The following is a 56340-nucleotide window of genomic DNA, read 5'->3' as shown; positions in this document are numbered from 1 at the left end:
CCACACCTTCCTCTGCCGCCATCTCGGGGGAGAGCCCCGTCCGGCCGACGACGAGTCCACCGCAGCGGGCTGGTTCCCGCTCGACGGGCTCCCCGAGATGCCGGAGCGGATGTGCGAGCGCATCCGCACCGCCGTCGAGTACGACGGCGCCGCGCGCCTCATCGCCGATCGCCCCGTCTGAGTCGGCTTCACGCGGCTCGACCGACCGTGTGGCATCGCCTACACTCCCGCCTCTTATCTTGACTATTTCAAGAGACAGGGCAGACTGTTACCCGTGACTGAAACGGTGGATCTCGAGCGAGTGCTCCGCGACGCGTCCCTGCGGGTGACGCGACCGCGCCGCGCCGTGCTCTCCGCCGTCGCCGGGAATCCGCATGCCGACACGGACACGATCATCGACGCGGTCCGGCAGGATCACCCCGCCGTCTCCCACCAGGCGGTCTACGACTCGCTGCGGCTCCTGACCCGGCTCGGGGCCATCCGGCGCATCCAGCCGCACGGGCACAACGCCCGCTACGAGGCCCGCGTCGGCGACAACCACCACCACGTGGTGTGCCGCTCGTGCGGCAACATCGCCGACGTGGACTGCGCCGTCGGGGAGGCCCCCTGCCTGGCGCCGTCCCACCACCACGGTTTCGAGATCGACGAGGCGGAGGTCCTCTACTGGGGCGTCTGCCCGTCCTGCAAGGACCTCGCCGAGGCCTGATTCAGGCCCACACGCCGCTAGTCCCGCGCCTATGGCTGCCGACCAGGTGGGTATCGACGATCCCGATGGCCTCCATGAGCGCGAACATCGTGGTGGGCCCGACGAAAGTGAACCCCCGCTTCTTCAGGGCCTTCGACAGGGCGACCGACTCCTCCGAGCGGGACGGGACCTCGAGCCATGTGGTGGGCTCCGGCGTCGCCTCCGGCCGGAAGGACCACACGAACTCCGCCAAGCCGCCGTCGGCCCGGAGCGCGACCGTGGCCCGGGCGTTGGCGACGGCCGCCTCGATCTTCCGACGGTTCCGGACGATGCGCTCATCCTGCATGAGGCGTTCGACGTCGTCGTCGCCGAACGCGGCCACCGCGTCCGGATCGAAGCCCGCGAAGGCCTCGCGGAATGCCGGCCGCTTGCGCAGGATCGTCGCCCACGAGAGCCCGGACTGGAAGGCCTCGAGCGTCAACCGCTCGTACACGCCCTGCTCGTCGCGGACCGGCAGTCCCCACTCCGCGTCGTAGTACTCGCGCAGGAGGGGATCGCGCGATGCCCAGACCGGGCGGGCCAGGCCGTCCTCTCCGATGACGAGGCCGGTCTCGGCCGGAGCCGGACCGGTCCGGAGGGCGCCGTCGGCGGCGTCTTGTTCGGTGGCGTCGGGCATCGTTCCTCCACGGTCGTCGCGATCTGGGGCGGTCCTGCTCCATCTTGCCACCGGGCTGGCCCGCCCGGACCGACTCGCTGGACGTGCTGTGGATAACACCAATCGTCGACACATCCACCTGCCAAACCCGTGTGGCGTGCGAGACAATGGGGAAGAAGCAGCGCCATCGCCGGGTTGAATACTCCGTAGCTCCATTCGTTGCACACCGCTCACCACCGTAGAAAGTATCGATGCAGACTCATGCCACGCCGCAGACGGCCACGTCGCTCCTGACCGGACGCCGACTGCTCGTTGCCGTCATCGCCCTCGCCATGGGCGGCTTCGGCATCGGCGCCACCGAATTCACGATCATGGGCCTCCTCCAGGAGGGCGCGGTGGACCTCGGCGTCGCCAACGAGGACATGGGTCTGCTCATTACGGCTTACGCGCTGGGCGTGGTGGTCGGCGCTCCGACGCTGACGGCACTGGGCGCCCGCGTGCCCAAGAAGACCATGGTCCTGTGGTTGATGGGGTTCTTCACCATCGCGAACGTGTCCTCGTTCTTCGCGCCGACCTACGAGGTCATGGTCCTCAGCCGCTTCCTCTCCGGGCTCCCGCACGGGGCGTACTTCGGGCTCGCCGCGCTCCTGGCGGCCACGCTGGTCCCGCCCACGATGCGCGGACGGGCCATCGCGTGGATCTTCCTCGGGCTCGCCGCGGCCAACGTCGTCGGCGTCCCGGTGTTCACGTGGGTCGGCCAGTGGCTCGGATGGCGCTCGATGTTCGTGGCGGTGGGCATCATCGGCGTCCTGACCTGGATCCTGATCAAGGCCAACGTGCCGTTCAGGCCCTCGCATGCCGAGGCCAGCATCCGCGCCGAGCTCTCGGCGCTCAAGAGCGGCGGCGTCTGGCTCGCCATGCTCACCGGCATCGTGGGCTTCGGCGGCTTCTTCGCCGTCTACTCGTACATCAGCCCGATCCTGACCGACGTGACGGGACTGCCGATCACGGTGGTGCCCATCGTGCTGGGCCTCTACGGCCTCGGCATGGTCGCGGGCAACCTGGTCGGCGGCCGTCTGGCGGACTGGTCGGTCTTCGGCAGCCTCTACATCTCGCTGGGGTCAATGGCGATCGTCATGACGACGTTCGGCCTGGTGTCGCCGATCCCGTGGCTGGCCATGGTCTTCGTGTTCATCATGGGCGGCGTCGGATCGCTCCTCGCACCCGGTCTGCAGTCGTTGCTCATGGACTCGGCCCCCCGCGCGCAGTCCCTCGCATCGTCGCTGAACCACTCGTCCCTCAACGTCGCGAACGCACTCGGCGCAGCCTTGGGCGCGGAGGTCATCCGGGCGGGCCTCGGCTACCAGGCCCCCGCCTTCGCGGGCACCATCCTCGCGCTCATGGGGCTGGCGCTCGCCCTGTTCGCCGGCTGGCTCCACCGCCGCCGCACGCCCGAGGCGCCCACCGCGGCACCGTCGGTGCCCGCAGTCGACGCGTCCGCGTAGGGCACGCCGTCGGTCTAGCCCGCGCAGGGCACGCCGTCGCTTCAGTCCGTGCGCGACGGCGGGGCAGCCCAGGCGCCGACCGTAGCCCGGGTCGGCAGCCAACCCCGGGGTGTCCGGCCTAGGAGGCCGACGCCGCGATGTTGAACATCCAGCTGACGCCGAAGCGGTCCGTCAGCTGCCCGAACTTGTCGCCCCACGGCGCCGTCTCGAGCGGCAGATTGACCGTGGCGCCGTCGGACAGGGCCTCCCACCACTGCTCCAGGCGGCTGTCCTCGTCCGGACTGTCCCCGCTGGAGCTGAGCGCCATGGTGCCGAACCCGTTGCCCTCCATGCCCGGCGGCAGGTCGGAGGCCATGATGTGCGTGCCGCGGTCCACGTAGATCGAGCCATGCATGATGAGGTCCTTGTTCTCGCCCTCCTCGCCCATGCCCTCGGCGTAGGTGCTGGTGTCCAGCTCGCCGCCGAACACCGCGTGGTAGAAGTCCAGCGCCTCGCGCGCGGTGCCCGGGAACTGGAGGTAGGGGGTCAGTCCGATGGTCATGGGGGAGCCTTTCGTCGGAGCAGTCGGCGCTGCCTCCTTCGGCGGAGGCGGGCCGGCGGTGACTGATTCGGCGCGGCGGGGCCTGCGGGTGCCGGCTCGCGGAGTGCCTCGGGCTCAGTCTCTTCCAGTGGGGCCGGTTTGTGAAGACCCCGACGACGCCGGCCCGGTATCCCGCTCCTCGTCCGGCTCGTCGTCCGGGCCCTGGTCCGGGCCCTGGTCCGGTCCATCGTCCGGCGCCGGGGCGCCTGCCGCAGGCGATGACGGTGGACCCGCGGCCTCCGCCGCGGCCTGCATCCCGGCCGGGACCTCCGGGGCCGGGTTGGAGGAGATGAGGGCATTGATCCAGCGGGCGCTCGGGTCCGCATCGACTAGGAGCGCCTTGAGCAGGAGCGTCGCCGGCAGGGCGAGCAGGGCGCCGAGCCATCCGAGCACCCAGTACCAGAACAGCAGGGAGATGAAGGAGAGCGTCGGCGTGACACCGACCGACTGGCCGGCGAACTTGGGCTGGATGATCGCCTGGACGGTGAAGTTCAAGAACGAGTAGGTGATGACCACGGCGAGGGCCGGACCGGGGCCGCCGTCGAGGAGGGCGAGCAGCGCCGGCGGCACCAGGCCGATCACGAAGCCGATGTTCGGGATGTAGTTGGTCAGGAAGGCCAGGACGCCCCAGACCCACATCAGCGGCACGCCGATGATCGCGAGGGCCAGGACGTCCAGCAGTGCCACGATCAAGCCGAACAGGGTGGTCACCACCCAGTAGCGGCGGACCCCCTGGCTGAAGCTGATCAGTGCGCTGGACATGCCGGGGTGGCCGGCCCGGACCATGGCCAGCCGGCGGTGGAAGCCGGCCGAGTCCATGGCCAGGAAGAAGACCGCCATGATGACGGTGACCAGCGTGCCGAGCACTGCGGTGACGTTGCCGACCACGGGACTGAGCAGGCTGGCGATGCCGCCGGCTCCGAGTGCGGCGAACTGGTCCACGATCATGGACTGGCTGATGCCGATCGCGGCCAGGGCGGCGACCGTGTCCGCCCAGAGGGAGGAGAACTGGCTGTTGTAGCGCGGGAGCTCGCGCAGCAGCTCGCCGACGGCCCACCCGCTGGCGCCGAAGAACGCGAAGACGACCACCAGCACCGCCACGAGTGTCAGCGCGGCGGCGAGGTAGCGCTGCATCCAGCGCATCAGGACGCGCTGGAGCGGGTAGGCCACGATCATCAGGTTCAGCCCCAGGAACACCGGGGCGGCGACGTCGCGGACGCCCTGGACCAGCTGCAGGAGCAGGGCGATGCCGGCGAACGTCACCGAGATGACGGCGATCCTCGGCCAGGCGGTCTTGTGGCCGGTTCCGGCCGCGGCGTCGGTTTCGGCCCCAGTCATGGTGTCAGTGTAGTGATGCACGGGCGGCGGGCGGCGGTTGCGCCGATTATGGGCCGGCCGGCGCGATGCTGTATAGTTTTTACTCGGTTCACCGCTGAGGCGATGAACTCATTCCCTCGGGGGTATGGCGCAGTTGGTAGCGCGTCTGCATGGCATGCAGAAGGTCAGGGGTTCGAATCCCCTTACCTCCACCGAAGGACGAGAAGGCCCGGACTCCAGGTCCGGGCCTTTTCTCATGCCCTGACGCGTTCTCATGCCCTGACGCGTTCTCAGGCCCTGACGCGCTCGGGGAACGCACCGATCCCTGTGGCGCCGTGGGGGATGCCGGGGCGCCGTGCGGGGCCGCCGGGGCGGGAGGCGCATCGGCGTCCCCGGGGGTGAGGGACTAGCCCACGGGCCCCGGCAGGGTCCACCATGGGCAGCATGAATGATCCGAAACGAAAGCTGTCCCCCGCAGAGATCGACGAGGCCGGGCTCGCCGGCTGGCAGCAGGTCGACGAGAACCTGACGGCGCGCTTCGCGACGAAGAACTTCGCGACCGGGCTCGAGCTGGTGAATCGCATCGGCGCCTCGGCCGAGGACGCCAACCACCACCCGGACCTCACGCTCACCTACCCCGAGGTCGGCGTGACCCTCTCCAGTCACGACGTCGGCGGCATCACCAGCCGCGACATTGACCTCGCCCGGGTCATCAGCGGTCACGCCGGGGACCTGGGAGTGGGGAGCGGCTCGGGCGACGGATGACCACCAGCCTGCTCCTGCTCGCCGACACCCACCTCCCCGTCCGCGCCAAGCGGCTCAGCGACGACGTCCTCCGCGCCGTCGACGCGGCTGACGTCGTCGTGCACGCCGGGGACTGGGTGGACACGGCCACCCTGAACCTGCTCGAGTCCCGATCCCGCCGGTTCCACGGCGTCTACGGGAACAACGACGGGCCGGAGCTACGGGCCCGGCTGCCGGAGGTCGCACGCTTCACCGTCGAGGGCGTCCGCTTCGCCCTGGTCCACGAGACCGGGCCGGCGCGGAAGCGCGAGGAGCGCATGGAGGCGGCCTTCCCCGGCGTCGACGTGCTCGTCTTCGGTCACTCCCACATCCCGTGGGATACGACCGGCCCCGGCGGGCTCCGCCTCCTCAACCCCGGCTCGCCCACGGACCGGCGCCGGCAGCCCGTCTGCACGATGATGAGGGCCGTCGTCGACGGCGGACGGCTGGACGTGGAGCTCGTCCCGGTGGAGCGCTGGCAGCCGGGCGTCCGGCCATCGGCCCCGACCGTCGGCTAGGCGAACACCGTGAGCGCGTAGACGGCGAACAGCAGCAGGTGGCTCGCACCGTGCAGGGCCGTCGCCCGCCGGCCGGAGAAGGTCGTGACCGTGAGCAGCAGGCTCGTCCCCAGCAGCACCAGATTCGTCGGGCCCTCGCCCAGGGTCACGGCCTGGCCGGTCAGCAGGCCGATCACCAGCACCGCCGGAATGGTCAGCCCCACCGTCGAGACGAGCGCCCCGTGGCACAGGTTGCTGACCCGCTGCATCTCGGCGGTCCGCGCGGCCCGGAGGGTCGTGATGGTCTCCGGCAGGAAGACGATCATCGCGATCAGGATGCCGGAGAGCGCCACCGGCGCGCCTGCGCGCTGCAGCCCCTCGTCCAGGAGTGCGGCCATGTCGTGGGACAGCAGCACGATCGGCACCACGGTCAGCACCAGAACCACCGTCCGCGCGATCAGCTCGCCTCGGTGCGCCGTGAGGACCGCGGCGATGGACGACGGCGGGGTGGCCGTCCCGTCGCCGGGGGCGTCCAGTTCCTGGAAGTCGGCGCGCTGGGCGCCCATCTGGCGGTAGAGGAAGAACGCGTAGAGAGCCACGGTGAGCACGGCGATGGGGACGGCCTGGGCCGGGGTGTAGGCGCCGTCGCGGCCGATGAGGCCGGGCAGGGCGAACGCCACGGCCGTGAGGACCACCAGGACGGACAGGTAGGCGGAGACGCCGGTCGCGTTCGCCCGCAGCCCGCCGTGGCGGAGGCCGCCCACCAGCAGTGCGGCGCCAACCACCAGGTTGAGGATGATCATCGACACCGCCATGACGGAGTCGCGGGCGATGGTCGCGTGCTCGCCCGGGCCGAGCATGACCGCCGAGATCAGGATGACCTCGATCAGCACGATCGAGAGCGTCAGCACGAGCGTGCCGTACGGGTCGCCGAGGCGGTGCGCCAGGTGCTCGGCCTGCGCGACGACGCCGAACGCGCAGGCGATGATCACGAGGACGATGGCGACCAGGACGGCCACCAGGGCCGGTGTGGCCAGCGGGTTCTCGAGCAACGGGTGGGCGACGACGGTGGTCGCGTCGGCGGCCCAGCCCAGCCCCAGTCCGGCGAGGGCGGGAACGGTCAGGACGGTGTGGAGGGTCGATGCGATGCGCACAGGCGATTCACGGTTTCCTGCGGGGCCGTCCCCGCTCTGACGTCCGCCGGCGGGCCGTCCCGCCAACTATTTCAGGGGTCAGTCTAGCCACTCGGCGTCGTCGCGCCGGGCCCGAGGCACGACAGACGGGCTAGAAGAGCTGCCGCAGATTCGTCTTGGCGAGCTCCAGCAGCTCGTCGCCGCGCCCGGACATCACCGTGCGCACCGCGTACAGGGTGAAGCCCTTGACCTGCTCCGCCGTGATCGACGGCGGCATGGACAGCTCCTGCCGCTCGGTCCGCACGTCGAGCACTGCGGGCCCGTCGACCGCCAGGAACTCCTCGACCGCCTTCGGCAGGTCCTTGGAGGACTCCACGCGCCGGCCCCAGAGCCCCAGTGCCTGGGCGACGTCGCCGAAGTTCGGGCTCGCCAGGTCGGTCCCGTACGTGACGAATCCGGCGGCCTTCATCTCCAGCTCCACGAAGTTCAGCGACGAGTTGTTGAAGACCACCACCTTCACCGGCAGCTTCTCCTGCACCAGCGTCGAGAGCTCACCCATCAGCATGCTCAGTCCGCCGTCACCGGCGAGGGCGACCACCTGGCGGCCGGGCTCGGTCGCCTGCACGCCCATCGCCTGCGGCAGGGCGTTGGCCATGGAGCCGTGGCTGAAGGAGCCGATGAGCCGTCGCCGCCCGTTCATCGTGAGGTAGCGGGCCGCCCAGACCACGGGGGAGCCGACGTCGGGCAGGAACACGGCGTCCTCCGACGCCTTCTCGTCGAGGAGCCGGGCCAGGTACTGCGGATGGATGTGCGCCTTGCCCCGACTCGGCACGGCGAGGTCGTCCAGCCGCTCCCGCGTCTTGGCGTAGTGGCGCCGCGAATCGTCCAGGTGCTTGCGGCTCCTGGCCTCCGCCAGCCGCGGCAGCAGCGCCGCGAGGGTCGCCCGGCTGTCGCCGACCAGGCCGAGGTCCAGCGGGTGCCGGCGCCCCAGCTGCTCGCCGCGCAGGTCGATCTGGATGGTGGTCGCGTCCTCCGGGAAGAACTGCTGGTAGGGGAAGTCCGTCCCGACCATCAGCAGGGTGTCCGCGTTCTCCATCGCCCGGTAGCCGGACGAGAAGCCGAGCAGGCCGGTCATCCCGACGTCGTACGGGTTGTCGTACTCGATATGCTCCTTGCCGCGCAGCGCGTGCACGATCGGGGCTCCGAGCCGGTCGGCCACCGCGAGCAGCTCAGCGTGCGCCCCGGCGACGCCGGCGCCGGCGAGGATCGTCGTCCTGCCCCGGCCGTTGAGGAGCTCGGCGGCGTGGTCCAGCTCGTCGTCGGACGGCACGACGACGGGACGCGCCTGCGTGATCACGGTGTTCCGGGTGGACTGGGCCTCGGCGAGGGCGACGTCGCCCGGGATCACCAGGATCGCCACCCCGCGGCGCTCGATGGCGGTCCGCAGGGCGATCTCCATCATGCGGGGCATCTGCGACGGGTGCGCCACGTACTCCGCGTAGACGCTGCACTCGCGGAAGATCTCCTGCGGGTGCGTCTCCTGGAAGTAGTTCGACCCGATCTCCGGGGTCGGGATGTGCGCGGCGATCGCCAGCACCGGGACCCGGGAGCGGTGGGCATCGTAGAGGCCGTTGATCAGGTGCAGGTTGCCCGGCCCGCAGGAGCCCGCGCAGACCGTGAGCTCGCCGGTCATCTGCGCCTCGGCGGAGGCCGCGAACGCGGCGGACTCCTCGTGCCGGACGTTGACCCAGCGGATGGTTCCGTCCTTGCGCAGCGCATCCGTGAGGCCGTTGAGCGAGTCACCGGGAAGCCCGTAGACCCGTTCGACGCCGTTCGCGCGCAGGGTACCGACGATGTTCTCTGCGACCGTGACCATGGTGTCCCTTCCCTCGAGAGGTGTCCTGGTCCGCACGATACTCCTGCGGAATCCGAATGGCCCGGGGCTGTGAGGGACCAGACAGGCACCCCCGGCCCTTGGCGCGGGAAGTCGCTACAGAACCCCGTCGAGCCGGAGCGCCTGCTCGCCGTCGAGCTCGCGCCACCTCGCCGGCACCCCGGCGCTCCGGGTCCCCGCCACCGATGGCATGAGGTCGGCGGCCACGAGGCGTGCGAGTTCGAGCCCGGTCAGCGCGGCGATGTCCACGACGGGCACCTGGAAGGTGCGGAACGGTCCCAGCGGCGGCGCCCCGCCGTCGACCGAGCCAGGGCGCGGGACGCCCGGCACACCCTCCAGCTGCGGCGTCTGATCGACCACGTACCCGGTGGCTGAGAGTACGCCCTGGTGGAGGAAGGCGGCGACCTTGAAGTACTGGAGCGGGATGCCCACGCCGCGGTAGACCGGGTCGCGATCGCTGAACACGGGACCGGTGAACACCGCGATCCGCCGCCCGTGGTCGGCCGCGTTGCGCAGCAGGTACGTCTCCAGGCCGAGCCACAGCTCCAGGCTCTGGTTGTAGGCGGCGGCCTGCGGGGCGGCGTTCGTGTAGAAGAAGGTGTCCTCGTTCGCCCGAGCCGCCTCGGCCCGGGACCTGCCCCAGACGGCGGAGGCCCGCCGTACCAGGTGTCCGCGGTCCAGATCGTTCCGGGCGTAGAGCTCCGGGCCGGCCTGCTGGTCCTCGGGCACGCGCGGATCGAGCCGCCAGTCGATGCCGGACCGGCCGAGCTCGAACATGCTGGCGCCGTCGATCCCGAGGGCCGTCACCGCCGCGAGGCGCCGGTCCGGCCGCAGGGACACCGAGAAGTGGGTGTACGGCAGCAGGACCGTCTCGACGCCCGGGAGCTCCGGCACCGGCAGATGCTCGCCTAGGAAGTGCTCGTCGAATCCCGGGCGGTCGTCCAACCCGTCCGTGGTCGTGGCGTCGTTGGTGGTGGCGGGGCCGTTCGTCGATGCCGGGGTGCTCGTCATGCCCGGAACGTACCAGCGGACGGTGACAGGTTGGTGAACGCCGGGCGGTTCCGGCCGGGCCCTACAGCGTGGCGGTGTCGACGACGAACCGGTAGCGCACGTCGCTGTCCAGGACCCGCTGGTAGGCCTCGTTGATCCGCTCCGCCGGGATCAGCTCGATCTCCGGGGCGATGCCGTGCTCGGCGCAGAAGTCCAGCATCTCCTGCGTCTCCCGGATGGACCCGATGTTGGAGCCGGCGAACGTCCGCCCGCCCATGATCAGGGAGAAGACCGAGACCGGCAGCGGCTGCGGAGGCGCCCCGACGTTCACGAGCGCGCCCTCGGGGCGGAGGGTCGCCAGATACGCGTCCATGTCCAGCGGCGCGCTGACCGTGTTGATGATCAGATCGAAGGAGCCGCGCAGGCCGTCGAGGGCGCCGTCGTCCCCGGTCGCGACGTGACGCGCGGCGCCGAAGGCGAGCGCGTCCTCCTGCTTGGACGTGCTGCGGGACAGGACGGTGACCTCGGCGCCCATCGCCACCGCGATCTTCACGGCCAGGTGGCCGAGCCCGCCCATCCCGACCACCGCGACGCGGGACCCGGCTCCGGCGTTCCAGCGGGCGAGCGGCGAGTACGTGGTGATGCCGGCGCACAGCAGGGGTGCGACGGCGTCGTACGGCAGCGACTCCGGGATCTTCAGCACGAAGTCCTCGTCCACCACCACGTGGGTCGAGTAGCCGCCCTGCGTGATGCTGCCGTCGCGGTCCACCGACGCGTAGGTCTGCGTGTTGCCCTCGAGGCAGTAGTGCTCGTTGCCGGCCCGGCACTGCTCGCACTCGCGGCAGGAGTCCACCATGCAGCCCACGCCGACCCGGTCGCCGACGGCGTGCCTCGTGGCCTCGGGCCCGACCTCGACCACCTCGCCGACGATCTCGTGGCCCACGACCTGCGGGTAGGAGATGGGCCCCCAGTCGCCGCGGACGGTGTGGATGTCGCTGTGGCAGATCCCGGCGTACCGGATCGCGATCAGGACGTCCTTGGGGCCGAGGTCCCGGCGCTCGATGGTGAGCGGGACCAGGGGCTCGGTGGGGGAGGGCGCGGCGTAGGCCTTGGCGGTGAGCATGGGGGCTCCGATCGTTAGGTGGTGGGTGGAAGTCTGCCAGAGGTCCCTGGGTTCAGGTCAGTGGGCGCCGGCCTCGACGAGGACCACACCGCCGATGACGAGGACGATCCCGAGGACCATGCGCTTGGTCAAGGGATCGTCCCAGATCGCCTTGGCCAGGATCGCGACCAGGGCGATTCCGGTCGCCGCCCAGATCGCATAGGCGACGCCGACGGGCATGCCCGCCCGGAGGGACATCCCTAGGAGTGCGAACGCCCCGGCGTAGCCGAGGACGACGGCGATCAGCCACCGCCTCCTGCGCAGGCCGTCCGAAGCCCGCAGGCTCAGTGTCCCGAGGAGCTCGCAGCCGATGGCGAGGGCCAGGTAGAGCCAGCTCATCGGGTGCTCCTCCGCTCGTCGGGACCACCGGGGAGGCCGGTGGGATCGGTGTCCAACCCCGCGTCGTGCTCCGCGGCTCCGGAGGGCCGGGCGTCCCGCGGGTGGGAGCCGGACTCGATGAGCACCACGCCGACGACGATCAGCGCGAGGCCCGCCACCGCCGTCGTACCCAGCGCCTCGCCGAAGAGCAGCGCGCCGGCGACCGCGGTGAGCGCCACCCCGGAGGCACCCCACACGCCGTAGGCGACGCCCACCGGCATCCCCGCCCGCAGCGTCAGGCCGAGCAGGGCGAAGGCGACGACGTAGCCCGCGACGGCGAGAGCGGTCCAGCCGCCGTCGTCGACGGCGGCGCGGAGCGCGAGGGTGCCCGTGACCTCGCCCAGGATGGCGAGCCCGAGATAGAGCCACTTGACCATGGTGCTGATTGTCCTCGACGACGTGCCCTCCGCGACAGCGGGGCCGCGCCATCCGGACGACGGCGCGGCCCCGCGGGCGGTGGCTGGCGTGCTCCGGTGTGCGCAGGCGGAACGCGCCGGCCCCGGAGCGGCCGGGATCGCTAGGCGCCGGAGAGCTGCTCGATCAGCTTGGCGTTGAACGCCTCCAGGTCCCCCGGGTTGCGGGAGGTGATGAGCGGGAAGCCGGCCGACGTGTCGAGGACGACCTCCTCGTCCACCCACGTCGCACCCGCGTTCTTCAGGTCCGTCCCCAGGGACGGGTAGGACGTGAGCCGCTTGCCGGAGGCGAGATCGGACTCGATCAGCAGCCACGGCCCGTGGCAGATCGCCGCGACCGGCTTGCCGGCCTGAGCGAAACCCTTCACCAGCATCTGCGCATTGCTGTTCACGCGTAGCTGGTCGGCATTGAGCGTGCCGCCGGGCACCACGACGGCGTCGTACTGGGCGGCGGCCGCCTCGCCCAGAGTGGTGTCGGCGGGGACCTCGGGGCCGGGCTCCTTGTCGCTCTTCAGCGTCTTGATCGGGCCGGCCTCCACGGCGGCGACCGTGACGTCGGCGCCGGCCTCGCTGAGCGCCTCGATGGGCTTGGTGAGCTCGTCGCTCTCGGTGCCGTAGTTGGTGCTGATGACCAGGACCCTGCGGTCGGCCAGGGCGCCGCCGGCGGGGTTCGGGGTGCTGTTCGCTGCGGATGCCATGGTGGTGCTTCCTTTCGACGGAGGGGGCGCCTGCGGGGATTCGGCGGGGATTCTCCCGCCGCGGGCGCCGCTTCTCCATGGCTACCACAGCCCTCCTGACGCTTCGAGGGGGCTGCGGCCCGGAGGTTGCTGGGAACTCGCTCGACGCTGGTTGGACGGGGCGGGCGACCTACGCCACGTCCGCGGCCCACCGGGTCAGGAAGTGCGCGCCGGCCGCATCGTGGACCTCGTCGTCGTGGCTCAGGACCGTGTAGTCGGTCTCGGGCACGCCGTCCGCGGGACGCACGTCCACGTGCGTGACCCGGCGGCCCTGACCGTGCAGCCAGTCGGCCATCGCGTAGTCGGTGCGCGAATCGCCCATGGTGTACCAGGACCGGGGCTCCACGCCGCGGGCGGCCAGCAGCTCGAGGGCGCGCCGCGCGCCGAGGTCCTTCCCGAGGCGGTCCGACTCGATGTCGGTGGAGATGATCGTCGGGTCGATCCGCACCCCGGTGAGGCCGTGCCGCTCGATCAGGGCGGGGATCGCGGCGTCGAACTCCTTCTGGGCCGCCCAGTACTCCTCGGAGCCCACGCCGACCCGCATCTCCGCGGACACCATGGCGCGCTTCGTGTGGTCGAAGAACATAGTGTCCGCGAAGCGCTCGCGGATCAGCTCGGCGACGTCGGCGCCGAACGCGGGCGGCAGGGCCAGCTCCTCGTCGATGCTCACCTCGCCGAGCCCGTCCGGCTCGACGGCGGCCCACACGGCGCCCTTCTCGCTGATGGTGAAGACCGGTGTGCCGGGGAGCAGGCCGAACTCCCGCAGGCGCGGGACCACCTGCTCGGCGATGAACGCGTCCGACCGGCCGGTATTGAACACCACCGGGATGCCGCGGTTCGCCATGCCGGCGAGGTCGCGGGCGATGGAGTCGATGGCTACCGTGCGGGTGACGGGGCTGGCGATGGGACCGTCGACGTCCAGCAGGAGGCCGAAGGCGGGGGAGGCGTCATGGATGGGGGTGGAGGTCACCCGTCCATTATGGGCGCCGCCCCGCGTAGCGCACCAAGTGCGTCGCGCGGGGCGGCGGGAGCAGCAAGGTCAGCCGGTCTTGCGCATCTGCTGCAGGGGGCACTCGAACGGGTCGCGTGCGCCCAGGCCGACGCGGTTCAGGTACTGGACCACGGCCTTGTAGGAGCTGACCAGGGAGACCTCGGTGTAGGGGATCCCCCGCTCGTTGCAGAAGCGCTGGACAATCCGCTGTGCCTCGGCGAGGTGCGGGCGCGGCATATTCGGGAACAGGTGGTGCTCCACCTGGTAGTTGAGCCCGCCCATGAGGCTGGTATTGAACCAGCCGCCGCGGACATTGCGCGAGGTCAGGACCTGGCGCTTCAGGAAGTCGAGCATCCCGCGCTCCTCGAGCAGCGGCATGCCCTTGTGGTTCGGGGCGAAGGACGCGCCCATGTAGAACCCGAAGACCGCAAGCTGGACGCCCCAGGCGGCGAAGGCGATGCCCGGCGGCAGGAAGATGAACAGCACGGCCGGCACGGCGATCAGTCGCACCATGAGGGTGATGATCTCCATGGGCCGGCGCTTGATGCTGTTGCGGCCGAAGACCGTCTGCAGCGCGTCGCGGTGCAGGTTCAGGCCCTCCAGCAGCAGGAGCGGGAAGAAGAGGTAGCCCTGGCGCTTGGCGATCCAGCGCAGCGGCCCCCGCCGGGTGGCGAACTGCTGCGGTGTGAAGGCGACCACCGGATCCTCGATGTCCGGGTCGTGCCCGATCGTATTGGGGTTCGCGTGGTGCTTGTTGTGCTTGTTGTTCCACCAGGCGAACGACAGGCCGACCACGAGGTTGGCGAGGACGAGCCCCACCCACTCGTTGGTCTTGTGGCTCTTGAAGACCTGGCGGTGAGCGGCCTCGTGGCCCACGAAGGCCATCTGGGTCAGCAGGATCCCGACGAAGCCCGCGATGAGGAGCTGGAACCAGGAGTGCCCGATCAGCACGGAGGCGACGCCGCAGGCGGTCAGGGCCGCGGTCAGGCCGGCCAGCAACCACAGGTAGAAGCCCCGCCGCTTGGCGAGGAGGCCAGCTGCGCGGACCTCCTTGAGGAGTTGGGAGTAATCACTCGTGGCCCGGAAGCGTGCCGGCGTGCCGGAGGAGCTGGTGGGCGGTGCAACAGTAGTACTTGTCATGCGGTGGTATTTCCTGGGGAGATAAAAACCGAAGGCGTATACGACGCAGCCGATCTTGATGTTGAAGTCTGCTGCAGTGGGTAGAGAAAAGCCGCAGCTGAAAGACCAAGTACCTTCAGCGTACGCGAGCGGGCCCGGGAAAGATATGAAGGCGGGCTGGGAGCTGCCTGACGAGGCCCTCCGCTGCCGCCGCCCGGCCCTTCGTCGGCGTCCCGATCCGCCCGCCGTGCTGCACCCGGAAGCTCAGCGGCGGCCCTATTCGAGGATGTCCTGCAGGGCTGCGCGCAGGGACGGGTGCTCGAAGCGGAATCCGGCGTCGGCCAGGACTCGCGACGTCGTGTGCCGGCCCGTCAACGCCAGCTCCGGGTCGGTCCGCAGGACGGCCGCGCCGGCCCGCAGCAGCGGTTCCGGGGTCCGGGCCCCGAGGCGTCGCAGCGCTCCCGGCGCCAGGGCCCCACGGAGGACGTCCATCAGGTCCTCGTTGCGCACGGGTTCCGGGGCGGCGGCGATCACTGGGCCTTCGGGGAGTGCGGCGCCGTCCGTCAGGCCCAGCATCGTCCGCACCACGGCGAGCCAGTCGTCCACGTGGATCCACGAGAACCACTGGCGCCCGGTGCCGACGCGCCCCAGCCCGGCGCGCCCGAGCAGCGCCAGCCGGTCGAAGGCCGGGCAGCCGCGGTCCAGGACGATCGACGTGCGCAGTGTGTAGCGGGTCCCGGCGTCAGCCGCGTCCGCGGCGGCCTCCCACGGGACCGCGACGCCCGTCATCTGCTCCAGCGCCCTCGGGCCCCCGGACGCTCCCCGCGGCGCGCCGTCGGTCGCGGGGAGGGGCGAGTCCTCGGTCACGGCGGTCTCTCCGGCGTCCCCGTAGAGCGCCGTGGTGCTGCCCTGGATCCAGAGGTCCACCGGGTGCCGGCGGCTCGCCTCGGCGAGTGCACGGGTCGGCTCCACGCGCGAGCGGCGCAGCTCGGCGATGTTCGCCGGGGTCGGACGCACGTCCACGAGCCGCCCGGCCAGATTGACCACGGCGACGCGCCGCCGCGCGCCCGCGGCGGCGTCGGGTCCTGACGCGCCGGAGCTCCGGGAGTCGCCCGGCTCGGAGTCGTCGGGTTCGGAGTCGTCGAGTTCGGAGACCCAGGCGCCGGCGGTTCGCCCGTCCCAGACCGTCTGCCGGAACGGCAGGGCCGGGTCGGGCCGCCGGGTGAGGAGGACGACGTCGTGTCCCCGGGTGAGCAGGTCCGCCGCCAGCCGGCGCCCGAGGAATCCGGTGCCGCCGGCGATGACGGTCTTCAGTCCGCTGCGGGGCGCTGGAAGGACCGGCGGGCCGTCTCCAGTCTCGGCCGCGGCGACGAGGGCGTAGAGGCGCGCGGCGTTGAGGGCGAAGTCGGCGGCGATCGGTGCCGCTGCGGCGCCGGCGGCGGCCACGGCGACCGGACCGTCGGCCGAGACCCGCTGCTCGAGGACCGTGCCGCCCCGGTACTCGCGGAGCGTCCAGCGGACCAGCATCCCGCCGCCGGGCTGTGCCTGCCGCCAGGCGAGGGCCGCGGCCGGCTCGGCCTCCGTCACCCGGACGGGCGGAGCGGTCCGGGCGTGGACCGCGCCGATGAGGCCACCCGCGACCGGCGGCCGGGGAACGAACCGGTACTCGTCGCCGGCCCGGGCCGAGCCACGGTTCCCACTGGCGGGGGCCATCGCGGCGACGGCCGGATTCCACTCCGGGAGGCGGGACAGGTCGGCGAGAACCTGCCAGAGGTGCGCGGGGTCGAGGGCCAGGAAGTGCCGTCCGGTTCTCGTCCATGCCATGGCCCAACTCTAGCGCCGGGGCCTTCGCGGAGCGCCGGGACAACGGACGAGGGCGGTGGCCCGGCGTCTGCCGGGCCACCGCCCTCGTCGTGTTCATGTCCGGCCTCCAGTGTGGGGCCGGGCCGCAGCCTAGGCGCGGCGCTTGACGATGAATCCCCAGATCACCAGCACGATCAGGGCGCCGATGATGGCCCAGATCCAGGTCGCCAGGTCGAAGAAGCCATCATTGGTGGAGAAGCCCATTGCGGAGCCGATCCAGCCGCCGAGCAGGGCGCCGATGACGCCGATGATCAGCGTCGCGATCCACCCACCGCCCTGGTTGCCCGGCAGGATCGCCTTGGCGATGGCGCCTGCGATAAGTCCGATAAGAATCCAGCTCAAGAAACCCATTGTTCCTCCTCTGACGTAGACCTGACTTCGGTGGATGTCAGGATCTTGGTGCGAGCGTAACACCGCCTCCGGGCAAAGTGCAGAGCCGGGGCGCACATTCTCGGGGAACCTGCAAGGAGACGTTCAGGAAGCTCGGAGGAAGTGCCGGTCGGACTCTGGCCGAGCTTGTCAGAAGGGCTTCGAGACACCTCAGGGGCGCCGGCGGGATCCCTCCCGCCGACGCCCCTGAGGCGTTGGAGACCCTGTCCGACGGCGTGGCGAAGGTTTGCACTCCACCCGCCGGGCGCCGTCGTACTGAGTGTCCCGCCCGCCGGCCCCGCGCGTGGGCGGGGCCGGCGGGCAGGTCTGGTTAGTTCTTGATCTGCTCCATCTCGGAGGTCATCGTGTCGAACTCCTCGTGGATGGCCGTGTTCTTCTGCGGCGAGATCGAGGAGACGACCATCGCCACGATGAGGCAGGCGAGGAAGCCCGGGACGATCTCGTACAGCCCGAGCCAGCCGAACTGGCCCCAGACGAAGGAGACCACGGCACCGGTGATCATGCCGGCCAGCGCGCCGGATCCGGTCATCTTCTTCCAGAAGAGGGCCAGGATGATCACGGGGCCGAAGGCCGAGCCGAAGCCGGCCCAGGCGAAGCCCACGAGGTCGAGGATCGAGTTGTCCGTGTCGAGGGCCAGGAGGCCGGCGACGACGGCGACGATCAGGACGCCGATGCGCCCGTAGATCACCTGCTGCTTCGGGGTCAGCTCCCGGCCCGTCATGAGGAACAGGTCCTCGACGAGGGCGGAGGAGGAGACCACGAGCTGCGAGGAGATCGTGGACATGATGGCGGCGAGCACGGCCGCCAGCACGAAGCCGGCGACGAGCGGGTGGAAGACCACCTGGGACAGCTGGAGGAAGACCGTCTCCGGGTTGTCCAGCGGCGTGCCCTCGCGGGTGAAGTACGCCAGGCCGATGAAGGCCGTGGCGACGGCCCCGAGCGCAGTCAGGATCATCCAGCTGATGCCGATGCGGCGGCCGACCTTGGCGTCCTTGGCGGAGCGCATGGCCATGAAGCGGACGATGATGTGCGGCTGGCCGAAGTAGCCCAGGCCCCAGGCTGCCGCGGAGACGACGCCGATGAAGCTGGCGCCGCCGAAGAGCGACATGTGGTTGATGCCGGCCTCGGCGTCCGCCGTGGCGATGCCCTCGGAGACGCCGGACGGGCCGAGCATGATGAAGGCGATGATCGGCACGAGGATCAGCGACAGGAGCATCAGGATGCCCTGCGCGACGTCGGTCAGCGTGGCGCCGAGGAAGCCGCCGAAGAGCGTGTAGCTCAGGGTCACGAGGGCGACCAGCAGCATGCCCCAGATGTAGGGCAGGTTGAACGACGCCTCGAAGAACGTGCCGCCCGCGACCATGCCGGAGGAGACGTAGAACGTGAAGAAGATGAGAACGATCGCGCCGGCGATGATGCGCAGCAGGCGCGACTTGTCACGGAAGCGGTTCTCGAGGAAGGACGGGACGGTGATCGAGTTGTTGGAGATCTCCGTGTAGGAGCGCAGACGCGGGGCCACGAACTTCCAGTTCAACCACGCGCCGATGGTCAGGCCGATGGCGATCCACGCCTCGACGAGGCCGCTGGCGTAGATGGCGCCGGGGAGGCCCATGAGCAGCCAGCCCGACATGTCGGACGCGCCGGCCGAGAGGGCGGCGGTCCCGGGCCGGAGGCGGCGTCCGCCGAGCATGTAGTCGTCCATATTGGACGTCTGCCGGTAGGCGTACACGCCGATCGCGATCATCGCGGCGAAGTACACGACGATCGCGATGGTTTGGAACGTTGAATCAGTCATGTCGTCCTCAGTTGGCGGAATGAACAGCTTCTGAGTATGACACCCCGCCCGGTGGCGCAGACCACATCGTTATGGAACCGTTACACATTTGCGAGGATGTCCGTATCCCGCTCGAGTAGCGTTGCCTCCTCCTCGAGCGCGGCCCGGAACGCCGCCACCGCGGGGTACGACGACGTCGAGCTGCGGATGGAGGTGAACACCTCCCGGCGCGGCAGATCGGGCAGCTCGATGTGCCGCGCAGTGGTCCCTCGCCGGGCCCACACGAGGTCCGCCAGGAAGGCCACCGCGTTGCCGGATTCCACCAACTGGATCTGGGCCTGGACATCTGCCGTCTCGAACTGGATGTCCGGCTCGAAACCGGCGATCCTGCACGCCTGCAGGGCCCAGTGCCGGATGGCCGCTCCCGGCGGCTCCATGACCCAGGGGAGGTTGGCCGCATCCTCCAGCCGGTCCACCCGGAAGAACTCCTCCGGGGAGTCGGGTGCCGCGGGGACCGCCAGTCGGATCGAATCCCGCAGCAGCGGCTGCCGGTCCAGCTCGGGGTAGAGGGGCGCGGAATGCCCGGGATACTGCTCCGCGATGACCAGATCGAAGTCGCGCATCCAGGTCTCCCGGAGGGCCGCCTCCGGCTCGTGCTGGACCATCTCCACGCGCACCTCGGGGTGCGTCGCCCGCAGCCGGCGGAGCGTGTTCGGGAGCAGCGAGAGGGCGGCCGTCTGGAAGACCGCCACGCGCACCGTTCCGATCACCTCCGTCTGGCTCGCCGCGAGCGCTGCCTCGGTGCGCTCCAGGGAGGCCAGGAGCTCCTCCGTGTGGGCCACGAGGACGTGCGCCTGCGGGGTCAGCTGGAGCTGCCTCCCGCTGCGCCGCAGGAGCTTCACGCCGGCCTCCTTCTCCAGCGTGCTCAGCTGCTGCGAGACCGACGAGGGGGAGTAGTTCAACTCGGCCGCGACCTCCGCGATCGTGCCGCGGATACTCAGCTCGCGGAGCAGTCTCAGGCGCCTGACTTCGAGCATCGGAACCACCTCCAGAATCCTTCGGTTTTGCTTAACAGTACCGTTCGTCATTGTTCATTTTTCACGGCGAAAGGTCTGACTCATAATCGACACATGACATTGCACTCCACCCCCGATGCGGCCACGGATTCCGTGCGTCCGCAGGACCTCGCCGATGAGGCGATCGCGTTGGTCCGTCGCTGGCTGAGCGAAGCCGCGAATCACCCCGTCGACCCGGCCGCGGCGCGGCTGGCCGGCGTCCTCAAGGACCCGAACGGCCTCGACTTCACAGTCGGGTTCGTCGATGGCGTGGTCCGACCCGAGGACCTCAAGGTCGCGGCGCGCAGCCTCAACGCCCTGGCGCCCAAGGTCCCGTCGTTCCTGCCCTGGTACATGAAGACCGCCGTCGCGCTCGGCGGCCGTGTCGCCCCGCTGGCGCCCGCCGTCGTCATCCCGATCGCCCGCCGCGTGCTGCGCCAGATGGTGTCCCACCTGATCGTGGACGCCACGGAGCACCGTCTCGGCCCCGCGATCGAGAAGATCCAGCGCCCCGGCACGCACCTGAACATCAACCTCCTCGGGGAGGCGATCCTCGGGCAGCACGAGGCCGAGCGCCGCCTGGCCGGCACGGCCGAGCTGCTCTCCCGCGACGACGTGGACTACGTGTCCATCAAGGTCTCCTCCACCGTCGCGCCGCACAACCACTGGGCGTTCGACGAGGCCGTCGACCACATCATCGAGAAGCTCGCGCCGCTCTACCGCCAGGCCGCGTCCTTCAGCCCCGCCAAGTTCATCAACCTGGACATGGAGGAGTACAAGGACCTCGAGCTCACCATGGCCGTGTTCAAGCGGCTCCTGGAGCGCGAGGAGTTCAAGGGCCTCCAGGCCGGCATCGTCCTGCAGGCCTACCTGCCGGACGCGCTCGGCGCCATGATCGAGCTGCAGGACTGGGCCGCGGCGCGGGTGGCCGACGGCGGGGCGCCGATCAAGGTGCGCCTCGTCAAGGGCGCCAACCTGCCCATGGAGACCATGGACGCGGACCTGCGCGACTGGCCGCTGGCCACCTGGGGCAGCAAGCAGGACTCGGACACCTCCTACAAGGCGGTGCTGGACTACGCCCTGACGCCGGAGCGCATCCGGAACGTGCGGCTCGGCGTCGCCGGCCACAACCTCTTCGACATCGCGCTGGCGCACCTGCTGGCCGAGCGCCGCGGGATCTCCACGCACGGCGAGACGCCGGACCTCGAGTTCGAGATGCTGCTGGGCATGGCCACCGGCCAGGCCGAGGCCGTCAAGAAGGACGTCGGCTCGCTGCTCCTCTACACGCCGGTGGTCCACCCGCGTGAGTTCGACGTCGCCATCGCCTACCTGATCCGCCGCCTCGAGGAGGGCGCGAGCCAGGAGAACTTCATGTCCGCCGTGTTCGAGCTGGACAAGAACGAGGAGCTCTTCGAGCGGGAGAGGCAGCGCTTCCTCGACTCGCTCGAGGCCTTGGAGGGTCCGGAGTTCGCCGACGGCGCCGTGCCGGCGTCGAACCGCGTCCAGAACCGCGCCGTCGAGATCCACCAGTACGACGACGTCGTCGCCGCCGAGTTCGAGGCCGGGTTCGTGAACACCCCGGACACCGACCCGGACCTGCCGGCCAACCGCGACTGGGGCCGGGAGATCCTCGACCGCGTGCCCTCCTCCCGGATCGGCGAGGACCTCGTGGAGCAGAACAAGGTCCGCAGCGGCGAGGAGCTCGAGGGCCGCATCGGCTCGGCGCTGACCGCCGCGGAGTCCTGGGGCGCCCTGAGCGGTGCCGAGCGCGCACGCGTGCTCGACCGGATCGGCGTGAAGCTGGCCAACCACCGCGCCGAGATGCTCGAGGTCATGGCCGTCGAGTGCGGCAAGACGCTGGACCAGGGGGACCCGGAGGTCTCCGAGGCGATCGACTTCGCGCACTACTACGCCCAGCTGGCCCGTGAGATCGACGGGGTCCAGGGCGCCGAGTATGTGCCGAGCAAGCTCATCGCCGTGATCCCGCCGTGGAACTTCCCGACCGCGATCCCGACCGGCGGCGTCGTCGCGGCGCTGGCCGCCGGATCGTCCGTCGCGATCAAGCCGGCCCGCCAGGCGGCCCGCACCGGGTCCGTGATGGTGCAGGCCGTGTGGGAGGCCCTCGACGAGGCCGGCATCGGCCGCGATCTGGTGCAGCTCATCCACGTGGACGACCGCGACCTCGGCCAGCAGCTGATCAGCCATCCCGCCGTCGACCGGTTGATCCTGACCGGCGGCTACGAGACCGCCGAGCTGTTCCGCTCCTTCCGCACCGATCTGCCGCTCCTGGCGGAGACGAGCGGCAAGAACGCCGTCATCGTCACCCCGAGCGCCGACCTCGACCTGGCCGCCAAGGACGTCGCCTACAGCGCGTTCGGCCACGCCGGGCAGAAGTGCTCGGCCGGGTCCCTGGTGATCCTGGTCGGCTCCGTGGCCCAGAGCCGGCGCTTCCACGACCAGCTCGTGGACGCCGTCCAGTCGCTCACGGTCGACTATCCGACCAACCCGGAGGCCCAGATGGGCCCGATCATCGAGCCGGCCGCCGGCAAGCTGCTGCGCGGACTGACCGAGCTCGGCGAGGGCGAGCGGTGGGTCCTGGAGCCGAAGCAGCTCGACGACAGCGGGAAGCTGTGGAGCCCGGGCCTGCGCTCCGGCGTGAAGCCGGGCAGCGAGTACCACCTGACGGAGTACTTCGGCCCGATCCTCGGCGTCATGACCGCCGACACGCTCGAGGAGGCGATCGAGTACGTCAACGCCACCGACTTCGGCCTGACCTCCGGCCTCCACTCGCTGGACCCGGACGAGATGGCCTACTGGGTGGACCGCGTGGACGCCGGCAACCTCTACATCAACCGCGGCATCACCGGCGCCATCGTGCAGCGGCAGCCCTTCGGCGGCTGGAAGAAGTCCGCCGTCGGTGCCGGCACCAAGGCCGGTGGCCCGAACTACCTGGTGGGCCTGGGCGACTGGAGGGACCAGCCGCTGGAGGCGATGTCCGCCCCGATCGCCGGCGCGCCGGCCGCTCTGCTGGACGCCGCCCGCGACGTCCTGGAGCCGGCCGACGCCGAGTGGCTCGCCAACGCGTTGTCCGATGACGCGGACCAGTGGGCGCGCGAGTTCGGCGTGGCGAAGGACCCGACCGGCCTCGTCGCGGAGCGGAACGTCTTCCGCTACCGTCCGATGCCCGTCACGGTGCGTCTCGCCGGTGAGCCGACCGCCCGGCAGACCGCCGAGCTGTTCCGGGTGGTCGGCGCCGGTCTGCGCGTCTGGCAGGCCCACGGCCACGCCGCACCGGGCGCCCGCGTCACGGTGAGCGTCGACGAGGTCGGCGAGGACGTGCTCCGCGTGCTGCGCGGCACCGGCGCGCTGGTGGTCGAGGAGAACGAGGAGGACTGGGAGCTGCGCGTCGCCCGGCTCGCCGCGATGACGGGACCCGACGCCGGCGCCCGCCTGCGCCTCGTCGGCGCCGACCCGGTGAAGACGTACGAGGCCGCCGATGGCGCCCCAATCGTCGCCGTCTACGACCACCCGGTCGTCTCGGCCGGCCGCGTGGAGCTGCTCCCGTTCCTGCGCGAGCAGGCGGTCTCGATCACCGCGCACCGGTTCGGCACGCCGGACCACCTGAGCGACCACGTGATCTGATCACCACCGCCTGACACACTCCACGGCTGGGGCGACCCGGCCGCGGAGGTGGACGACGAGGGGCTCCCTGGACTTCGGTCCGGGGAGCCCCTCGTCGTCTCGGGTGGTCGTCTCGGCTGCCCCGCTCAGCCCGCGGGTGCCGGATCCTCGGCGGGGTCGGGGTCGGGGTCGGGGTCGGAGTCGGAGGCCTCGGCCAGATGGCGCTGCCGGCCGGGCCGGCCCTGCTCCCGGCCGCGCCACGAGAGGGCGAGGTAGAGCAGGAACGTCAGTGCGAAGGTCGGCAGGGTGGCCCCCACCGGAAGCGGCCACAGATACGTGAACGCGAGCGATGCCGCGGCGCCGAGGGCCCACACCGCGAGCGCCACCGGATTGAAGCCGCCGCGGTACCAGTAGCGGCCGCCGGAGGCGCTGAGGATGTCCCGCGAGTACGAGCGGCGCCGGAGGACGTAGTAGTCCACGATCATGACGGCGAAGACTGGCACGAAGAGCGAGCCGATCACCACGAGGAAGCTCGTGAACTGGTCCAGCAGCGCCATCCAGGTGGACCCCACCACGGAGATCCCGCCGAGGACCAGCGCCGTCGGCAGGAACTTCAGCCGGCCGCCGGCCCGGGCGTTCACGGCGGACGTGACCATGCCGTAGACGGCCATGGTGTTGGTCGCCATGACGGAGAGGAAGACGACGACGGCGAAGGGCGCGCCGAAGGCCGTCACGAGGATGGACGGGTCGAAGGCGGGGGCCTCGTCGCCGCGGAGCATGACGTAGCCGAGCGCGATCGCCCCGAGCGACATCGAGATGACGGTAGAGGCCGAGTAGCCGATGCCGGCGCCGAGGAAGTTCGCCCGGCTCGAGCGGGCCATCCGGTTGATATCGGCCGAGAGCACGGTCCAGGAGATGGCGGTGGCCACCACGATGTCGAGCACGATCGCCGAGGTCATGCCGAGCTCGGGCGCGGGGGCGATGGAGGCGTAGTCGGCCGGGCTGAACGCTGTGAAGGCCGTGTAGAAGATCGTGCCGATGACGATGATCATGGCCACCGCCAGCCACGGCTCGACCCTGGAGATCCCTTCGTGGCCGAAGATGGCCAGCAGCACCACGATCACTTCGCAGATCACGGAGAACAGCACCGGGTTGGAGAACCCGGTGGTCTGCTCGACGAGCGCGTTGACGGTGACGCCGGCGAGCATCGCCTGCACCCAGCTCCAGCCCATCAGGATCAGCACGTTCGCGGCGACGGGGACGTAGGTGCCCCGGGTGCCGAACGATGCACGGGTCAGCGCCATGGTCGGCAGACCGGTGCGGGTGCCGATGTTCCCCACCAGGGTGAGGACGACGGCGCCGATCAGCGTTCCAACGACGATCATCGCCAGGGCCGTGCCCATGGTGACGCCAGGAATGAACAGCGTTCCCGTCAGGAGGGTCGTGACCACCAGGTTCGCGGCCAACCAGATCATGCCCAGACGGGGCGCAGTGGCCGTGCCGCGGAGCGGTCCGGCGTTGTCGGTGTGGGCCTCCAGGTACGCATTGAGACGGCGGTAGAGGTTCACAGCCGGTCCTGCCCCTGGCCGGCGGCGTGGTGGCCGGACCCATCGAGCTCGGCCTCCGTCGCGTCCGGACGCGGGGAGAGATGCTCGTGGACGGCCAGGAGGCGTTCGCCGTCGTACGCGAACACGATCGTCTCCCGTTCGCGGTAGGACTCGTCGCCGTCACCGGTGCTCACGGACGTGGCGACGTCATGGGAGAGGACGGCGCCGCCGGGGAAGGTCTGGATGTGCTGGCGCGTGGACTCGCAGGCCGCGACGTGCCATCCGGAGCGCAGCCACGACTGCCACAGCTCCTGGTACGCGGCGCGGCTGTCCAGGCGCTCCGGCTCGGTGTGGAACACGAAGCTGGCGTCCTCGGCGAAGAAGGCGAAGTAGCGCTCCGTGTCCGTGGCTGCGAAGGCGTCGACGAGCCCTGCGGCTGTGGCGCGGACTTGGTCGGTCGAAGGGATCATGCCGGTTCCTGTCGTCTCGGAGTATTACTGCTGACCAACGTGTGTTGCTCTGAGGTAAACACCGAAACGTTAGGGCGATCACACAGGGGTGTCAACGGTTGTGACGCCGGGCGGCCCAGTCGCTCCGGCCCGGCTCCTCCGGCCCGGCTCCTCCCGCCCGGCTCCTTCGGCCCCGCGGCACGGATCGGCCGGGCGTGGCTCGGGAACCTCCGCTGAAGCGGAGCGGGAACGGCGACGGCCGCCCTCCCGGAGGGGAGAGCGGCCGTCGTGCGGGCCTACGGACTGGTTCGCCGGTGGGCCCGGGGGTCGTTCGACCGGCCGTGGGCCCCTCTGCGTGCGCAGGCCTGCTCTACTCGGCGTCGTGGTCCGTCTCGAGGATCTTCACGAGGGTGTCCAGTGCCTCGTCGGCGCCCTCGCCCTCGGCGCGGAGGACCACGGTGGTCCCGTACTCGGCGCCCAGGCCCATGAGGGACAGGATGCTCGAGGCGTCGAGCGCGTCGTCGGCCGGCTCGCCCTCGAGGGCGATCGTGACCTCGACCGGCTGCTCGGCGGCGGCCTCGGCGAAGATGGATGCCGGGCGGGCGTGCAGTCCGACGCGGCTGGCAATGGTGGCGGTACGTTCGGCCATGGTGTGCTCCTTCGGGGGATGGTGTTCGCGAGGGTTTCTGTGGTTCATGATGCCAGCGGCCCGGCCGGAGGGCTCCGGTCGATCCGGCCGCTGGCGGCCGTCCGTGGCAGTCCGGAGTCCAGACGCCGAGTCCGGAGGCCGGGTTCAGAGGCGGAGTTCAGAGGGGGCGTTCAAAGGCGGAGTTCAGAGGCCGAAGCGCTCCAGCTCAAGGAGCTCGGCGCGGACGAGTTCCTTGGCCTCGGCGGCCGACGGCGCAGCGAGGGCCAGCCCGGCGAGCCGTTGCGCCTCCGCGAGGTCCACCGTGCGGAGGATCGCCGCGACGGCCGGCAGGGCGCGCCGGTTCATCGACAGCGTCGCGACGCCCAGGCCCACCAGGACGACGGCGAGGGCCGGGTCCGCGGCCGCCTCGCCGCAGACGCCCACCGGCTTGGCGCCCGTGGTCGCTGACCCCTCCGAGGTTGCACCGCCGGCGGCGCGACCGCCGTCGGCCGTGGCCTTGATCAGGTGCAGGACCGCCGGCTGCCACGGGTCGTTCAGCTCGGCGAGGGCGCCGAGCTGGCGGTCGGCCGCCATCGTGTACTGGGTGAGGTCGTTGGTGCCGATGGACGCGAAGTCCACGCGCTGCAGGATCTGCCCGGCGAGGACCGCCGCGGACGGCACCTCCACCATCACGCCCGGGGTGCGCAGCCCGGCCGCGGCGCAGAGCCCGGCGAACCGCTCGGCCTCGGCCGGCGTGGAGATCATCGGGGCCATGGTCCACACGTCGGCCCTGGAGTTCTCCGCGGCCTCGGCGATCGCCGCGAGCTGGCGGGCCAGCACGCCCGGCGTGGCGCCGTCGGTCCGGTAGCCCCGGACGCCGAGGGCCGGGTTGGGCTCGGTGTCGTCGGTCAGGAACGGCAGGGGCTTGTCGGCCCCGGCGTCGAGCGTGCGGACCACGACCTTGCGGCCGGGGAACGCGTCGAACACGGCCCGATACGCCTCGACCTGCTCCTCGTGCGTGGGCTCCTTGTCCCGGCCCAGGAAGCAGAACTCGGTGCGCAGCAGGCCGACGCCCTCGGCGCCCGCCTCCGCGGCCGCCACGGCGTCCGTCCCGCTGCCGACGTTCGCCAGCAGCGGCACGCTGCGCCCGTCCGCGAGCGCACCCGCGCCGTCGAAGTCGGGGAGGGCCGCACGGTTGGCGTAGCTCGCGGCGATCTCCTCCTCGGCGGGGCCCGGATCGCGGGTCACCGTGCCGGTGATCCCGTCGACGAAGACCAGGTCGCCGTCGGCCAGCGCCGTCGTCCCGGTCGCGGCGACGATCGCGGGCAGCCCGAGCGAGCGGGCGATGATGGCGGTGTGCGACTGCGGGCCGCCGTCCGACGTGACGAGCGCCAGGACCTTGGCCGGGTCGAGCGTCGCCGTGTCGGCGGGCGCCAGATCCACCGCGCACAGGACGAACGGCTCCTCCGAGTCCGGGATCCCCGGCGCGGGGACGCCGCGGAGCTCCGCGACGATCCGGGCGCGCACGTCCAGGACGTCCGTGGCGCGCTCGGCCATGTAGCCGCCGAGCGCGGTCAGCTGGGTCGCGACGGCGTCGGCCGCCTCCCAGATCGCCGACTCGGCGCTGGTGCCGGAGGCCACGAGCTTGGTGGCCGACTTCAGGAGCGTCCGGTCCCCGGCCATCAGCGCGGTCGCCTTCAGCACCGCGGCGGCGTCGCCGGTCGCGACGGCGGCACGGGCCTTCAGGCCGGCGGCCACGGTCTGCGTCGCCGTCCTCAGGCGCTCGGTCTCGGAGTCCACGTCGGCGCCCTCCGGCAGCGGGGCGCCGTCGGCCGGCGGCTGCACGGGATCCGGCATCCGCTTCACGCGGCCGATGACCCGGCCCGCGCTCACGCCGACGCCGGCGAGGACCCGGGTGCCGCCGTCGAGCGGGGGCGTGCCCTCGCCCGCGCTCACGCCGCCACCTCCACCGGTGCCGCCTCGGCCGGGGCGGAGGCCGGGGCCTTGCGGGCGAACTTCTTCAGCGCCAGGACGGCGGCCGCGGAGACCACGGTGCCGACCAGGGTGGCAACGATGAACATCGGCCACGTGCCGTCCATCGCGAAGAAGACGAAGATGCCTCCGTGCGGGGCCTGGCTGACGACGTCGAAGCTCATGATCATCGCGCCCGTGGTCGCGGCGCCCAGCATTGAGGCGGGGATGACGCGGAGCGGATCGGCGGCGGCGAACGGGATGGCGCCCTCGGAGATGAACGCCGCTCCCAGGAGCCAGGCCGCCTTGCCGTTCTCCCGCTCGGGCTGCGTGAACTGGCGCGGCGAGACCGTGGTCGCCAGGGCCATGGCGAGCGGCGGGACCATGCCCGCCGCCATGACGGCGGCCATGATCATCAGCGGGGCCGGGTTGTCCGTCAGGGAGCCGGCACTCAGCCCGGCGACGGCGAACGAGTACGCGACCTTGTTGACGGGGCCGCCGAGGTCGAAGGCCATCATCAGGCCGAGGATCAGGCCGAGCGCGGCGGCGGCGGTGCCGGTCATGCCGGAGAGCCAGTCGTTCAGCGCCACCGTCAGTGCGGCGATCGGGCCGCCGAGGAAGAGGAACATCAGGCCGGACGCGATGATCGAGCCCAGCAGCGGCACGATGACCACCGGCATCAGGCCGCGCAGCCAGCGCGGGACCGTCCACGAGTTGATCCAGCGGGCCGCGAGGCCGGCGATCAGGCCGCCGACGATGCCGCCCAGGAACCCGGCGCCCATGAAGCCGGCGACGGCGCCCGCGGTGAAGCCGGGGGCGATGCCGGGCCGGTCGGCGTAGGCGTAGGCGATGTAGCCCGCCAGCGCCGGGACCAGGAAGCCCATGGACAGCGCGCCGATCTTGAAGGCCACGGCGCCGAGGTAGGCGGAGAGGCCGCCCTCGGGCAGGTCGAAGAGCGTGTTCGCGCCCAGGATGTCGTCGGCGACGTCGGTGATGTCGTAGCCGCCGAGCAGGAAGCCCAGGGCGATGAGCAGGCCGCCGCCGGCGACGAACGGGATCATGTAGCTCACGCCGGTGAGCAGTGCGCGCTTGAGGCCGGCGCCGAAGGACTCCCGGCCGCCGGACTGGACGGCGGCGTCGGACTCCCCGTCCGAGCCGCCCGCGGAGCCGGGGACCCGCCGGGCGTCCGGGTCCGAGGCGGCGGCGACGGCGCGCCGCACCAGCTCGTCCGGCTGGTCGATGCCGCGCTTGACCGGCACCTGGATCACGGGCTTGCCGGCGAACCGGTCGCGGTCCCGCACGTCGACGTCCACCGCGAAGATCACGGCGTCCGCCGCATCGATCACGGACTGGTCCAGCGGGGTGGCGCCGGAGGAGCCCTGGGTCTCCACGGCGATGTCCACGCCCGCCTCCTCGGCCGCCTGGGCGATCGAGTCGGCCGCCATGTAGGTGTGGGCGATGCCCGTGGGGCAGGCCGTCACCGCGATGAGCTTCGGCCGGCCGCCGCCCGCGGGGACGGAGGCGTCCGCGCCGGCGTCCGGACGGTCGTTCGCATCGTCGCGGGTCCCGGCGGCCTGGTCGGGCCCGGCGCCGGACTGTCCCGCGCTGTGTTTCCCACCGGGTGCGCCTGCGGTGGCGGTGGCACCGGCCGCGGCAGCCGGCGTCGTACCCGAGGAGTCCTGCGCGGTGCCGGAGCCCGGCTCCGCCGGAGCCGGTGCGACGACGCCGCGAACCAGTTCGACGATCTCGGCCGGCGACTCCGCGGACCGGAGCGCGGCCGTGAAGTCCTTCCGGACCAGGGCGCGGGCGAGCTTGGAGAGCAGCTTCAGGTGCGCCTTGTCCGCGCCGTCCGGCGCGGCGATGAAGAAGACGAGGTCCGCGGCGCTGTCCTTGGCGCCGAAGTCGACGGCCGGGGCGAGCCGGGCCATCGCGAGCGTCGGCACCGAGACGGCGGCCGAGCGGCAGTGCGGGATGGCGATGCCGCCGGGGACGCCCGTGGCGGTCTTCGCCTCGCGGGCCTTGGCGTCCTCCGCCAGCGCGGCGGCGGAGTCGGCGCGACCGGTCGCGGCGACGAGTGCGGCGAGCTGGTCGATGACTGCGGCGCTGTCGGCACCGAGGTCGGCGTCCAGGCGGACCAGGTCCTCCGTGATCAGCTCGGGGCTGCCGGAGTCCTGCGGAGCATGGTTTTCAGTCATGGCGTGATCCTTGGCGGGTGATGTCGACGACCGTGACGGCGCCGGGGTCGGTGTGGTGCGGGGAGGGGATGACGGAGCCGGGCAGCGAGGCCGCCGCGGCGCCGTAGGCGACGGCCCGGGCGAGGCGCCCCGGTGCGTCGACGCCGGCGAGGTCCGCGAGGACGTAGCCGGCCAGCGATGAGTCTCCGGCGCCGACGGTGCTGCGCGCCGCGACCGGTGGATGGGAGGCGCGCCAGGCGCCGTCGCGGGTGACGAGGACGGCCCCGCCCGCACCGAGCGTCGCGAGGACCGCCTCGACGCCGCGGTCGAGCAGCTGCCGCGCGGTGTCGGCGGCGAGCTCCGGCGAGGCCTCGAGCTCGGCCTCCGTGGTGCCGCCGACGAGCTCGGCGAGCTCCTCGGCGTTGGGTTTCAGGAGCGACGGCGCCGACTCCGGTCCCGCGGCGAGCGCGGCCCCCAGCGGCGCGCCGGACGTGTCGACGGCGATGCGCGGGCACTCGGCGCCGAGGGTGCGCCGCAGCCGGGCGGCGAGCCGGGCGTAGTAGTCGGGTGCCACACCGGGCGGCAGCGACCCGGCGAGGACCAGCCAGGCGGCCCCGGACGAGGCCTCCGCGACGAGCGCCGCGAGCGCGTCCTGGTCGGCGGCGGAGAGCGTGGGGCCGGGCTCGTTGATCTTGGTGGTGGTCCCGTCCGGCTCCGTGACGGTCACGTTGCTGCGCAGCGGTTGGCCGATGGGCAGGGCGAGGTGGGGGAGGCCGTCCTCCGCGAGGCCGAGGACCAGCGGGTCGGACGGGTCGCCGGGCAGGACCGCCACCGTGGGCCGCCCTGCGGCGGCGACGGCGCGGGAGACATTCACGCCCTTGCCGGCCGGTTGGGAGTGGGTGGCAGTGGCCCTCTGGACGCCGCCGCGGACGAGTGGCGCGGCGAGATCGATGGTGCGGTCCAGGCTGGGATTGGCGGTCAGTGTGACGATCATGCCAGCATCACTTCCACGTCGGCCGCCTCCAGTGCCTCGGCGAGGTCACCTTCCGGGCGGGCATCGGTCACGAGCGTGTCGACGGCGTCGAGGGCCGCGAACCGGACCAGGGTCTCCTGGGAGAACTTGCTGGCGTCGGCCAGGATCACCACGCGGCGCGCGGAGTCGACGATGGCCGTCTTGACCGCCGCCTCGAGATCGTCGGGGGTGCTGAGCCCGAAGGACGCGTGGAGGCCGTTCGTCCCCACGAAGGCGATGTCCGGCCGCAGCGAGGCGTAGTGCGCCACGACGCGGGGGCCGATCGCCGCGCTGGTCAGCCCGCGGACGCGGCCGCCGACCAGCTCCAGCTGCAGGGTCTGCGTCGCCGCGAGTCGCTGGGCCACCGGGAGGGCGTGAGTGATGGCCAGCAGCTCGCCGTGCCGCTCCGCCATGCCGACGAGGCGCGTGGCGAGGAGCTCCGTCGTCGTCCCGGCGTCCAGGACCGCCGAGACCTGACCGGAGGGCAGCAGCTCGGCGGCGGCCGCCGCGATCCGCTGCTTGGCGTCCGAGTGGAGGCCCGTCCGGGCCAGGTGGCTCTGCTCCGTGATGCTGGCCGTGGTGCGGGCGACGGCGCCGCCGTGGACGCGGCGGAGCAGGTCGGCCGTCTCGAGCTGGGCGAGGTCGCGGCGCACGGTCTCGCGGGTGATGCCGAAGCGGTCGGCGAGCTCGGAGACGGAGACTTTCCCGTGCTCCTCGATCAGCTCCGCGATCAGGCGGTGGCGTTCCTCGGCGAACATGGCGCCCTTCCTCCTCGTTCTCGCTGCGTCCCGTCCCGGTGGCCTGCGCCCCTTCCGCGACGGGTGCCGAGGGAGGAGGTCGAAGTAACCGGCGTCACAACGATCTGTATTCGCATGACTTTATGCCTGTTTGTGTGGCTTCGTCAAGAAGTCGGGCACAAGCAGACATCCGGTCGGTTGGACCGACCGTTTTCGGCGCCGGGTGGTGCGGCCGGCCGCTCGGCCCGGACGGCGGCGATGGCACGGGGCCGCCACCGCTGCACGTGGCGTCGGTTACGGCTTGATCAAATGCTGATCCGCCGATCTTGCATCGGTGGTCGCCGTGCGATTGTCTGGTGCAATGGCATCACCCATTGAGGACTACGCACTGCTCTCCGACCTGCGTACAGCCGCTCTCGTCTCCAAGCACGGGAGCGTCGATTGGTTGTGCTTCCCGAGGTTCGACTCCGGGGCCCAGTTCACCGCGCTGCTGGGCGAGCCCTCGAACGGCCGGTGGCTCCTGGCGCCCTCCGGCGCGCCGGACAACCGCCACGGGGTCGAGGACGTCGACGGCCCGGACGTGCCGCAGGTCGTCGAGCGCAGCTACCTCAATTCCACCTTCGTGCTCCGCACGCTCTGGCAGACGCCCGCCGGGCATGCTCTCGTCACCGACTTCATGCCCATCGGAGCGCGCCGGGCGGCACTGATCCGCCGCGTCGAGGGCCTCGCCGGCAGCGTCCGGATGCACCAGGAGATCACCTTCCGCCTCGACTACGGCGGCGTGGTGCCGTGGGTCCGCCGCCACGGGGTCGCCGGGCGCGGCGGGAAGTCCATCGTCGCGGTGGGCGGTCCCGACGGTCTGGTCCTGCACGGCGACCGGCTGCCGCGCGCCAGCGAGCTCGCCCACGAGGGCGATTTCCTGATCTCGGCCGGCGAGGTGGTCGACTTCGAGCTGAGCTGGTTCCCGTCCCACCGCCAGGTGCCGGACCGCATCGACGTCGGCGCGACGCTCGAGGAGACCTCGGCCTACTGGCGCAAGTGGGCCCGCGACTTCCCGGAGCACCGCAAGTACGGGGACATGGTCAAGCGCTCGCTCCTGGTGCTGCGCGCGCTCACGCACGAGGCGACGGGCGGCATCGTCGCCGCGCCCACCACGTCCCTGCCGGAGGCGTTCGGCGGGGAGCGGAACTGGGACTACCGCTTCTGCTGGCTCCGGGACGCGGCGCTGACGCTCGAGGCGATGATGACGCACTCGTACCAGCAGGAGGCCATGCAGTGGCGCAACTGGCTGCTGCGCGCGATCGCGGGCAACCCGGACGATCTGCAGATCATGTACGGGCTCTCCGGCGAGCGGCGGCTGCCCGAGCGCGAACTGGACCATCTGGCCGGCTACGAGGACTCCCGGCCGGTGCGCGAAGGCAACGGCGCCGTCGACCAGTACCAGGGCGACGTCGTGGGAGAGGTGATGGTCGCCCTCGAGAAGCTCCGCAACATGGGCGGGCTGGAGGACCACTTCTCCTGGCCGCTCCAGAAGGCGCTGCTCGGCTACGTGGAGCGGAATTTCGAGCGCTCCGACCACGGCATCTGGGAGATGCGCGGCGAGAAGAAGCACTTCACCCACTCGCGCGTGATGATGTGGGCGGCCTTCGATCGCGGCGTCCGCGCCGTGCGCGAGCACGGTCTCGACGGCGACGTCGAGCGCTGGGAGGAGCTGCGCGACAAGCTCTACGAGGAGATCATGGCCGAGGGGTACGACCCCGAGCTGAACTCCTTCACGCAGACGTACGGCGGGGCCGAGGTGGACGCCTCGCTGCTCGTGCTGCCCCAGGTGGGCTTCGTCGCCTACGACGACCCGAAGATGCTCGGCACCGTGGCGCTCATGGAGCGCGAGCTCGTGGACGAGGAGGGGCTCATCCTCCGCTACCGCACCGATTCCGGGCTCGACGGGCTGCCTCCGGGCGAGCACCCCTTCCTGGCCTGCTGCTTCTGGCTCGTGGAGCAGTATGCCAGGTCCGGCCGGATCGAGGACGCGCGACGGCTCATGGACAAGCTCATCGGCTACGCGAATCCGCTGGGCCTGATGGCCGAGGAGTACGACACCGACCAGAAGCGCATGGCGGGCAACTTCCCCCAGGCCTTCTCCCACCTGGCCCTCATCCGCGCCGCCGACGCCATCAACGCCACCAGCCCGGTGGAGTAGCCCGGTGGAGTAGCCCGGTCGAGTAGTCCGGCCCCAGGCGCCGGACGAGCAGCGGCCTCGGACCCACTCGGGTTCGAGGCCGCTGCCTCTGTCCCTGCCGACTCCGACCCTGCGGCGTGCGGGTCTCAGGTTCGGCGCAGCGGGTGCGTGAGCTCGTCCTGGTGCATCCGGCCCGCGAACCAGGCGATCGCTCCGACGACCGGCGAGACGAAGGCGGCGACCGCGAAGATCACGGACAGGGGCACCACCTCTCCCACCGGGCCGGCGACTGCCATCGAGACGGGCATGAGGGCCAGCGACACGAAGAAGTCCAGGCTGGAGATCCTCCCCAGCATTCGCGCCGGGACCCGACGCTGCAGCAGCGTCCCCCAGATGACATTGCCGACGGCGCTGGTCACGCCCACCACGAAGATCGCGCCGGCCAGCACCCAGAAGCTGGTGACGAAACCGGCGACGACCAGCGGGATGGTGCCGAAGGCCCAGACGCCGACCATGACCGTGAGGTAGCGACGCGGCAGGGGCAGGGAGGCCGTGAGCATGGAGCCCAGGGCGGAGCCGAGCCCGAAGGAGGCGAGGACGAAGCCGAACATCTGCGCGTCGCCGCCGAGCCGGTCGCTCACGACGAACGGGAGGAGGACCTCGATGGGACCCATGAAGCTGAGCACGGAGATCACGGCGAAGATCAGGGTCCACAGCAGCCAGGGCGTCTCCACGGCATATGCGAAACCCTCGCGCAGGTCGGCGAGCACGCTCTGGCGATGCCCGGTGTGGTGCGGCGCGGTGTGGTGCGGCGCGGTGTGGTGCGGCGCGTCGGGCCCGGCGGCGGTCCCGGCCGATGCTGCCTCGTCAGGTGACGGTGCTTCGTCAGGTGACGCTGCAGGGGCCGATGCCCCGGCCTCGGCCGATGCGCCTGCCCTGGGGGCATCCTCCATGGCGGGTGGCCCGTCCCCGTCGGGGGCGGCGTCGTCGGGATCGGCCGGGTCGGCCGGGGCCTCGCGGTAGACGTTGGGGGACGTCGCGACGATCGGGATCGCACCCGTGGAGGGGGCCGCGCCGGAGGTCGCCGGCTGGGCCTCCGCCGGCGCTCCGGCCACGTCGTGGGCGCCGCCGTGGGTGTCGTAGGCCGGGTTGCGGGTGATGAAGTTGAGTCCGACGACGGCGACCAGGTGGCAGCAGGCGATGCCCAGGATGGCGTGGGCCGGGCTGAGCGAGGCGACGAGGATGCCGGCCGCGGCGGGGCCGGCTGCCGTCTGCAGGACCGGGCGCATGGTGCCTTCGACGCCGTTCGCGGCCAGCAAGTCGTCCGCCGGGAGCATCCGCGGCAGGAGTGCCGAGTAGGCCGGGAAGAAGAACGCAGCGCCCGCCCCGACCAGGAATCCGACCACGCCGAGGTGCCAGAGCTGGAGCGCGCCGGTGAGGGCCAGCAGCGCCGTCGTCGCCATCACGGCGAGGCTGAGGACTTCCACGGCGATCACGATCCGCCGGCAGGAGAGCCGGTCCGCGGCGATGCCGCCGAGGAGGACGAGGGCGACCAGCCCGAGGCTCGTGGCCGTGGCGACCACCGACAGCTCGGCCGGGCCGCCGCCGAGTGCGCGCACCTGGTACACCATGGCGACGGCCCACATGCCGTGGGCGAAGACGGAGGCGATGAGCGCGCTGACGAGCACCGTGTAGTCCCGGTGCGCGAAGGGGCGCAGGGCCCGGGGCAGCGAGCGGCCGGGGGCGGCGGGAGGAGTGGTCAACGGGTCTCCAGGGGAAGCTGTCGGGCGAGGGCACCGTCGACAGGCGGAGGGCGATCACCCGGGGCCGGCCGGACGCCGGCCGCCCCTCGGCGTGGGATCCCCGCTCGGCGCGGTGCGGGGCACGTGCGCCGGCGGGGGCTCCCGGTGGAGGTGGGGAAACGCCGTCGAGGTGTGTGGACAGCCTATTCTGCAGCGAGCGATTGAAAGAAGTCAATCGGTGCGAGGCGGGAGCGCGGATCGGCGCCGGAGACCTGCTCCCGAACCTCGTGGAGGCCCACGACGTCGGCCCGCCGGCCCAGGGCCGAGAACTCCCACCCGGAGGCCTTCCAGTCCTCGGCGGGGAGGACGTTGCGCCCGTCGATGAAGCGCCGCTCGCGCACCAGTGGCTCGAGGTCCCGGGGCCGCAGGCGCCGGAACTCCTCCCACTCCGTCAACAGGACCACCAGGTCCGCCCCGGAGACGGCCTCCTCGAGCGACCGCGCGTACTCGAGCCGCGGGAAGCGGGCCGCCGCGTTGCGGTTGGCCTGGGGATCGTAGACCGTCACGTCCGCGCCGGAATTGTAGAGGCGCGCGGCGATGTCGAGGGCGGGGGAGTCGCGGACGTCGTCGGACTCCGGTTTGAAGGCGGCGCCCAGCACGGCGATGCGGGCCCCCTGGAGCAGGCCGACGGACTGCGTGGCCAAGTGGATGACCCGGTCCCGGCGGCGGAGGTTGATCTCGTCCATCTGGGTCAGGAAGCGCATGGCGGCGCCGGCCCCCAGCTCGTCGGCACGGGCCTGGAGGGCGCGGATGTCCTTGGGCAGGCAGCCGCCGCCGAATCCGACGCCGGCGTTGAGGAACTTCCGGCCGATGCGGGCGTCGTGCCCGAGCGCGTCGGCCAGCGTGGTGATGTCGCCGCCGATGACCTCGGTGATCTCGCTGAAGGCGTTGATGAAGGAGATCTTGGTGGCCAGGAACGCGTTGGCCGCCACTTTGACCAGCTCAGCGGTTTCGAAGTCGGTCTCGATCAGGGGTGTGCCGGTCGCGAGGGGAGCGGCGTAGACACGCCGCAGCAGGGCGCGGGACTCGGCGTCGCCGTCGTCCGTCCCGACGACCAGGCGGTCGGGCGCCAGGGTGTCCTGCACCGCCCGTCCCTCCCGCAGGAACTCCGGATTCCAGGCCAGGGCCACGCGGGGGGCGGCGGGCTCCGGCCGGCCCTCCAGCTCGTCGTCGATCAGGCGGCGCAGCCGGCGTGCCGTGCCGACGGGGACGGTGGACTTCCCGACGATCAGGGCGTCCCGGGTCAGGTTCCGCACCAGCTCGGCCACGGCGGCGTCGACGTAGGCCAGGTCCGCGGCCGACTCGCCGGGCCGCTGCGGGGTGCCCACCCCGATGAAGTGGACGTCCCCGAAGTCCGCGGCCTCGCGGTAGGAGTTGGTGAAGCGGAGGCGGCCCGAGGAGACGTGCTTGACCAGCAGCTCCGGGAGGCCGGGCTCGTGGAACGGGAGCTCGCCGCGCGAGAGGGCGACGATCTTCAGCGGGTCCACGTCGAGGCCCAGGACCTCGAAGCCGAGCTCGGCCATGCAGGCGGCATGCGTGGCGCCGAGGTAGCCGGTGCCGATGACGGTGATGCGCGGCTGCGGGGCCGCGGCTTCGATCCGACTGGTGTCTCCGCTCATGAGCCCAGCGTGCGCCGCGGACGTGACCGGTCGGTGTAGTCCGGGTGTTGCCGACGTGAGCGGTGGGTGACGGCCCTGGGGCGGGCCCGCCCTCCCGTCCCGGGCCGCCACCCCGCACGGCTCGGGCCTGCTGCCTGGCCATCGCTTCGCTGGGCATCGTTGTTACCGCCGAGTAACATGGGTCACATGCACATGATCTTCCGACTCCTGCTGCTCATGCTCACCTGGCGCCGCCGGTCCCCGGTGGGGATCTTCGACGTGGCCCGCCTGGACATGCGGGCGCTGCTGACGGACATCGACACCGCCGGCCACATCAACAACGGCATGTACTTCTCGCTCTTCGACCTCGGGCGGTTCGACCTGATGCTCCGGGCCGGCGTCTGGAATGGCATGGTCAAGCGGCGTTGGGTGCCCGTGGTCCAGGCTGAGACCATCCGCTTCCGCAAGTCCGTGACCCTCGGGCAGAAGTTCACGATGGAGACCAGGATCGCCGGCTTGGACGACCGGCACATCCTGCTCGAGCAGCGCATCGTCGCCGACGGCGAGATCTACGCCTCCGGCATGATCGCCGCCCGGTTCCGCAGCCGCGGGGGAGCGGTGCCGATGCCGGAGGTCCTGGCCGCCTTCGGCGTCGAGCCGCCCGCCCATCTGCGCGCCCCGGAGTGGGTCGAGCCGTGGCTGGAGGCCACGCGGCTGCCCAGTGCCCGGAAAGCGGCGCCCAGCGACTGGTAGGCCGGCGGCGGTCCTCGTCCCGCACGCGAGGCGGCGCGGGCGGGCCGCTCAGGAGGCGGCGGACGCGGGCAGGGCAGCCTCGACGTCCTCCTGGATCAGGTCCAGGTTCAGTCCGGCGCCCGCAGTGACCCCCTCGGCGGCCGCGTGCGCCACACTGGCCGCCAGGTTGCTGCTGTTGCCGGCGGCCCAGACGCCCGCGAGTGCCGTCGCGCCGCGCGGGTCCGTCTCGACGAACTCGCCCATCGGGTTCTCGCTGACCGTCCCGCCGAGCGAGCGGTAGAGCTCGGAGCGCGCCACCATCCTCGACTGGACCGTCAGGGCGTCGAGGTCCAGCCGCTCCCCGCCCTCCAGGACGACGCCGTCCAGCCTTCCGCCGGCGCTCGAGACCGAGGCGATCCGGGCCTCGACGACCTCGACGCCGGCCGCCGCCATCTCCGCCCGCTGCCCGGCATCGAGCTCGACGGCGTGCGCGATCAGCGTCACCCGGCTGCTCAGCTGGGCGAACATCAGGGCCTGATGGGTCACCATCGGGTGCGTCCCGACGACGCCGATCCGCTGACCCTGGACCTCCCAGCCGTGGCAGTAGGGGCAGTGCAGGACCTGCGTGCCCCAGTGCTCGGCCAGCCCCGGGATGCCCGGCAGGTGGTCCTGCAGCCCGGTGGCGAGGAGGATCCGGCGGGCCAGCACCTCGTGTGTCCCGTCCGTGTCCCGGAGGGCGACGGCGAAGCGCGCGCGGCCGCCTGTCGCACCGGGAGTCGCCTCGCCGACCTCGAGCCGGCGGATCGCCGTGACCTCCGCCGAGCGGATCCGGACTCCGTACTTCTCGGCGTCCGAGCGTGCGGCGGCGAGGAGGTCGGCCGGGGCTGCGCCGTCGTTCGCGAAGACGTTGTGCGCGGCGGGCGACGGCGCGTTCCGCGGCTGTCCGGCGTCGAGCACCTGAACGGTCCGGAGTGACCGGCCGAGTGCCGTCGCGGCCGCCAGGCCGGCGACGCCGCCGCCGATCACGGCGACGTCGAGGACCGGTCCGGCCTGATCCGCCGTGTCGTCGGTGGGGTGGAGTGCGGCCCCGTTCAGGGTGGTCCCGTTGGTCGTGGTGCGGTTCGTGGTGGTTTGATGAGCGGTGCTGTGGTCCATGGCCTTCACGGCCCCCTTTCGTGAGAAACGTTCTCAATAGGAGTCTCCTCCCTGTCCGATGCACTGGCAAGTGCCATTGCCGTTATGGCAAACTGGCGGGCATGGACAACGAGGCGACCGAGGCCGCCGAGGGTGGCGCCCTCGTGGAAGACACAGCTGTGGACGACGCCGTCGAGCGTGCGGGCCGCTGTGAGGAGCCGTCGCACGATCGGACCGCACTGGACGGGGTGGCCGGCCGGCTCAGGCTGATCCGCCGGTCCCGGGACCTGACCCTCAGCCAGGTCTCGACGGGGACGGGCATCTCGGTGAGCACCCTCTCCCGGCTCGAGTCCGGGCAGCGCAAGCCCACGCTGGAGCTCCTGCTGCCGCTGGCCCGCCACTACCGCATCCCGCTCGACGACCTCGTGGGAGCGCCGCCCGTCGGCGATCCTCGCGTGCACATCCGGCCGGTCCGCCGCCACGGCCGGACCGTGCTGCCCTTGAGCCACGGAGTAGTCGGCGGCGGGAACGACGAGGGGCCGGGGCTGCGGGCCTACAAGCAGATCCTGCCGGCCGTGCGGGAGGCCGCTCGCCCGCAGCCCCGCAGTCATCCCGGCCACGAATGGCTCTACATCATCTCCGGGCGCCTCCGCCTGGTGCTCGGCGTCGGCGCGGACCAGCGCGAGTTCGAGCTGGGGCCGGGCGAGGCCGCGGAGTTCGACACGCGCACGCCGCACTGGTTCGACGCCGCCGGACCCGAGGCCGTGGAGCTCGTCGCCCTGTTCGGAGCGGACGGGCAGCGCGTCCACGTCGCCGAGCTCTGAGGCCGAGCCACGAGGCCGAGCTCCGTGGGCGTCGGCCGCCGTTAGGATGGCGCATGGCCAACTCACGCTCCGGGGACAAGCTGCTCGATCGCATGGTCCGGATCCTCGAGTCGTTCACCGCGGACGAGCCGCTCCTGACGGTCGCGCAGATCGCCGAGCGCGCCGATCTGCCCGCGGCGACGGCCTACCGGCTCGTCGGAGACCTGGCCGACCAGGGGCTCGTGGTCCGCGAGGCGGGCGGCGTGCGCCTCGGCCTGCGCCTCTGGGAGCTCGCCAACCGCGCCTCCGCCGCCCGCGATCTCCGCCGGATCGCGCTGCCCTACCTCGAGGACCTCAACCAGCTGCTGCGCCAGCACACCCAGCTCTCCGTGCTGCACGAGGACGAGGTCCTGGTGCTGGAGCGCCTCTCCCGCCCGGGCGCGGCCGTCAACAAGGCCGACGTCGCCGGTCGGCTGCCCGTGCACCGGACCTCCATGGGGATGGTCCTCCTCGCGTTCGCCCCGGCGCACGTCCAGGCGGACTACCTCGCGCGCCACGGGGCATCGGCCGCGGAGCGGCACGGCGACATCCGCCGCCTCCTGACGGACATCCGCCACCACGGCTACGCGAGCTTCCACGGTTTCGTCGACGACACCACCACGGGCGCCGCCGCCCCGATCCTCGACCGCTCCGGTCATGCCGTGGCGGCCGTCGGCGTCGTCATCCCCCGCGGATCGGACGCGCTCGCCGCCGTCGTCATGGCCCTGATGACGGCGGCCCGCGGCGCGTCCCGCGACCTGCAGGGCGGTGGGGGCCGGCCCGTCTCCCATTGAATGGGATCCGAGTGGATTCCGTGTGGCGCGCCGCACAGACTGGCTGCAGGAACCAGCCACTCGAGCCAGGAGACTGCAATGGGGCAGACGCCCACCGTCATCGCCACCCGCGTCGGCATCGTCGGCGGCGGACCGGCCGGGCTCATGCTCTCGCACCTGCTCGCCGCCGCCGGCGTCGAGAACATCGTGGTCGAGTCCCGCGACCACGAGACGATCCGCACCACGCACCGCGCCGGCATCCTCGAGGCCGGGTCCGTCGCCCTGCTCACGGACACCGGCGTCGGCTCCCGCGTCCTGACGCACGGCGACGAGCATGCGGGGATCGACCTGCGGTTCGGCGGCGAGTCCCATCCGCTCGACTTCAAGGACCTCGTCGACGCCACGGTCACGCTCTACGCGCAGAACGAGGTCTTCGTGGACCTCGCCGCCGCCCGGGCCCGGGACGGCGGCGACGTCCGCTACAGCGCCGAGGTCACCGACCTCTGGGACCTGGAGACCGAGACCCCCAAGTTCCGCTTCACCCAGGGTGGGGAGGGGGACGACGCCGGAGCCTCCTACGAGGTCCACGCCGAGATCGTGGTGGGGGCCGACGGCTCCCGCAGCTTCTGCCGCCGCGCCGTCGCCGGCGAGCGCGAGTACACCCACGAGTACCCGTTCGCGTGGTTCGGCATCCTCGCCGAGGCACCGAAGTCGGCGCCGGAGCTGATCTACGCGAACTCGCCGTCCGGGTTCGCCCTGATCTCCCAGCGCAGCGAGAGCGTCCAGCGGATGTACTTCCAGTGCGATCCGGCGGAGAACGTCGACGACTGGAGCGAGGACCGGATCTGGTCCGAGCTGCAGGGCCGCGTCGCGGGCCCCGACGGCTTCGAGCTGAAGACGGGACCGATCTTCGACAAGACGGTCCTCGGCTTCCGCTCCTTCGTGCGCGAGCCGCTGTCCCACGGCCGCCTCTTCCTCGCCGGGGACGCCGGCCACACCGTCCCGCCGACCGGCGCGAAGGGGCTGAATCTGGCCCTGGCCGACGTGAAGGTCCTCTTCGAGGCGATCGACAGCTTCTCCTCGACCGGCTCGGACGCCCTGCTCCGCGCGTACTCGGACACGGCCCTGCGCCGGGTCTGGAAGGCGCAGAACTTCTCCAGCTGGATGACCTCCATGCTGCACACCCCGCCAGGGCAGGACCCGTTCGTCGCCCGGCGCGCGCTCGGCGAGCTGGAGACCGTGGTCTCGTCCCGGTACGGGCAGCAGTACCTCGCGGAGTCGTACACGGGCTGGCCGCACAGCTGACCCCTCCCTGCACCCACCAGACCACTGCACCCAACAGACCACTGCACCCACCAGACCACCACCCCACCGAAGGAGTGCACGTGAGCCAGCCACCCGTCGCCGGGCAGCAGCCCGCCCTCGACCCCGCGGCCACCATGGACTCGCAGGAGAAGCTCTCCGGCGAGATCCAGGCGATCGCCGCCGACTACGCCGCGTCCGGCGCGGTCGAGACCCAGCCGCGGCTGGACTACCCGCCGTACCGTTCGTCGCTGCTGCGCCACCCGACCAAGGACCCGCACCACGCGGATCCGGAGACGATCGAGCTGTGGGCGCCGGCCTTCGGCGAGCGGGATGTCCATCCGCTCGAGGCGGACCTGACCATCCAGCACCACGGCGAGCCGATCGGGGAGCGGATCGTGGTCGCCGGGCGGGTGCTCGACGGCGACGGCCGTCCGGTGCGCGGGCAGCTGATCGAGCTCTGGCAGGCCAACGCGGCCGGCCGCTACATGCACAAGCGAGACCAGCACCCGGCGCCCCTGGACCCGAACTTCACCGGGGTCGGCCGGGCCATCACGGGCGAGAACGGCGAGTACCGGTTCACCACGATCAAGCCGGCCCCGTACCCGTGGAAGAACCACCACAACGCCTGGCGCCCGGCGCACATCCACTTCTCGCTGTTCGGCACGGACTTCACGCAGCGGATGGTCACCCAGATGTACTTCCCCGGCGACCCGCTCTTCGCGCTGGACCCGATCTACCAGACGATCGTGGACCCGAAGGCGCGCGAGCGGCTGGTCGCCAGCTACGACCACTCGCTGACGAGCCACGAGTGGGCCACCGGCTACAACTGGGACATCGTCCTCACCGGCAGCAACCGGACGTGGATGGAAGACGACGCGCAGGACGAGGAGCACTAGATGGCACACGCACCAGGAGCTTCCGCCGGCGGCACGCCGGAACTGAAGCTGGCCCCCACCCCGGGGCAGACCGTGGGCCCGTTCTTCGGGTACGCACTGCCCTACGAGAAGGGCGGGGAACTGCTGGCCCCGGGCCACCCGCGCTCGATCCGGCTCTACGGCACGGTGACCGACGGGGCCGGGCAACCGATCCCCGACGCGCTGATCGAGATCTGGCAGGCGGACGAGACCGGCGCGGTCAGCCGGGAGACCGGGTCGCTCGTGCGCGACGGCTACACGTTCACCGGGTTCGGCCGCGCCGCCGTCGACAACGCGGGGCGCTACACGTTCACCACCGTGAACCCGGGGCCGACCGAGCCCGGCCGGGCCCCGTTCATCGCGATGACCGTGTTCGCGCGCGGCCTCACCAACCGCCTGTTCACCCGCATCTACCTGCCGGAGGACACGGAGGCGCTGGCGGCCGACCCGCTGCTCTCCGCACTGGATCCGGACCGCCGGAGCACCCTCGTCGCCGAGCGCGAGGCGGACGGATCCCTGCGGTTCGACGTGCGCCTCCAGGGCAACGGGGAGACCGTCTTCCTGTCCTACCCGCGCGGTTCCTAGGCTGCCGCGGCGGGACGGCCTACGTTGAGGAGCATGATGGATCCCAGTGATGCGGGTCTGCTGGACCCCGTGAGTGCCGGCAGCGCGGCGGCGCGCGCCACGGGCGACGCGGCCTTCGTGCAGGCGATGCTCGACGTCGAGGCCGCCTGGGTGCAGGTCCTCGCCGACGCCGGGCTCGCCGAGGCGTCGGCCGCGGCCGCCGTGGCCGAGGCGGCGGACGTCGCCCGGTACGACCTCGCCTCGATCGCCGAGCGCACCCGCGACGGCGCGAATGCCCTGATCCCGCTCCTGGCCGACCTGCGCGCGGCCACGCGCGAGACGGCCCGTGCCGCCGGGGCGGACGAGGACTCCGCGGCGGCCGCCGCCGCGGCCGTGCACCGCGGGGCCACCAGTCAGGACATCGTCGACACCGCCCTCATGCTGGTGGCCCGCCGGGCCGGAGAGGCCCTGACCGCGGACCTGGCCTCCGCCGCGGCCTCGCTCGCCGCCCTCGCGGAGGCCCACCGGGGCACGCTCTGCGTCGCGCGCTCGCTCACCCAGCACGCCCTGCCGACCACGTTCGGGCTGCGCGCCGCCGGCTGGCTGTCCTCCGTGTCCACGGCCGCCGACCGTGCCCGCTCGGCGCTCGCCGCCGCCCCGCTGCAGTGGGGCGGCGCCGCCGGCACGCTCGCCGCGCTGGTGGACTCGCTCGCCGGGACCGGCCTCACGCCGGCGCGGCTCACCCGGGCACTGGCCGAGCGCCTGTCGCTGACCGACCCGGGCGCGCCCTGGCACACCCAGCGCCTGCCCGTCACGGCGCTGGGCGCCGCGCTCGCCGACGTCGTCGTGGCCGCCGCCCGGGTGGGGAACGACGTGCTGCTCGGCGCCCGTCCCGAGGTGGGCGAGCTGCGCGAACCGACCTCCGCCGGCCGCGGCGGCTCCTCCGCGATGCCGCAGAAGCAGAACCCGGTCCTGTCCGTCACGCTCAAGCAGGCCGCGATCGAGGCGCCCGCCCGGCTCGGCCAGCTCTACGCGGCGGCCGCCGCGGCCGGCGAGGAGCGGCCCGACGGCGGCTGGCACGCCGAGTGGTCCGCACTGCGGTCGCTGATCCGCGCCGCCGGTGCCGCGGCCGAGCAGCTCGCCGCGCTCGCGGCCGGCCTGCAGGCCGACCCCGAACGCATGCGCCGGAACCTGGCCCTGACCGGCGACCTGGTGCTGAGCGAGCGGATCATGGCCCGGCTCGCCCCGCACGCGTCCACGCCCACCGCCAGCGGGAAGGCGGCCGTGACGGAGCTGGTGCGCACGGCGCTCGCCGGCGGGGAGTCGCTGCGCCAGCTACTGCGCGCCGCCGTCGACCCCGCGGCCGTCTCCGACGCCGAACTCGACGCGCTGCTCGACCCCGCCGACTACCTCGGCGCCTCCGACGCCTTCATCGACCACCACCTCGAGACCTATCGAAAGCTGACCCTGCATGACTGAGCCCGTCCTGCGCCCGTCCCTGCTCACCCCGGCCGCCGACGGCGCGAGCCCGCCCCGGCCGTCCGCGTCCGGGCGGGCCAAGCCCACGCTCGTCGTGGGGCCCTCGCTCGGCACGGGCGTCGCCGCACTGTGGGGCACCACCGCGGAGCGGCTCGCCCATCGCTTCACGGTGATCGGCTGGGATCTGCCGGGCCACGCCGGCGCCGACCCCTCCGGCGCCGACTACACCCTGGCCGAGCTCGCCGACGCGGTGGTCCGGCTGGTCGCCGCGCTGCGCGCCGAGGGCGTGGTCCCGCCCGCCGGCCAGGCACCGCTGTTCTACGCGGGCGTGTCCATCGGCGGCGCCACCGGGGCCCAGCTGGGGCACGACCACCCCGGTCTCCTCGACGGGATCGCCGTCATCTGCTCCGCCGCGCGGATCGGCACCCCCGAGGGCTGGGTCGAGCGCGCCGACCTGGTGGAGCGGGCCGGCACCCCCACCATGGTGGCCGGCTCCGCCGAGCGATGGTTCGCCCCCGGTTTCCTCGAGGCCCACCCGGAGACCGGCACGTCGCTGCTGCACGTGCTGCAGAACGCCGACCGCCACTCCTACGCCCACGCCTGCCGCGCGCTCGCCGGATACGACCTCAGCGGCGACCTGGGCGCGATCACGACCCCGGTGCTGGCCGTCGCCGGCGCGCACGACGCCGTCTGCCCGCCGGCCGAGGCCGAGTTCCTCGCCGCCGGCGTCGCCGACGGCCGCGCTGCGGTCGTCCCCTCGGCCGCCCACCTGGCGCCGGCCGAGGACCCGGAGGCGACGGCGCAGCTGCTGGACGCCTTCTTCGGCGGGCTCGCCGCCGGGAAACCGACCGCCGGGAAACCGGCCGCTGGGAAACCGGCCGCCGGGAAACCGGCCGCCGGGAAACCGGCCGCCGGGACCGCCCCGGCCGGGCGCCTGCCCGGGGACCCCTACGACGCCGGGATGGCCGTGCGGCGCCAGGTCCTCGGCGACGCGCACGTGGACCGCGCCAACGCGGGCGTCGACCCGTTCACGGCCGAGTTCCAGGAGATGATCACCCGCTACGCGTGGGGCACCGTCTGGACGCGCGACGGCCTGGACCGGGTGACCCGCAGCGCCATCACGCTGACCGCGATGATCGCCGGCGGCTACTGGGAGGAGCTCGAGATGCACGTGCACGCCGCGGTGCGCAACGGGATGACCCCAGACGAGATCAAGGAGGTCTTCCTGCAGTCGGCGATCTACTGCTCCGTGCCGGCGGCCAACGCAGCCTTCAAGATCGGTCAGCGGGTCCTCGCCGAGTACGAGTGACGCGGTCACCGGCGGACGCGCCGGCTCCGCTACGCCGGATCAGACCGTTGGCCCACCCGGCGGACCACCCGCCGGCTCACTCGGCGGGCTGGACCGCGGCGGCGACGGCGAACCGGTCGACGTCCCGGACGTCCGCCGGGCTCCACCGCGGATCGCGGTCCTTGTCGATCACCTGCGCGCGGATCCCCTCCGGCAGGTCGGGGTGCTCCATGAGGAACTCCGCGATCCGCAGCTCCCGCGTGAAGGCGGACGGCAGGAAAGCGTCCTCGCGGGCCGCGCGCACGGCCTGCAGGGCCGTCTCCAGGGACAGCGGGGAGTGCTTGCGGATCTCGGCGGCGGCCGCGCGCGCCGCGGGCACCGGGGTCGTGTCCAGGTTCTCGAGGATTCCGGCCACGGTCTCCGCGGAGTATGCGACGTCGATCCAGGTCCGGTCCCGGCCGAGCGTCCGGGTCCCGGCGGGCGGCGCGACGCCGTGGAGCACCTCGAGCGCCGACGCGACCTCGAGCGAGCTCAGCCCCATCAGGTCCGGCAGCGACGCGAGCAGCTCGTCCAGCCCGTCCTCCCGCATGCAGAAGTCGGCGAACCCCGCCTCGATGGCGTCGGCGGCGCCCATGGCTCCGGCGGTCAGGGCCAGGTGCTCGCCGATCCGGCCGGGGGCGCGGCCGAGCAGGTGGGTCCCGCCGACGTCGGGGCTGTACCCGATGCGGACCTCGGGCATCCCGATCTGCGACCGCGCGGTGGCGATGCGGACGGAGGCATGCCCGGCCAGGCCGACCCCGCCGCCCATGCACAGGCCGTCCATGAACGCGACGACCGGCTTGGGGTAGAGCGCGACCTGCTGGTCGACCTCGAACTCGCGGCTGAGGAAGCGCAGGAAGTCCGCGTGGCGGTCCTGCACGATCGACTCGTAGAACACCTTGATGTCGCCGCCGGCGCAGAACCCGCGGTCGCCGGCGCCGTGCAGCACGACGATCTGCACGGCGTCGTCATCCTGCCAGGCGGTCAGGGTCCGCCCGACGGCGTCCACCATCTCCTCGGTCAGGGCGTTGAGTTTCTCGGGCCGGTTGAGCGTGATGATTCCGACGCCGTCGGCGACCTGGGCGAGCACGTGCTGCGCGGGGGCGGGCCGGCCGGTCATCGTCCCACCCGTCCCGCGAGCTCGAGCCGTCCGGCGCGGTGCTGGGTCTGCGACATGCTGTTTCTCTCCGTGACATGGCCGTTTCCGCCGAGTCTTCCACATTTGGCCCGGTCTTTGGAGTGAATTAACCCCGGCGTCCGCCCAGCGTCACCGTGACGCGGAATCGTGGCCCGGCAGGGTGGCCCCGCTGCCGCCCCGAGGAGCACCATGCCCGCAACGCAGAAGAAGACGAGGACTCGACGATGAAGCACCCCATGACCCGGACACTCACCGCGGCGGCGACCGGCGCCGTCGTACTGCTGGCCGGTGCCGCCGGCGCGCACGCCGCTGACGCAGGCCCCAGCGCCGGTCTGCCGGAGCGCGAGCAGCCCGTGCTGATCGGACACCGCGGGGCCGCCGGCACCGCGCCGGAGAACACCGTCGCCGCGTTCAAGGACGGCCGGGCCTCGGGGGCCGACTTCTTCGAGATCGACGTGCAGCTCTCCGCGGACGGCGTGCCGTTCCTCTTCCACGACAACACGCCCGCGCGGACCACGAACGCAGCCGAGGTCTTCCCGGGGCGGGAGGACGATCCGATCACGTCCTTCACCTGGGACGAGCTGCAGCAGCTGGACGTCGGCTCCTACTTCTCCGCCAAGTACGCCGGCGAGCGGATCCCGCACCTGGACGACGCCGCACGGATCGCGACCACGCAGACGGGCGTCTACATCGAGATCAAGTCCCCGCAGAACTCGCCCGGCGTCGAGGCCGTCGTCGCCGACGCACTCCACGGGGACCCGGGCTGGAAGAAACTGGTCGCCGCCGGCAAGGTCGAGGTGCTGGGATTCGACGCCGCCTCCAACGCGCGCTTCGCCGAGCTCGCCCCCGAGATCCCGCTGCAGCAGCTGGCCGGGACCGTGCCGGGCGAGGCCGAGCTGGAGCGCCTGGCCGGATTCGTCGACTCGGTGGGCACCAACTACCGCACGCTGGACCAGGCCGCCGTGGACCGCGTGCAGGCCGCCGGCCTGGAGGTGGGCGTCTACACGGTCAACGCGGTGGACGAGATGGAGAGGGCGCTGGCCCTCGGCGTCGAGCGGATCACGGGCGACTTCCCGATCCAGCTGGAGCGCTACCTCGACGGCCGCGACCCGTTCCCGGGTGGCCGCGGCGTGAGCATCCAGGGCGCAGTCAACGACGCGCCGGGCTCGGACACGCAGGACCAGCACGGCGAGCACGTGGTGATCGTGAACGAGGGTGCCGCCCCGGTGGACGTCTCCGGCTACTACCTCCGAGATGCCGCCAACAACGTCCTGAGCATCGGCGAGGGCTACGTGCTGGAGCCGGGCGAGACGCTGCGCGTGTACTCGGCGTCCGGCACGGACGCGGACGACGCCTACTACAACCACGGCGGAGCGGTCCTGAACAACGGGGGAGACTCGCTCGGGCTCTGGTCGGCCGAGGGCCGGCTGCTGGACACGTTCGGCAACTGACCCCGCTTGATGCTGGTGGGCGGCCCGGCCCCGGGGGCCTCCTCGGGGCCGGGTCGTCGGCGTATCCTGAGCGCATGGTGGAGCCGTCGAACCCCGTGAACCCGTCCAACGTCGCCGCGATCGAGAAGGCGTCCGGGCGCTCCTGGGCCGACTGGGTCGCCCTGCTGGACGAGGCCGGCGCGCGCGAGGAGCCACACCCCCGCATCGCGGAGCTCGCCCTGGAGCGGCTCGACGTGGCCAACGGCAACAACGGCTGGTGGGCCCAGTCCGTCGCGGTCGCCTACGAGCAGCACGTCGGTCGACGCCTGCCCGGGCAGCGGCCCGACGGCACCTTCGACGCCTCCGTCAGCCGCACCGTGGCAGGACGGCGCGACGAGGTCGCCCGGCGCTGGTCCGACCTGGCCGCCGCGGGTCTCGCCGAGGTGCGGGCCGGCGCTCCAGGGCCCCTCGGTGCCGGGCCGGAGGGGGAGCCGCGCACCTCGGCCACGGACCGGCGCGCCTATTGGCGGCTCGACCTCGACGATGGGACGCGCGCTGCCGTCTCCTTCGAGGACAAGGGTGCGGACCGGGTGCTCGTGACCGCCACTCATACCCGCATCCCGGCCCCGGACGGGGTCGCCAGCCGCAAGGCTGCGTGGAGGGAACTGCTCGCCGCCCTCTGAGCGCGTTCCCCGAGACCCCTGTGCTCATCCCGGGATCCCTGATATTGTTCAATTAGCGCACAAGCGTTCGCAGAGAGAACAATTGATCGATCCGACCGTATCGACGGGAGCCCCATGCAGCACGCCTACGTGTACGACGCCGTCCGCACGCCCTTCGGCAAGATCGGCGGCTCGCTGGCCGCCCACCGCCCGGACGACCTCGCGGCCCTGGTGCTCCGGGCCCTCGTGGACCGCGCGCCCGGGCTCGACGCCGAGCACGTCGCCCCCGGTTCCATCGACGAGGTGGTCTTCGGCAATGCGAACGGCGCCGGCGAGGAGAACCGCAACGTCGCCCGCATGGCCACGCTGCTGGCCGGGCTGCCCACCTCGATCCCCGGCACCACGGTGAACCGGCTCTGCGGCTCGTCACTGGACGCGGCGCTCGTCGCCTCCCGCCAGATCGAGGTCGGCGAGGCGGATCTCATGCTGGTCGGCGGCGTCGAGTCGATGTCCCGCGCGCCCTGGGTACTGCCCAAGACGGAGCGGCCATACCCGACGCAGAACCTCGAGCTCGCCAACACCACTCTCGGCTGGCGCCTGGTGAACCCGCAGATGCCGTCCGAGTGGACCGTCTCCCTCGGCGAGGCGACCGAGCAGCTGCGCGAGAAGCACGGGATCAGCCGCGAGGCCCAGGACGAGTACGCGGCCCGTTCCCACCGGCTCGCCGCCGAGGCCTGGGACGCCGGGCACTACGACGACCTGGTGGTCCCCGTCCCGCCGGCCGACCGGCGCTCCAGCGAGGTCGCCCGCGACGAGACCGTCCGGGCGGACTCGACGGCGGACACCCTCGCCGGCCTCCGCACGGTCTTCCGCCCGGCCGAGTCCGGGACGGTCACGGCGGGGAACGCCTCGCCGATGAGCGACGGCGCCTCCGCGGCGTGGATCGGCTCCGAGACCGCCGCCGGGGTTCTGGGGATGGACCCGCTGGCCCGGATCATCGGCCGCGGCACCTCCGCCAACGAGCCGCAGTACTTCGGCGAGGCGCCCGTCGAGGCCGCGAACACCGCCATCCGGCGCGCCGGCCTCACGTGGGGCCAGATCGGCGCGGTCGAGCTCAACGAGGCCTTCGCCGCCCAGACCATCGCCTGCCTCGACGCCTGGACCGCGGAGGGCCTGCGGAGCACGGACCTCGTCAACGCGTGGGGCGGCGCCCTCGCGATCGGACACCCGCTCGGCGCCTCGGGGCTCCGCGTGCTCGGCACGCTCGCCCGCCGCCTCCGGGCCACGGGCCAGCGCTACGGCGTCGCAGCGCTGTGCATCGGCGTGGGCCAGGGCATCGCCGTCGTCCTCGAGAACATCAACGCCGAGCAGGAGTGAGCATGGCCCCCAGAATCGCAGAGCAGGCCGCCGACGCCGTCGCGCAGATCACGGACGGCTCCACCGTCCTGATCGGCGGCTTCGGCAACGCCGGCCAGCCGATGGAACTGATCGACGCGCTGCTCGAAGGCGGCGCCACCGACCTCACGGTCGTCAACAACAATGCCGGGCAGGCCGATGCGGGCCTGGCCCTCCTGATCCGGGAGCGCCGCGTGCGGAAGATGATCTGCTCCTTCCCCCGCCAGTCAGACTCGTGGCACTTCGACGAGGCCTACCGGGCCGGCGAGATCGAGCTGGAGCTCGTCCCGCAGGGGAACCTCGCCGAGCGGATCCGGGCCGCCGGCGCCGGGATCGGCGGCTTCTTCACCCCCACCGGCTACGGGACGCTGCTCGCCGAGGGCAAGGAGACCCGCGAGATCGACGGCGTCGGCTACGTCCTCGAGACACCGATCAAGGCGGACTTCGCCCTGATCAAGGCCCTGCGGGCGGACACGTTCGGCAACCTCGTCTACCGCAAGACGGCGCGGAACTTCGGCCCCGTCATGGCCACCGCCGCGGCCAGTGCGATCGTCCAGGTCGACGAGATCGTCCCCGTCGGCGACATCGACCCCGAGCACGTGGCCACTCCGGGCATCTACGTGGACACGCTGGTCGCCATCGCGTCCGGCCCCACCCCGGCCCTGGCCCCGACCGAGAAGTGAGGAAGCCCGCCATGAGCGAACGCGCAGACACCGACGCCGCCCTGACCCGCGACGAGATGGCCCGGCTGGTCGCCGCCGACATCCCCGCCGGGGCGTTCGTGAACCTCGGCATCGGCCAGCCGACCAACGTCTCCAACCACCTCACCGCGGAGCAGGGCATCACCCTGCACACCGAGAACGGGATGCTCGGCATGGGACCGGTCGCCGCCGGCGACGAGATCGATGGAGACCTGATCAACGCCGGCAAGATCCCCGTCACCGAGCTGCCCGGTGCCAGCTACTTCCACCACGCGGACTCGTTCGCGATGATGCGCGGCGGGCACCTGGACGTCTGCGTCCTCGGGGCCTTCCAGGTCTCCGCGGCGGGCGACCTGGCCAACTGGCACACCGGCGCGCCGGGCGCGATCCCCGCGGTCGGCGGCGCCATGGACCTCGCCATCGGCGCCAAGCAGACGTGGGTGATGATGAGCCTGTTCACCAAGTCGGGCGAGTCCAAGCTCGTCGACGCGCTCACCTATCCCGTGACGGGCCTCGGCTGCGTCTCCCGGATCTACACGGAGCAGGCGGTCTTCGTCCTCGCGGACGGCGGGGTCGCCGTCCGCTCCACCCACGGCACCACATTCGCCGAGCTCCAGGAGCGCGTCCCGGTCGAACTGACCCGGGCGTGACGGTACGCTGGCGCTGATGTCCAGCACACCCGCACCGCAGCCCGAGGCGGCCGAGGCGCCGTCCTACTACGTGCAGTCCCTGGCCCGCGGCCTCGACGTGATCGGCGCGTTCGACGCCGATCACCCGTCGATGACCCTGACCGACGTCGCGCGCGCGACCGGGCTAACCCGCGCCACGGCGCGGCGCTTCCTGCTCACGCTGACGGATCTCGGCTACGTGCGCACCGACGGGAAGCACTTCGAGCTGACGGCGGGCGTGCTGCGGCTCGGCTACGCGTTCCTCTCCAGCCAGTCGCTCCCGCAGCTGCTCCAGCCGGTGCTGGAGGAGCTCTCGGCCGAGCTCGGCGAGTCCGCGTCGGCGTCCGTCCTCGAGGGCGACGACGTGGTCTACATCGCGCGCGTCCACACCCGCCGGATCATGCGCGTGGGCATCTCCGTGGGGACCCGCTTCCCCGCGTACGCCACGTCGATGGGGCGCGTGCTCCTCGCCTTCGCCGACGGCGGGACCGGCGACGGCGAGCGCGGCGCGGGCGAGGACGACGTCGTCGCCCGCCTGGACGCCGCGGGCCGGCTCCAGGCCCTGACGCCGCGCACGCTGACGGACCCGGACCGGCTCCGCGCGGAGCTGGCCCGGGTCCGTCGGCAGGGCTGGTGCCTGGTGGACCAGGAGCTGGAGCTCGGGCTGACCTCGGTGGCCGTGCCGGTGCGCTCGCCGGCCGGGGAGGTGGTGGCGGCCGTCAACGTCTCGATGGGGTCCGCCGGCGCCGTCGCTCCCGCCGAGCACGCGGAGCAGATCCTGCCGCGGCTGCGCGCGGCGGCCGCCCGGGTCGAGGAGGCGCTGCGCCTGCAGCGCTAGCCCGCCGCTAGGTCCGCAGCGCGCCGACGCCCTCCGCGGTGAGCCGCAGGGACTCCAGCCGCTGGGCCGAGTCGATGGCGGACTGGACGGTGATCAGCTCGTCCGCGCCGGCGCTCCGGGCGAAGTCCTGCAGGTACTCGCCGACGGCCTCCGGGGTGCCGACGGCCGTGTACTTGAGCATGCCGAGCACCTGCTCGCCGGCCGGGGACTCCAGGAGCATGTCGATCTCCTCCTCCGTGAACGGCGCCTCCGTGGAGCCCGGGGCCATCCGGCCGCGGCCGAGGAACCGGGCGACGCGGTCGCGGCGGACGGCCTCGAACTGTGCCTGGGCCTCCGCATTGGTGCGCCCGGCCACGACGCCGACGCCGGCGATGACGTACGGCTCGGACAGCTGCTCCGACGGCTGGAAGGTCTCCCGGTAGACCCGGACGGCCTGGTGCAGGGCGTCGGGGGCGAAGTGGGACGCGAACGAGTAGGGCAGGCCCAGCTGGGCGGCGAGCTGCGCGCCGAAGAGGCTCGAGCCGAGGATGTAGAGGGGCACCTTGGTCCCGAAGCCCGGATAGGCGTGGACGCCCTTGATGCGGGACTCGGTGCCGAGGAAGCCCTGCAGCTCCTGGACGTCCTGTGGGAACGCGTCCGAGGAGCGCGGGTCCCGGCGCAGCGCCTGGAAGGTGAGCTGGTCCGTGCCGGGCGCCCGGCCGAGACCCAGGTCGATGCGGCCCGGGAACAGCGTCTCGAGCGTGCCGAACTGCTCGGCGATGACGAGGGGGGAGTGGTTGGGGAGCATGATGCCGCCGGAGCCGAGCCGGATGCGCTGCGTGTGGTGGGCGATGTGCCCGATGAGGACCGAGGTAGCGCTGGAGGCGATGGTCGCCATGTTGTGGTGCTCGGCGTACCAGACGCGCTCGAAGCCCAGGCGTTCGGCCTCCTGGGCGAGTTCCACGGATTCTGCGAATGTCTCGGCGATGCTGCCGTTGGTGCGGATGGGGGCCAGGTCCAGGACTGAGAGCTTCACGTCCTGTGCCAACCAGTTGTGTCAGCGAATCATTCCCGCGCGGTCGGCCGGAGCGTGCCCGGACCGGCGGTGCGACGGCGGCCCGGGCACTGCCGCTGTGGGCCGGGCGCGGCGGGGAGCTTAAAACACAGCAGCCGACGTGCTGCGTCTCGGCCTCCGGGAAACCGGGGGCGTCGACGAGTACGTCGGCTGCTGGAAGAATGCGTGCCCGTCAGGGGCTGCTGACGACTGGGTCGTCAGGCCTCAGGGGCGCAATCGTCGCGGGCTGCTTAGAGCGCGCGGATGTTCTCGGCCTGAAGGCCCTTCTGGCCCTGAGTCACATCGAACTCAACGCGCTGGCCCTCTTCGAGCGAGCGGAAGCCGTTGGACTGGATGGCGGAGTAGTGTGCGAACACGTCAGCCGAGCCGTCCTCGGGAGCGATGAAGCCGAAGCCCTTTTCCGGGTTGAACCACTTAACGGTACCTGTTGCCATGATGATGTCCTTTCGAGACGTTGCGCCGGAGCGCCTGGGATAAGGCCACAGTTTCGTGGCCAAATTGTAGATGCGGAAAATTCGCCGCGACTTACAACGGTCCAGCCCCGTCAGGAACATGGCACTGCAAATACTGCGTGAAGAACTACGACTACTACGAGTAAGAGCCTACGCGATTAATCCGCGCTTGGGTACCCCCGGCATGCTCAGAGCATAATCCGGGCCCCCGGCGGCGCTTCTCGGGCCGCGACGGCGGGCCATCACGGCGGGCTGCCGCACCCTGCCGCCCCGGTCCGCCGGAGTCCCGTGCCGTGGCACCGGCCCACTACGGCTGGTCGTAGCGTTCCAGGACGATCTCCACGAGCTCCTGCGGCACGGGGCGCCCGGGGACGAGGAGGGGCTGGGCCACCACGTCGGCGCCGCAGGCAGCCACCCGGGCCGCGAAGTGCCCCGGGGCCAGGAGATAGGTCGAGACCACCACGCGCCCCCTCCGCGGCCGCCGTCGTGAGAACCACCCGCCCTCCCGGCGGGCGACGGCGGTGCGCACGGCGTGCTCGACCGACGGCTCCGCCGCGGAGACGAACGCGGTCTCGACGCGCCGGCCGATCCGCTCCGCGAGCAGGGCGGCCGTGGCCCGGCACTCCGCCACGCCGCGCTCGTCGGTGGAGCCGGCGCACGCGAGCACCACGTGGTCGTCGCGGCGGAGTCCGGCCTCGGCGAGCCGGCGCAGGAGGACAGCCGCCAGGCGGGGGTCGGGCCCCAGGGCGCGGGCGGTGGTCGCCGCGCGGACCGTGCGCGCGGCCTCGGCCAGGTCGTGACGGGTGTGGTAGCCGCTGGAGAGCAGCAGGGGGACGATCCGCGACTCGTCGCCCGCCTGGGCGAGGACCTGCGGCACCCCGGGGGTCTGGACGTCCACGAACGCCTCCTCCACCCGCAGTGCGGGGCGGGCGGCGGCCACGGCGTCCACCAGGGCGCGGATGGCGCGCTGCCCGGCCGGGCTGGAGGTGCCGTGGGACGCCGCCACCAGGGTGCCGGTCCCCACGCTGGGCACCCAGCCGGTCCAGGCCTGGGTCGCGGAGGGCGACCCGGGGGCGGGGAGGGCATGGTCCTGCGCGCCGTCGATGAGGAGGGTGCCCATGTCAGGACACCTCCACGCGGACGCGGCCGGCCTCGAGGCGGACCGGGAAGATCTCCAACCGGGGGACGGAGCCGCCCTCCCCGCCGTCGGCGTTCAGGCACTCGCCCGTGTCCAACCGGTACACCTCCTTGTGCAGCGGGCTGGCGACGGTGCGGACCGGCCGGCCCTCCACG

52 protein-coding genes and 1 tRNA gene (2 of these 53 running past the window's edge) are annotated in these 56340 nt (G+C 72.1%); 22 read left to right on the top strand and 31 right to left on the bottom strand.

Features of this window, described 5'->3' with window-relative positions:
* On the top strand, nt 1-181 hold the end of the coding sequence (locus ABD784_RS09335) for an NUDIX hydrolase (RefSeq protein ID WP_344883282.1). It extends 299 nt beyond the left edge of the window; 181 of the gene's 480 nt are visible here — the last part of the coding sequence; the start codon falls outside the window, past its left edge; its stop codon occupies nt 179-181.
* A 93-nt stretch (nt 182-274) separates the two neighbouring features.
* Nucleotides 275-706, top strand: a complete 432-nt coding sequence (locus ABD784_RS09330; protein ID WP_344883279.1) for a Fur family transcriptional regulator — start codon at nt 275-277, stop codon at nt 704-706.
* A gap of 1 nt (nt 707) precedes the next feature.
* On the opposite strand, the gene ABD784_RS09325 is transcribed toward ABD784_RS09330, so the two are convergent.
* Nucleotides 708-1361, bottom strand: coding sequence for a DNA-3-methyladenine glycosylase I (locus ABD784_RS09325; RefSeq protein ID WP_344883276.1), 654 nt, complete (start codon nt 1359-1361; stop codon nt 708-710).
* 230 nt (nt 1362-1591) lie between these two features.
* Here ABD784_RS09325 and ABD784_RS09320 point away from each other — a divergent pair, with 230 nt between their 5' ends.
* On the top strand, nt 1592-2845 hold the full coding sequence (locus ABD784_RS09320; RefSeq protein ID WP_344883274.1) for an MFS transporter: 1254 nt from the start codon (nt 1592-1594) through the stop codon (nt 2843-2845).
* Nucleotides 2846-2963: 118 nt separating this feature from the next.
* Here the strand turns inward: ABD784_RS09320 and ABD784_RS09315 are convergent, their stop codons facing one another.
* Together ABD784_RS09315 and ABD784_RS09310 are read right to left on the bottom strand one after the other, a co-directional pair.
* Nucleotides 2964-3386 (bottom strand): VOC family protein, encoded by a 423-nt coding sequence (locus tag ABD784_RS09315; RefSeq protein ID WP_344883271.1) that lies wholly within the window; start codon nt 3384-3386, stop codon nt 2964-2966.
* Nucleotides 3387-3500: 114 nt separating this feature from the next.
* Nucleotides 3501-4763 (bottom strand): AI-2E family transporter, encoded by a 1263-nt coding sequence (locus tag ABD784_RS09310; RefSeq protein WP_344883268.1) that lies wholly within the window; start codon nt 4761-4763, stop codon nt 3501-3503.
* Between the two features lie 118 nt (nt 4764-4881).
* On the opposite strand from ABD784_RS09310, the gene ABD784_RS09305 reads away from it, so the two are divergent.
* The 3 genes from ABD784_RS09305 (at nt 4882) to ABD784_RS09295 (ending at nt 6043) form a co-directional block, all read left to right on the top strand.
* Nucleotides 4882-4954: transfer RNA gene (locus tag ABD784_RS09305), tRNA-Ala, on the top strand.
* A 232-nt stretch (nt 4955-5186) separates the two neighbouring features.
* Nucleotides 5187-5507 (top strand): 4a-hydroxytetrahydrobiopterin dehydratase, encoded by a 321-nt coding sequence (locus ABD784_RS09300; RefSeq protein WP_344883265.1) that lies wholly within the window; start codon nt 5187-5189, stop codon nt 5505-5507.
* The gene (locus ABD784_RS09295) at nt 5504-6043 is read left to right on the top strand and encodes a metallophosphoesterase family protein (RefSeq protein ID WP_344883262.1); all 540 of its coding nucleotides are present in this window, start codon (nt 5504-5506) and stop codon (nt 6041-6043) included. Before ABD784_RS09300 ends, ABD784_RS09295 begins: the two co-directional genes overlap by 4 nt.
* Here ABD784_RS09295 and ABD784_RS09290 read toward each other — a convergent pair.
* The 13 genes from ABD784_RS09290 to ABD784_RS09230 all read right to left on the bottom strand — a co-directional run bounded on the left by ABD784_RS09290 (nt 6040) and on the right by ABD784_RS09230 (nt 19903).
* Nucleotides 6040-7170, bottom strand: coding sequence for a calcium:cation antiporter (locus ABD784_RS09290; protein ID WP_344883521.1), 1131 nt, complete (start codon nt 7168-7170; stop codon nt 6040-6042). The two genes, ABD784_RS09295 and ABD784_RS09290, sit on opposite strands and share 4 nt — an antisense overlap.
* 136 nt (nt 7171-7306) lie before the next feature.
* The gene (gene poxB, locus ABD784_RS09285; RefSeq protein WP_344883258.1) at nt 7307-9031 is read right to left on the bottom strand and encodes a ubiquinone-dependent pyruvate dehydrogenase; all 1725 of its coding nucleotides are present in this window, start codon (nt 9029-9031) and stop codon (nt 7307-7309) included.
* 114 nt (nt 9032-9145) lie between these two features.
* Nucleotides 9146-10060 (bottom strand): DNA/RNA non-specific endonuclease, encoded by a 915-nt coding sequence (locus ABD784_RS09280; protein ID WP_344883255.1) that lies wholly within the window; start codon nt 10058-10060, stop codon nt 9146-9148.
* A 61-nt stretch (nt 10061-10121) separates the two neighbouring features.
* Entirely contained in the window at nt 10122-11162 is a 1041-nt protein-coding gene (locus ABD784_RS09275; RefSeq protein WP_344883252.1) for an NAD(P)-dependent alcohol dehydrogenase, read from the bottom strand.
* Between the two features lie 57 nt (nt 11163-11219).
* Entirely contained in the window at nt 11220-11540 is a 321-nt protein-coding gene (locus ABD784_RS09270) for a DMT family transporter (RefSeq protein WP_344883250.1), read from the bottom strand.
* Nucleotides 11537-11956, bottom strand: coding sequence for a DMT family transporter (locus ABD784_RS09265; RefSeq protein ID WP_344883247.1), 420 nt, complete (start codon nt 11954-11956; stop codon nt 11537-11539). Before ABD784_RS09265 ends, ABD784_RS09270 begins: the two co-directional genes overlap by 4 nt.
* Nucleotides 11957-12096: 140 nt before the next feature.
* Nucleotides 12097-12690 (bottom strand): type 1 glutamine amidotransferase domain-containing protein, encoded by a 594-nt coding sequence (locus ABD784_RS09260; protein WP_344883244.1) that lies wholly within the window; start codon nt 12688-12690, stop codon nt 12097-12099.
* A gap of 169 nt (nt 12691-12859) precedes the next feature.
* Nucleotides 12860-13699 (bottom strand): Cof-type HAD-IIB family hydrolase, encoded by an 840-nt coding sequence (locus ABD784_RS09255; protein WP_344883241.1) that lies wholly within the window; start codon nt 13697-13699, stop codon nt 12860-12862.
* Nucleotides 13700-13768: 69 nt separating this feature from the next.
* Nucleotides 13769-14860, bottom strand: a complete 1092-nt coding sequence (locus tag ABD784_RS09250; protein ID WP_344883238.1) for a fatty acid desaturase family protein — start codon at nt 14858-14860, stop codon at nt 13769-13771.
* A 255-nt stretch (nt 14861-15115) separates the two neighbouring features.
* Complete coding sequence (locus ABD784_RS09245) at nt 15116-16663, bottom strand: DUF1731 domain-containing protein (RefSeq protein ID WP_344883235.1); 1548 nt, start codon at nt 16661-16663, stop codon at nt 15116-15118.
* A gap of 129 nt (nt 16664-16792) precedes the next feature.
* Nucleotides 16793-17053 (bottom strand): GlsB/YeaQ/YmgE family stress response membrane protein, encoded by a 261-nt coding sequence (locus ABD784_RS09240; protein ID WP_309082400.1) that lies wholly within the window; start codon nt 17051-17053, stop codon nt 16793-16795.
* Nucleotides 17054-17402: 349 nt separating this feature from the next.
* On the bottom strand, nt 17403-18887 hold the full coding sequence (putP, locus tag ABD784_RS09235) for a sodium/proline symporter PutP (protein WP_344883233.1): 1485 nt from the start codon (nt 18885-18887) through the stop codon (nt 17403-17405).
* A gap of 80 nt (nt 18888-18967) precedes the next feature.
* Nucleotides 18968-19903, bottom strand: a complete 936-nt coding sequence (locus tag ABD784_RS09230) for a LysR substrate-binding domain-containing protein (RefSeq protein ID WP_344883230.1) — start codon at nt 19901-19903, stop codon at nt 18968-18970.
* Nucleotides 19904-19996: 93 nt separating this feature from the next.
* On the opposite strand from ABD784_RS09230, the gene ABD784_RS09225 reads away from it, so the two are divergent.
* Nucleotides 19997-23563 (top strand): bifunctional proline dehydrogenase/L-glutamate gamma-semialdehyde dehydrogenase, encoded by a 3567-nt coding sequence (locus tag ABD784_RS09225; RefSeq protein WP_344883227.1) that lies wholly within the window; start codon nt 19997-19999, stop codon nt 23561-23563.
* A 125-nt stretch (nt 23564-23688) separates the two neighbouring features.
* Here the strand turns inward: ABD784_RS09225 and ABD784_RS09220 are convergent, their stop codons facing one another.
* The 7 genes from ABD784_RS09220 to ABD784_RS09190 all read right to left on the bottom strand — a co-directional run bounded on the left by ABD784_RS09220 (nt 23689) and on the right by ABD784_RS09190 (nt 32081).
* Entirely contained in the window at nt 23689-25110 is a 1422-nt protein-coding gene (locus ABD784_RS09220; protein WP_344883224.1) for a purine-cytosine permease family protein, read from the bottom strand.
* Nucleotides 25107-25559 carry a YybH family protein gene (locus ABD784_RS09215; protein WP_344883221.1) on the bottom strand — a complete coding sequence of 151 codons (453 nt, stop codon included), beginning with the start codon at nt 25557-25559 and terminating at the stop codon, nt 25107-25109. The genes ABD784_RS09220 and ABD784_RS09215 overlap by 4 nt, the downstream gene beginning before the upstream one ends.
* Nucleotides 25560-25908: 349 nt before the next feature.
* Nucleotides 25909-26187 carry an HPr family phosphocarrier protein gene (locus ABD784_RS09210; protein WP_344883218.1) on the bottom strand — a complete coding sequence of 93 codons (279 nt, stop codon included), beginning with the start codon at nt 26185-26187 and terminating at the stop codon, nt 25909-25911.
* A gap of 183 nt (nt 26188-26370) precedes the next feature.
* The gene (locus ABD784_RS09205; protein ID WP_425582958.1) at nt 26371-28023 is read right to left on the bottom strand and encodes a putative PEP-binding protein; all 1653 of its coding nucleotides are present in this window, start codon (nt 28021-28023) and stop codon (nt 26371-26373) included.
* 95 nt (nt 28024-28118) lie between these two features.
* Nucleotides 28119-30332, bottom strand: a complete 2214-nt coding sequence (locus ABD784_RS09200; RefSeq protein WP_344883212.1) for a PTS fructose transporter subunit IIABC — start codon at nt 30330-30332, stop codon at nt 28119-28121.
* Nucleotides 30325-31305, bottom strand: coding sequence for a 1-phosphofructokinase family hexose kinase (locus ABD784_RS09195; RefSeq protein WP_344883209.1), 981 nt, complete (start codon nt 31303-31305; stop codon nt 30325-30327). Before ABD784_RS09195 ends, ABD784_RS09200 begins: the two co-directional genes overlap by 8 nt.
* On the bottom strand, nt 31302-32081 hold the full coding sequence (locus ABD784_RS09190) for a DeoR/GlpR family DNA-binding transcription regulator (protein WP_344883206.1): 780 nt from the start codon (nt 32079-32081) through the stop codon (nt 31302-31304). Before ABD784_RS09190 ends, ABD784_RS09195 begins: the two co-directional genes overlap by 4 nt.
* Nucleotides 32082-32421: 340 nt before the next feature.
* Between ABD784_RS09190 and ABD784_RS09185 the strand changes: the two genes are divergently transcribed.
* Nucleotides 32422-34260, top strand: coding sequence for a glycoside hydrolase family 15 protein (locus tag ABD784_RS09185; RefSeq protein ID WP_344883203.1), 1839 nt, complete (start codon nt 32422-32424; stop codon nt 34258-34260).
* Between the two features lie 125 nt (nt 34261-34385).
* On the opposite strand, the gene ABD784_RS09180 is transcribed toward ABD784_RS09185, so the two are convergent.
* Together ABD784_RS09180 and ABD784_RS09175 are read right to left on the bottom strand one after the other, a co-directional pair.
* On the bottom strand, nt 34386-36002 hold the full coding sequence (locus ABD784_RS09180) for an MFS transporter (RefSeq protein ID WP_344883200.1): 1617 nt from the start codon (nt 36000-36002) through the stop codon (nt 34386-34388).
* 182 nt (nt 36003-36184) lie between these two features.
* Nucleotides 36185-37660 carry a UDP-glucose dehydrogenase family protein gene (locus ABD784_RS09175; protein WP_344883197.1) on the bottom strand — a complete coding sequence of 492 codons (1476 nt, stop codon included), beginning with the start codon at nt 37658-37660 and terminating at the stop codon, nt 36185-36187.
* A 186-nt stretch (nt 37661-37846) separates the two neighbouring features.
* Here ABD784_RS09175 and ABD784_RS09170 point away from each other — a divergent pair, with 186 nt between their 5' ends.
* A complete protein-coding gene (locus tag ABD784_RS09170) occupies nt 37847-38392 on the top strand; it encodes an acyl-CoA thioesterase (protein WP_344883194.1) in 546 nt (181 codons plus the stop codon).
* Nucleotides 38393-38440: 48 nt separating this feature from the next.
* On the opposite strand, the gene ABD784_RS09165 is transcribed toward ABD784_RS09170, so the two are convergent.
* Complete coding sequence (locus ABD784_RS09165) at nt 38441-39526, bottom strand: NAD(P)/FAD-dependent oxidoreductase (protein WP_344883191.1); 1086 nt, start codon at nt 39524-39526, stop codon at nt 38441-38443.
* Nucleotides 39527-39627: 101 nt separating this feature from the next.
* On the opposite strand from ABD784_RS09165, the gene ABD784_RS09160 reads away from it, so the two are divergent.
* From ABD784_RS09160 to pcaDC, 7 genes are all read left to right on the top strand, one after another.
* Nucleotides 39628-40329 carry a helix-turn-helix domain-containing protein gene (locus ABD784_RS09160; RefSeq protein WP_344883188.1) on the top strand — a complete coding sequence of 234 codons (702 nt, stop codon included), beginning with the start codon at nt 39628-39630 and terminating at the stop codon, nt 40327-40329.
* A gap of 53 nt (nt 40330-40382) precedes the next feature.
* A complete protein-coding gene (locus tag ABD784_RS09155) occupies nt 40383-41141 on the top strand; it encodes an IclR family transcriptional regulator (protein ID WP_344883185.1) in 759 nt (252 codons plus the stop codon).
* 78 nt (nt 41142-41219) lie between these two features.
* On the top strand, nt 41220-42425 hold the full coding sequence (locus tag ABD784_RS09150) for a 4-hydroxybenzoate 3-monooxygenase (protein ID WP_344883182.1): 1206 nt from the start codon (nt 41220-41222) through the stop codon (nt 42423-42425).
* 134 nt (nt 42426-42559) lie between these two features.
* Entirely contained in the window at nt 42560-43321 is a 762-nt protein-coding gene (gene pcaH / locus ABD784_RS09145; RefSeq protein ID WP_344883518.1) for a protocatechuate 3,4-dioxygenase subunit beta, read from the top strand.
* Nucleotides 43322-43924 carry a protocatechuate 3,4-dioxygenase subunit alpha gene (pcaG, locus tag ABD784_RS09140; protein ID WP_344883179.1) on the top strand — a complete coding sequence of 201 codons (603 nt, stop codon included), beginning with the start codon at nt 43322-43324 and terminating at the stop codon, nt 43922-43924.
* Nucleotides 43925-43957: 33 nt separating this feature from the next.
* On the top strand, nt 43958-45382 hold the full coding sequence (locus ABD784_RS09135) for a lyase family protein (protein ID WP_344883177.1): 1425 nt from the start codon (nt 43958-43960) through the stop codon (nt 45380-45382).
* Nucleotides 45375-46691: a bifunctional 3-oxoadipate enol-lactonase/4-carboxymuconolactone decarboxylase PcaDC gene (pcaDC, locus tag ABD784_RS14365; protein WP_459127259.1), complete on the top strand. Its 1317-nt coding sequence runs from the start codon at nt 45375-45377 to the stop codon at nt 46689-46691. The genes ABD784_RS09135 and pcaDC overlap by 8 nt, the downstream gene beginning before the upstream one ends.
* A 76-nt stretch (nt 46692-46767) precedes the next feature.
* On the opposite strand, the gene ABD784_RS09120 is transcribed toward pcaDC, so the two are convergent.
* Nucleotides 46768-47829, bottom strand: a complete 1062-nt coding sequence (locus tag ABD784_RS09120; protein WP_344883173.1) for an enoyl-CoA hydratase/isomerase family protein — start codon at nt 47827-47829, stop codon at nt 46768-46770.
* A 254-nt stretch (nt 47830-48083) separates the two neighbouring features.
* Between ABD784_RS09120 and ABD784_RS09115 the strand changes: the two genes are divergently transcribed.
* The 6 genes from ABD784_RS09115 (at nt 48084) to ABD784_RS09090 (ending at nt 53541) form a co-directional block, all read left to right on the top strand.
* Nucleotides 48084-49298 (top strand): glycerophosphodiester phosphodiesterase family protein, encoded by a 1215-nt coding sequence (locus ABD784_RS09115; RefSeq protein WP_344883170.1) that lies wholly within the window; start codon nt 48084-48086, stop codon nt 49296-49298.
* 74 nt (nt 49299-49372) lie between these two features.
* Nucleotides 49373-49960 (top strand): hypothetical protein, encoded by a 588-nt coding sequence (locus ABD784_RS09110; protein WP_344883167.1) that lies wholly within the window; start codon nt 49373-49375, stop codon nt 49958-49960.
* A gap of 114 nt (nt 49961-50074) precedes the next feature.
* Nucleotides 50075-51316: a thiolase family protein gene (locus ABD784_RS09105; protein WP_344883164.1), complete on the top strand. Its 1242-nt coding sequence runs from the start codon at nt 50075-50077 to the stop codon at nt 51314-51316.
* A 2-nt stretch (nt 51317-51318) separates the two neighbouring features.
* Nucleotides 51319-52017 carry a 3-oxoacid CoA-transferase subunit A gene (locus ABD784_RS09100; protein ID WP_344883161.1) on the top strand — a complete coding sequence of 233 codons (699 nt, stop codon included), beginning with the start codon at nt 51319-51321 and terminating at the stop codon, nt 52015-52017.
* 11 nt (nt 52018-52028) lie between these two features.
* A complete protein-coding gene (locus tag ABD784_RS09095) occupies nt 52029-52685 on the top strand; it encodes a 3-oxoacid CoA-transferase subunit B (protein WP_344883158.1) in 657 nt (218 codons plus the stop codon).
* A gap of 16 nt (nt 52686-52701) precedes the next feature.
* Nucleotides 52702-53541 carry an IclR family transcriptional regulator domain-containing protein gene (locus tag ABD784_RS09090; RefSeq protein ID WP_344883155.1) on the top strand — a complete coding sequence of 280 codons (840 nt, stop codon included), beginning with the start codon at nt 52702-52704 and terminating at the stop codon, nt 53539-53541.
* A 7-nt stretch (nt 53542-53548) separates the two neighbouring features.
* On the opposite strand, the gene ABD784_RS09085 is transcribed toward ABD784_RS09090, so the two are convergent.
* The 4 genes from ABD784_RS09085 to nirD all read right to left on the bottom strand — a co-directional run.
* Entirely contained in the window at nt 53549-54556 is a 1008-nt protein-coding gene (locus ABD784_RS09085; protein ID WP_344883152.1) for an LLM class flavin-dependent oxidoreductase, read from the bottom strand.
* Nucleotides 54557-54825: 269 nt separating this feature from the next.
* Nucleotides 54826-55029, bottom strand: a complete 204-nt coding sequence (gene cspE, locus ABD784_RS09080; protein ID WP_309082380.1) for a transcription antiterminator/RNA stability regulator CspE — start codon at nt 55027-55029, stop codon at nt 54826-54828.
* Between the two features lie 325 nt (nt 55030-55354).
* Nucleotides 55355-56167 carry a sirohydrochlorin chelatase gene (locus tag ABD784_RS09075; protein ID WP_344883149.1) on the bottom strand — a complete coding sequence of 271 codons (813 nt, stop codon included), beginning with the start codon at nt 56165-56167 and terminating at the stop codon, nt 55355-55357.
* Between the two features lies 1 nt (nt 56168).
* Nucleotides 56169-56340, bottom strand: the 3' end of a protein-coding gene (gene nirD, locus ABD784_RS09070) for a nitrite reductase small subunit NirD (protein ID WP_344883146.1). It continues 248 nt past the right edge of the window; only the last 172 of its 420 coding nucleotides appear in the window; the start codon falls outside the window, past its right edge — the gene reads right to left on this strand; the stop codon is at nt 56169-56171.

It is taken from the genome of Zhihengliuella alba (genome assembly GCF_039538765.1).
Lineage (GTDB): Bacteria > Actinomycetota > Actinomycetes > Actinomycetales > Micrococcaceae > Zhihengliuella > Zhihengliuella alba.
The sequence above is the reverse complement of the archived record's forward strand: the minus strand, read 5'-3'. Positions and strand labels throughout refer to the sequence as shown.

Bases quoted from the DNA above. Each gene is read 5' to 3' on its own strand.
- ABD784_RS09325 (WP_344883276.1), bottom strand. From the start codon at position 1,361: ATGCCCGACGCCACCGAACAAGACGCCGCCGACGGCGCCCTCCGGACC.
- ABD784_RS09320 (WP_344883274.1), top strand. From the start codon at position 1,592: ATGCAGACTCATGCCACGCCGCAGACGGCCACGTCGCTCCTGACCGGA.
- ABD784_RS09315 (WP_344883271.1), bottom strand. From the start codon at position 3,386: ATGACCATCGGACTGACCCCCTACCTCCAGTTCCCGGGCACCGCGCGC.
- ABD784_RS09310 (WP_344883268.1), bottom strand. From the start codon at position 4,763: ATGACTGGGGCCGAAACCGACGCCGCGGCCGGAACCGGCCACAAGACC.
- ABD784_RS09300 (WP_344883265.1), top strand. From the start codon at position 5,187: ATGAATGATCCGAAACGAAAGCTGTCCCCCGCAGAGATCGACGAGGCC.
- ABD784_RS09295 (WP_344883262.1), top strand. From the start codon at position 5,504: ATGACCACCAGCCTGCTCCTGCTCGCCGACACCCACCTCCCCGTCCGC.
- poxB (WP_344883258.1), bottom strand. From the start codon at position 9,031: ATGGTCACGGTCGCAGAGAACATCGTCGGTACCCTGCGCGCGAACGGC.
- ABD784_RS09280 (WP_344883255.1), bottom strand. From the start codon at position 10,060: ATGACGAGCACCCCGGCATCGACGAACGGCCCCGCCACCACCAACGAC.
- ABD784_RS09275 (WP_344883252.1), bottom strand. From the start codon at position 11,162: ATGCTCACCGCCAAGGCCTACGCCGCGCCCTCCCCCACCGAGCCCCTG.
- ABD784_RS09270 (WP_344883250.1), bottom strand. From the start codon at position 11,540: ATGAGCTGGCTCTACCTGGCCCTCGCCATCGGCTGCGAGCTCCTCGGG.
- ABD784_RS09265 (WP_344883247.1), bottom strand. From the start codon at position 11,956: ATGGTCAAGTGGCTCTATCTCGGGCTCGCCATCCTGGGCGAGGTCACG.
- ABD784_RS09260 (WP_344883244.1), bottom strand. From the start codon at position 12,690: ATGGCATCCGCAGCGAACAGCACCCCGAACCCCGCCGGCGGCGCCCTG.
- ABD784_RS09250 (WP_344883238.1), bottom strand. From the start codon at position 14,860: ATGACAAGTACTACTGTTGCACCGCCCACCAGCTCCTCCGGCACGCCG.
- ABD784_RS09245 (WP_344883235.1), bottom strand. From the start codon at position 16,663: ATGGCATGGACGAGAACCGGACGGCACTTCCTGGCCCTCGACCCCGCG.
- ABD784_RS09240 (WP_309082400.1), bottom strand. From the start codon at position 17,053: ATGGGTTTCTTGAGCTGGATTCTTATCGGACTTATCGCAGGCGCCATC.
- putP (WP_344883233.1), bottom strand. From the start codon at position 18,887: ATGACTGATTCAACGTTCCAAACCATCGCGATCGTCGTGTACTTCGCC.
- ABD784_RS09230 (WP_344883230.1), bottom strand. From the start codon at position 19,903: ATGCTCGAAGTCAGGCGCCTGAGACTGCTCCGCGAGCTGAGTATCCGC.
- ABD784_RS09225 (WP_344883227.1), top strand. From the start codon at position 19,997: ATGACATTGCACTCCACCCCCGATGCGGCCACGGATTCCGTGCGTCCG.
- ABD784_RS09215 (WP_344883221.1), bottom strand. From the start codon at position 25,559: ATGATCCCTTCGACCGACCAAGTCCGCGCCACAGCCGCAGGGCTCGTC.
- ABD784_RS09210 (WP_344883218.1), bottom strand. From the start codon at position 26,187: ATGGCCGAACGTACCGCCACCATTGCCAGCCGCGTCGGACTGCACGCC.
- ABD784_RS09205 (WP_425582958.1), bottom strand. From the start codon at position 28,023: ATGCCGGATCCCGTGCAGCCGCCGGCCGACGGCGCCCCGCTGCCGGAG.
- ABD784_RS09200 (WP_344883212.1), bottom strand. From the start codon at position 30,332: ATGACTGAAAACCATGCTCCGCAGGACTCCGGCAGCCCCGAGCTGATC.
- ABD784_RS09195 (WP_344883209.1), bottom strand. From the start codon at position 31,305: ATGATCGTCACACTGACCGCCAATCCCAGCCTGGACCGCACCATCGAT.
- ABD784_RS09190 (WP_344883206.1), bottom strand. From the start codon at position 32,081: ATGTTCGCCGAGGAACGCCACCGCCTGATCGCGGAGCTGATCGAGGAG.
- ABD784_RS09185 (WP_344883203.1), top strand. From the start codon at position 32,422: ATGGCATCACCCATTGAGGACTACGCACTGCTCTCCGACCTGCGTACA.
- ABD784_RS09175 (WP_344883197.1), bottom strand. From the start codon at position 37,660: ATGAGCGGAGACACCAGTCGGATCGAAGCCGCGGCCCCGCAGCCGCGC.
- ABD784_RS09170 (WP_344883194.1), top strand. From the start codon at position 37,847: ATGCACATGATCTTCCGACTCCTGCTGCTCATGCTCACCTGGCGCCGC.
- ABD784_RS09165 (WP_344883191.1), bottom strand. From the start codon at position 39,526: ATGGACCACAGCACCGCTCATCAAACCACCACGAACCGCACCACGACC.
- ABD784_RS09160 (WP_344883188.1), top strand. From the start codon at position 39,628: ATGGACAACGAGGCGACCGAGGCCGCCGAGGGTGGCGCCCTCGTGGAA.
- ABD784_RS09155 (WP_344883185.1), top strand. From the start codon at position 40,383: ATGGCCAACTCACGCTCCGGGGACAAGCTGCTCGATCGCATGGTCCGG.
- ABD784_RS09150 (WP_344883182.1), top strand. From the start codon at position 41,220: ATGGGGCAGACGCCCACCGTCATCGCCACCCGCGTCGGCATCGTCGGC.
- pcaH (WP_344883518.1), top strand. From the start codon at position 42,560: ATGGACTCGCAGGAGAAGCTCTCCGGCGAGATCCAGGCGATCGCCGCC.
- pcaG (WP_344883179.1), top strand. From the start codon at position 43,322: ATGGCACACGCACCAGGAGCTTCCGCCGGCGGCACGCCGGAACTGAAG.
- ABD784_RS09135 (WP_344883177.1), top strand. From the start codon at position 43,958: ATGATGGATCCCAGTGATGCGGGTCTGCTGGACCCCGTGAGTGCCGGC.
- pcaDC (WP_459127259.1), top strand. From the start codon at position 45,375: ATGACTGAGCCCGTCCTGCGCCCGTCCCTGCTCACCCCGGCCGCCGAC.
- ABD784_RS09120 (WP_344883173.1), bottom strand. From the start codon at position 47,829: ATGACCGGCCGGCCCGCCCCCGCGCAGCACGTGCTCGCCCAGGTCGCC.
- ABD784_RS09115 (WP_344883170.1), top strand. From the start codon at position 48,084: ATGACCCGGACACTCACCGCGGCGGCGACCGGCGCCGTCGTACTGCTG.
- ABD784_RS09110 (WP_344883167.1), top strand. From the start codon at position 49,373: ATGGTGGAGCCGTCGAACCCCGTGAACCCGTCCAACGTCGCCGCGATC.
- ABD784_RS09105 (WP_344883164.1), top strand. From the start codon at position 50,075: ATGCAGCACGCCTACGTGTACGACGCCGTCCGCACGCCCTTCGGCAAG.
- ABD784_RS09100 (WP_344883161.1), top strand. From the start codon at position 51,319: ATGGCCCCCAGAATCGCAGAGCAGGCCGCCGACGCCGTCGCGCAGATC.
- ABD784_RS09095 (WP_344883158.1), top strand. From the start codon at position 52,029: ATGAGCGAACGCGCAGACACCGACGCCGCCCTGACCCGCGACGAGATG.
- ABD784_RS09090 (WP_344883155.1), top strand. From the start codon at position 52,702: ATGTCCAGCACACCCGCACCGCAGCCCGAGGCGGCCGAGGCGCCGTCC.
- cspE (WP_309082380.1), bottom strand. From the start codon at position 55,029: ATGGCAACAGGTACCGTTAAGTGGTTCAACCCGGAAAAGGGCTTCGGC.
- ABD784_RS09075 (WP_344883149.1), bottom strand. From the start codon at position 56,167: ATGGGCACCCTCCTCATCGACGGCGCGCAGGACCATGCCCTCCCCGCC.